Origin of the sequence: Curtobacterium luteum (genome assembly GCF_014646995.1) — a bacterium.
Taxonomy (GTDB): domain Bacteria; phylum Actinomycetota; class Actinomycetes; order Actinomycetales; family Microbacteriaceae; genus Curtobacterium; species Curtobacterium luteum.
In genome coordinates, this window is the sequence record NZ_BMOI01000013.1 from 1 (window position 1) to 55,931 (window position 55,931).

The following is a 55,931-nucleotide window of genomic DNA, read 5'->3' on the forward strand; positions in this document are numbered from 1 at the left end:
CCCCCCCTCCTCAACGTCCCCCAGCTATGAAGATGTCAACGACGAGGTTCGCCTCTGCATGTACTGCGAGCGTGCCTCCGCGATGGGCCGTGAAACAGTGGCAGAAAGTGGCCGAGCAGATCACCGGCGCGATCACAGCTCGTTCACTCGAGGTTGGTGAAGAGCTGCCTTCGCTGCGGGATGCCTCGGCGGCACTTGGCGTCAGCATCAACACGATCGTGATGGCGTACCACGTCCTCTCCGATACTGGTGTTCTCCTGCGGTCACCGCACCGCCACTACGCCGTCGCCCAGCCGCTTCGGTACTGCGACTTCTTCGTCCCAAGAGGGCACGTGTCGGACGGGCCTTCGCGTTTTGGGTGGCACGCTGGCGGTCTTGTCCTTGAGGACACCGCCCCGCCCACCCAATGGTGACCATGTGCCGGCAAGAGTCTGCCCACACGAACGCCAGCCGACAGATCCGCGGGGCGGTGACCTGAAGTGCGATTCTCGGCCGCGCTGATTTTCCTCGTCGCTGTCACGTCGGTAGCTGGCGTAGCGCTCACTATCGCGAGCGAGAGCAGTCCCGCACCGCGCGCAGTGACCAGGCCAACCAGATCGTCCGCTGGAGTCACTGCAGCGACGACGGAAAGCGCTTGCGGCCGCATGCTGCCATACACCCGTAGCAATGACCTGGTGATGTCGCCGTCGACGGATTGGAGCGCGCAAGGGCCAGCCACGATCGCATCCAGCGTGACCGCGGGCGCGTTTCACAACGGCGCCGGCTACTGGTCGTGCTACTCACGCACACCGGAAGGCGCCCTCTACGCGGCATACAACGCGACCCAATACTGCGCGGACCCGAACCTCGCAGCTCGCGCCCTGCCGCAGACGCTCGCAGATGGTCCCGGCAAAGCCGCTGCCACGGCCGCCGCTCGACGCAACGACGCTCCATGCAGCCCGCTGAGCCCGGCCGGGTTCGTGATGCAGTCCTATGACGGAACCAACGCCACGGTGTATCTGCTCGTCACGACCGCGACGGGCGCGCTGGGAGCCGCTGGGACCAACCTTGTGTGGCAGCACGGCGACTGGAAGATCAAAGTCGATGCAAGCGGCCACAATCCGATCGCCGCGGTACCCGCCATGGCGGCGGCCGACAACACGCCATGGGGAGCGAACGGGTGACTGACGGCGATCACGACACCAGTCCTAGGAGGCAGCTGGCCGACGGCGCGAACGCTTCTGTCTCAAAAAATCAGAGGAGGGTCTTGCGGGAGCTCGGGTATGACCTCTCCGCTATGCGGGACGAAGTCGTCCGGGCGCTCGAGTTCATGGACAGCGCCTACCATCAGGTACTCACGATCACCGACGTCGCGGCCGCTGCCGGGATCAGCCCACGGCGCTTGCAGGAGCTCGTTCGAGCGGCGACGTCGGAGAGTCCGATGAACGTCCTCCGGCAGATCCGGATGTTGTATGCCCGGCAGATGCTGCTCGATTCCGCCGAGCGCCGCACCGTTGGTGACATCGCCCGCGCGGCGCAGCTGCTGCACCTCGGGAGGTTTTCCGTGCGGTACGCCGCCGAGTTCGGGGAGTCTCCCTCGAAGACCGCGCGGCGGGTGCGGCAACGGCCGTCGCGCTCTGCCTCCACGCGGAAGCGTCGTACGTTCGATGTGCTGGCGATGGAGCGCATCGAGCCCTGAGAACGCTAGGCATGCGCTGCGATCAGGAGGTTTCTCCGTCTGCCCCAGCTGCGTGCCTAGCGGACTTGGAAGGGGGTTCCCAGCGGCAGCAGCCGCGCGAGTGCAGTGATGTCGGCGTTCCGCATGCGAACGCAGCCGTGGGAGCCATCTCGGCCGATGCTCGATGTGTCATCGGTGCCGTGCAGGCCGATCTGACCGGGTCCCCCACCGAATGAGTTGAGCACGTCCGAGAACGCGGTCGTCCCATAGGCGTAGGGACCGTAGCCGCTGTTGGATGGCTGCAACAGCTCAGTTAACGCGAATCGTCCTCGAGGGGTCGGGGTTCCTCCGGTGCCGGTCGCGACGCGGTAGGTGTCGATGAGCCTGCCGTGGTTGTAGAGGTCGAGCGTGTGCGTTGCGACGGTCACCACGACGGCGTAGGGGTCAGTCGACAGCGACACCGAGCTCGAGCGGATCCATCCCGTGCTGCCATTCGGGCGAACCGGCAGCAGGACCTCCAGCCACTGGCCGGACCGCTGCACCACGCGGAACACCAACGGTGCTCCCGAGGGCTGCGGGTTCTGCAGCGTCCGAGTAGGAGCAGCGCCGGCTCGTGTGCTGATCGCGACGCTGCTCCCAGTCACTGCCGCGACCGTGGTCGCCGTAGGGGCATCAATCGCTGCCGTACCAGTCGCCGACGGTGTCCCTAGCGGGGGCGAGCTGGCGTGCGGTGTTGCCGATGCGCGTGCGCCTGAGTCGAGGTTGGCATCTGGGTGTGCTGCGGCATGGGCGAGCGCGATGATCGTGGTGCAGATGCTGATCACGATGGCGGCGGCTGCCGCGGCGAGCAGGACGTGTCGTCGTGGCCGCCGCACGAGACGCCGGATCATGTCGGGAACTCAGCCAGTGAACGTTGCTCGAGCGGTGACTGGCGTGGCCACCGGCGCCGCTGCCCCCGAGCTCGTGGAGGTCGGCTCGTGATCAGATCCGTTGCTGGTGGTCGATGGTGCAGCTGCCGCGGTGACGATGGTGATCGAACCGGTGGACGCACCCGTACCGATGCCGTTGGACGCGGTGACGGTGAACGTCCATGTGCCGGTGCTGGTGGGTGTGCCGGACAGGAGACCCTGCGGAGTCAGCGTCAAGCCGGCGGGAAGTCGACCGGAGGTCACAGTGAACGTCGGAGCGGGGTTTCCTGCGGCGGTGAACTGGTAGGAGTACCGCTTCCCCACCGTCGCGGCCGAGGGCGGAGACACCGCCATGAACGTCGGCTGCACCAGCTGCTTCGACACCGTGATGGTGACTTCAGTGGTGGCGTCCGAGCCGACCCCGTTGGACGCGGCCACGGTGAACGTCGACGTCCCGGTAGCGGTGGGCGTGCCAGCGAGCACCCCTCCTGCCGTCAGGGACAGGCCCGCGGGCAGCTGTCCCTTGCTGACCGAGAACGTCGGCGACGGCGAACCGCTCGCCGCGAACGTGTACGAGTACGTCGCGCCGACCGTCGTGGCAGCCGGCGGCGTGTCAGCAGTGAACGCCGGCGCAACGGGCGCTTGGGTGACGGTGATGGTGATCGGGTCGGTAGCAGCATCCGTGCCAACACCGTTGGAAGCGGCAACGGTGAACGTGAAGGTGTCAGCGCTGGTGGGTGTACCAGAGAGCACACCGTCGGACGACAACGTCAGCCCATCCGGAAGCTGCCCCTTGCTGACCGAGAACGTCGGAGACGGGGAACCGGTTGCGGTGAACGTGAACGAGTACGGCGTACCGATGGTTGCGGACTTCGGCGGGTTGTCCGCGGTGAACGCGGGCGCTTCCGGCTTCGGTTCCACGCGCATCGTGATCGGGTCGGTCGTCGCGTCCTGGCCGACACCATTCGATGCGCGCACAACGAAGGTTGACTTCCCGGCGCTGGTTGGCGTGCCAGAGAGCACGCCGGCGGGGGTCAATGTCAATCCTGCCGGCAGATCGCCATCAACCGAGAACGTGGGCGACGGTTCCCCGTCGGCAGTGAAGGTGTACGAGTACGCGGTACCGACCGTCGCCGAGCCCGGCGGCGTCTCCTCTTCGAACACCGGCGGCTTCGGCAGCGGCAGCACGGTGATGTTCCCGGCGCCGCTGTTGGCGACGTACGCCGCACCCGTGACCGGGTTGATCGCAACCGCAACCGGCACGGACCCGACACGCTCGGTGAGCGTCACGGTGTTCGTCTGCGTGGACAGCAGCGAGACCGTGTTGTCACCCCGGTTGACGACGTACATGTCACCGTTGGCTGCGTTGTAGGCAATGGCCGTGGGCTGCGTCCCCACCGTGACCGTGGTGCGCACGCGCGAGGTTCCAGCTTCGATGACGGATACGGTGCCGTCACCGGTGTTGGCGACATACACGTCGCCGTTCGGGGCGACCGCGAGCGCTTCCGGGTCGCTGCCAACCGGAACGCTCTGCAGGACTGTGCCTGCCGAGATCAGGGAAACCGTGTTGTTGCCCGGGTTCGCCGTGTAGACGATCGATCCGTTCGGGCTGACCGCCGCGTCGACAGGACCACCGGGAACGGTGATGGTTTGAGTCACCGACTTGGAGGTGGTCGAGATCACGCTCAGTCGGTTGAGTCCGCTGCTGGTCACGTACGCTTCGGTCCCCGCCGGGTTCAGCGCCATCTTCGAACCGGCGACGGACACTCCCCAGCCGTAGGCGCCCGTGTTCGAGTACGCGACGAGCTCGCTGATCCGCGGCTGGAGCGTGTAGATCGTCGAACTGTCCGGGCTCACTGCCATGGACTCCGGTGAGTCGTAGCCAAGGTTTCGGGTGAACATCGTCTGCTCGGTGGATGTTGCAAGCGCTAGCAACGCCCGGTAGTTGTCATCGCCGACGTACAGGGTCGACCCGTCCGGGCTGACGGCTGCAGAGATCGGCTTCCGGCCACTGCCCAGGTCGATCGTTCTCGGGTCCGCGTGCGCCGGCGTCGCGGCGATCAGTACCAGGCCGGCAGCAACGAGCGCGGCAATCGCCGCGAAACCTCTCCGCAACAGAACTCCTCAGGGGTGAGCGCCGAAACGCCAACAAACAGACTCTTTGGATCATAACGGATCAAAACGGACCAGCTACACCAAGAGCACCTCTGTGCGTGTCTCCTAAATGGCGTAGCCAGGCGATGACCGCGTTGAGGACGACCGCGGCGCGGTAGACGATCGCGAGCTTGTCGTAGTGCGTTGCCAGGCCCCGCCACTGCTTCAACCGGCAGAAGCCGCGTTCGATGACGTTGCGGTTCTTGTAGTCGACCGGGTCGTAGGTTCCGGGGCGTCCGCCACGGGAGCCACGCCGGAGCCGGTGGCCCTGCTGGTCGCGGGGTTCCGGGATCACGGACTCGATGCCACGCGAGCGCAAGTGCTGCCGGATCGCGCGGGAGGAGTACGCCTTGTCGCCCCGGACCCGGTCCGGCCGGGTCCGGGGGCGGCCGATGCTTCGGCGCACGCGGAGGTCGGCGAGCAGTGTCAGGAGCATGGGCGAGTCCCCGGCCTGGCCGGGCGTGATCATCGTGAGCAACGGAAGACCGTTGCCGTCGACGAACTGATGCACCTTCGTGGACAGGCCGCCGCGTGAGCGGCCGACGCCGTGGTCAGGCGGCTCGATGCCCGGATCCGTGTAATTCGACGAAGCCCCCTGTGGTCCGGGCGATGTTCGTCGCGTGCTGATGCGCACGGGCGATCGTCGAGTCGACCGACACAGACCAGTCGACCTGCCCGGCCGCATCCGCGGCGGCCAACAGTCGGTCGAGGACCGTGTCCCAGAGTCCATCGCCGGCGAGGCGGCGATGCCACTTCCACACCGTCTGCCACGGCCCGAACACCGACGGCAGGTCCCGCCACGCGATCCCGGTTCGATACCGGTACACGATGCCCTCGACCATCGTCCGAGCGTCCGCGAACGGTCGCCCTCTCCGGCCGGTCGGGCCGGGCAGCAGATCGGCGACGGCAGCCCACTGGGCATCCGACAGCAGCACGAAACGACTCACCCGACGACGATCCCAGACCCGCCGCGACTATTTGAGAGACACGCCCTAGTCCGCCTCGGGCTCCTCGGGCTCGCCGCCCGAGTCGTGGTCGCTGTCCTGCGACGGGTCCTCGGTGGCGTTGCCCGACGGCGAACCGTCCGGCAGGTCCTCGGTGTACTCGCGCTCCGCGTCGGACGGCTGGCTGCTCGTGGTGTCGCTCATGGCCGGGACGGTACGCGCAGCGAGCGTCGCACCCACCCAGGCGACCAGGAAGAGGCCTGGAGGCGCGGTGCGGGCCGGCACCGCGCCTCCAGGCGGTCGTCCGGTCCCGTCTACCGCACCGCCGGCTGCGGCAGGTCCGCGACGATCTCGGCGGCCACCTCGCGACCGATCCGCACCGCCCCGTCCACGTGCTGGTACCCGTGCCCGGCGAGGTCGCTCGACGCGAACCGCAGCGGCCCGACCGCAGCGCGCTGGTCGGCGCCGTACCGGACGAGTCCGCCGAGGTCGAAGCTCGCGGCGTAGGCGCCGCGGGTCCACTCCTCGGTGCCCCAGTCGCTCTCGTAGTAGACGACCGGGCGGCGGGCCTCGTCGCCGTAGTAGTGCGCGAGGGAGTCGAGCACGCGGGCCTTGCGGTCCTCGGCCGACAGCGCGAAGACGTCGTCCGCGTGCTGGTCGGAGACGAACCCGACGAGGGTGCCCTGCTCGGAGCCGTGCATCGAGTTGTCGTACGCCTCGTGCACGAGCTCGTACGGGCTGAACGCGGTGCCGGAGAGTCCCGCACCCCGCCAGAACGGCCGGTCGTACACGGCGTGGACCTTGATCACGAAGCCCATCGACAGGTGCTGGTGGAGCTGGTGCTGACGCCGGGGCAGCGGCGGCTCGTAGGAGATCCGCGAGTAGAGGGGCGGCGGCACGGCCACGAGTGCCTGCCGGGCACGGACCTCGACCCCGCCGTCGGCGATCGCGACCACGCCCTCGTCGTCCCAGCGCAGCGTGCGGACCGGAGCGTTGAGGTGGACGTCGTCGCCGAGCTTCGCCGCGAGCCGCTCGGAGACCTGCTGCATGCCACCGACGACGCGCTTGTCGAGGATGAAGTCCGCGTCGACGAGGTTCGAGAAGCTCCCGGCGGACGCCGCCATGAGGAGCGCCTGCAGCGCCGAGAACGTGTGGGCGGGCTTGGTCAGCATGGCGCCGGCGATGAACAGCTCGACGTTCTCGGTCGCGACCCGGTCGTCGCTCAGCCGTCGGAGCCACTCGCGGAAGGAGAGCTCGTCGAGCGCCGCGGCGTCCGGGGTCTCCCACGGACGGTCGGGATCGACCTTCGCGACGTACTCGTCCACGACGGCGACGAGCCGCTCGATCTCGGTCGCGGTCGCCTCGGGCAGCGGGAAGATGTCGCCCGTGTACTCCGTGCGCGAGCCGTGCTGGTCGATGTAGACGCTCGAGCCCTCCCGGTACCGGTCGTAGGTCTCGAGGCCGAGCTCGACGAGGGTCTCGAGCAGCGCGGTCTGGTCCGGGGAGACCCACTGGCCGCCGATCTCGAGCGTGACACCCTCGATGTCGTTCGTCCAGGTGCGCCCGCCGACCCGGTCACGGGCCTCGAGCACGGCGACGGTGTGGCCCTCGGCGACCAGGCGGTTCGCCGCGATCAGTCCGGTCACGCCGGCCCCGATGACGACGACGTCCTTCTCGATGGTCATCGCTGCGCTCCCTTCGTGCGCCCGAAGGGGTCGGGCGTCAGCGTGTACATGGTCTCGAGGTACTCGTGCAGGCCCTCGCCGCCGCCCTCGCGCCCGAGGCCGGACTGCTTGACGCCGCCGAACGGCGCGGACGCGTTCGACACGATGCCGGTGTTCAGTCCGAGCATGCCGGTCTCGAGCCGTTCCATGAGGCGCTGGCCGCGGGCGGGGTCCTCGGTGAACGCGTACCCGACGAGGCCGTACTCGGTGTCGTTCGCGGCGGCGACGGCCTCGTCCTCGGTCGCGAACGTGCGGATCGCGAGGACCGGTCCGAAGATCTCGTCGCGGAGCAGGTCGCTGCCGGGCTGCACGTCGGTGATCACCGTGGGCGCGTAGAACGTCCCGGGGCCGTCGACGGGCTGCCCGCCGGTGCGGAGAGTGGCACCCCGGTCGAGCGCGTCGGTGACGAGCCGGTGCGCCTTGTCGACCGCCCGCTGGTCGATGAGCGGGCCGATCGCGACGCCGTCCTCGGTCCCGCGGCCGACGGTCATCGCCTCGACGCGTTCGGTGAGCCGCCGGGCGAACTCCTCGGCGACCGACTCCTGCACGATGAACCGGTTCGCCGCGGTGCAGGCCTGTCCGGTGTTGCGGAACTTGGCCGCGAGGGCGCCCTCGACCGCGAGGTCGAGGTCGGCGTCCTCGAACACGACGAACGGGGCGTTGCCGCCGAGCTCCATGCTGGTCCGGAGGACGTTCTGCGCGGCCTGCGCGAGGAGCGTCCGGCCAACCGGGGTCGACCCCGTGAACGACAGCTTCCGGAGTCGGGGGTCGCTGATGATCGGTTCGGAGAGCGCTCCCGCGTGGCTCGTCGGGACGACGTTCACGACCCCGGCGGGCACCCCGGCCTCGAGCAGGAGGTCCGCGAACAGCAGGGTCGTGAGCGGGGTGAGCTCGGCCGGCTTCACGACCGCGGTGCACCCGGCGGCGAGCGCCGGGGCGATCTTGCGCGTGGCCATCGCGAGCGGGAAGTTCCACGGGGTGATGAGGAAGGTCGGCCCGACGGGCTTGTGCGTCACGATCGCCCGCCCGGATCCCTCGGGGTTGGTGCCGTAGGAGCCGCCGATCCGGACGGCCTCCTCGGAGAACCAGCGGAGGAACTCGCCGCCGTAGGTGACCTCGCCGTTCGCCTCGGCGAGGGGCTTGCCCATCTCGAGCGTCATGAGGAGCGCGAAGTCCGCCCGGCGCTCCTGGAGCAGGTCGAACGCCTTCCGGAGCACCTCGGCACGCTGCCGCGGCGGGGTGGTCGCCCACGCCTGCTGGGCTGCTGCGGCGGCGTCCAGGGCACGGACACCGTCCTCGGGGGTTGCGTCGGCGATCTCGAGGAGCGTCTCGCCGGTCGAGGGGTCGACGACGGGGAACGTCGCGCCGTCGGCCGCCGGCTGCCAGGTGCCGTCGACCAGGAGGCCCGTGGGGACCTTCGCGAGGAGCGCGCGTTCGGCGGCGGCGCGGGTGGCCTGCTGCGTGTCGGTCGCGCTGTGGTCGGTCTGGGTGTCGGTCATGCTGCGGCGAGTCCTTCCAGGACGACGTCCAGGCCTTCGCCGAGGAGGGCGTCGTCGATCGCGAGCGGGGGGAGGAAGCGGAGGACGTTGCCGTACGTCCCCGCGGTGAGGGCGATGACGCCGTGCTCGTACGCGTACTTGACCACACGCCCGGTGAGTGCGGCATCGGGTTCGCCGGTCGCGGGGTCGACGAGCTCGACCGCGACCATGGCGCCGCGACCGCGGACGTCGCCGATGCGCGGGTCCTCGGCCTGCGCGGCGCGGAGGCGTCCGAGCAGCAGGTCGCCGATCGCGGCCGCCCGCTCGACGAGGCCGTCGTGCTCGAACGCGTCGATGGCGGCGAGCGCTGCGGCACAGGCGACGGGGTTGCCGCCGTACGTGCCGCCGAGGCCGCCGACGTGCGCGGAGTCCATGATCTCGGCGCGACCGGTCACGGCGGACAGCGGCATCCCGCCGGCCATGCCCTTCGCAGTGGTGACGAGGTCGGGGACGATGCCCTCGTGCTCGCTCGCGAACATCGCGCCGGTGCGGGCGAAGCCGGTCTGGACCTCGTCGGCGATGAAGACGACGTCGTTCGCGGTGGCCCACGCCGAGAGCGCGGCCAGGAACCCGGGCGCCGGGACGACGAACCCGCCCTCGCCCTGGATCGGCTCGATGAGCACGGCGGCGGTGTTCTCGGCGCCGACCTGCTTCTCGATCTGGGTGATCGCACGCTTGGCGGCCTCGGCGCCGGACAGCCCGCCGTCGCGGTACGGGTACGACATCGGCACGCGGTAGACCTCGGGGGCGAACGGCCCGAAGCCGTTCTTGTACGGCTGGTTCTTCGCCGTGAGCGCCATCGTGAGGTTGGTGCGGCCGTGGTACGCGTGGTCGAACACGACCACGGCCTGCTTGCCGGTGTGCTTCCGGGCGATCTTGACCGCGTTCTCGACGGCTTCGGCGCCGGAGTTGAACAGGGCGGTCTTCTTCGCGTGGTCGCCCGGCGTGAGGCGGTTGAGGGCCTCGGCGACCTCGACGTACCCGTCGTACGCGGCGATCGTGAAGCACGTGTGCGTGAAGGCGGCGACCTGCTGCTGCACGGCCTCGACCACGCGGGGGTGCGCGTTGCCGACGCTCGTGACGGCGATACCGGAGCCGAGGTCGACGAGCGAGTTGCCGTCCGCGTCGACGACGACCCCGCCGCCGGCCGCGACGACCGCGACCGGCACGGCGATGCCGACGCCGGCGGCGACCGCGGCGGCCTTCCGTTCCAGCAGCGCGCGGGAGCGCGGACCCGGCACCTCCGTGACGAGCCGCCGCTCCTGCGGCAGCGAGGGGCCACCCGTGGCGGCGCTGGTCGAGGGGGCGACGGTGGAGGTCATGCGGCGATCGTAGGAGCCGACCACCCCGACCCCCACTGTCCCTCACGTACAGCAGCCCTGCTCCGGATCGCCACAGCGGATAGAGTCCGTGCATGCCCGCGACGCTGCGCTCCCTGCTCCACCGCGCCGACCTACACCTCCGGCTGCTGACCCGGGACGACGCCGACGCGCTCGACGCCCCGCTGTCCTGGCTGCACAGCTCCGACCTCGAGGACCCGACGCCGTTCCTCGCCGACGGCCAGGGACTGCTCACGACCGGCACCCAGTTCGACGAGGACGAGGTGAGCGCGACCGTCGCCGAGACGTACGTCGCACGACTCCGGCGTCGCGGGGTGGTCGCACTCGGCTTCGGGACCGAGGTCGTCCGTGCCGGCACCCCGGCTTCCCTCGTCGACGCGTGCGACGCCCACGGGCTGCCGCTCTTCGAGGTGCCCTACGAGACGTCGTTCATCGCGGTCGCGCAGGCGAACGCGGACGCCGTGTCCCGCGAGGCGAACGCCCGGAACGCCTGGGCGCTCTCGGCCCAGCGGGCGATCTCGCTCGCGGCGATGCGTCCGGACGGGCTGGGCGCGACGATCGCCGAGCTCTCGCGACAACTCGACGGCTGGGTCGGGCTGTTCGACCTCTCCGGCCGCCTCGACCGCGGGCACCCCGACGGCGCGGTCCCCGAGGCCGACCTCGACGTGCTCCGGTCCGAGGCGTTGCGGCTCCTGCGCGCAGGACAGCGGGCGAGCCTGCCGGTGACGACGGAGCACCGCACCGGGTACACCCTGCAGACCCTCGGCAGCGGCGGTCACCTCAGCGGCGTCCTCGCGATCGCGAACGGGGGCGCGCTCGACCGGGCCGGCCGCGAGGTCGTCACGGCCGTCATCGCACTCGCCGGACTCGCACTGCAGCAGAACCGCGAGCTCGCCCGGGCCCGCGGACTCCTCCGCACCGGACTCCTGACGATGCTCTCGGTCGGCGACCCGGCCGTCGTCGACTCGACCTCGCGCGAGGTGTGGGGGCCGCTGCCCGAGGAGCCCGTCCGGATCGCCGCGGTCGAGGTGCCCGACCACGACCTCGACACCGTCGTGGACCTGCTCGAACTGTGGGTCCAGGACCGTCCCGGGCGGCTCTTCTTCGCCGTGGACGACGCCCTCTTCCTCTGCGTCGGTGCCGAGGACACCGGGGTCGTCGACGAGCTCGTCGCCCGCTTCGACCTGCACGCCGGGCTCTCGGACGGCGCGTCGTACCGGTACTTCGGCCGGGCGCGGACCGAGGCGGTGCAGGCGCTCGACCGTCGACGCGAGGGCCGTCCCGGCACCACCGAGTTCGGCGACCTCGCCCGTGAGGGGGTGCTCGCCCACCTCGCGCACGTCGACGTCGACGCGGGGGCAGTCGCCCGTGCGTTCCTCGCCCCGCTGCTCGACCACGACCGGGCCGCCGGCACCGAGCTCACCCGGACGGTCCGCGCCTGGCTGGAGCAGAACTGCGAGTACGACCGCACCGCCCAGGCCCTCGGCGTGCACCGGCACACCGCCCGCGCCCGGGTCGAGCACGCCGGACGCCTGCTCGAGCGGGACCTCTCCGCCTTCGCCACCCGAGCCGACCTCTGGGCCGCCTTCGTCGTCGACGGCGGACCGGGCGCGACCGCCCTCTAGGCTGTGCCCGTGCCGACCCCACCCACCCGCCGGCGCCTCGGGCCCGCCGAGCGCGAGGCGCAGATCACCGCCGGGGCCGCGGCGGTCGCACGCGCGGACGGGCTCGCCGGGGTCACGCTGCGGGGGGTGGCCGCGGCCGTCGGCGTCGCACCGTCCCTCGTCGCGCACTACCGTCCGTCGATGGACGTCCTGGTCGGTGACACCTTCCGCACGATCGCCGAGGCCGAGGTCGCGGAGGTCCGTCGGCTCGTGGAGCGCCGTGCCGACCCGGTCGCACGGCTGTCCGTGCTGCTCGCCGCGATCGCGGACCCGGCGCGCGACGACGTGGCGGTGCTCTGGGCCGACGCGTGGAGCCTGGGTCGGACGAACGAGGTCCTCGCCACTGCCGCGCGGGACGTCATGGACGACTGGCAGCGCCTCGCAACGGGGGTCGTCGCGGACGGCGTCGACGCTGGTGTCATGCGGACCGAGGACCCGGCGGGGATCGGCCGGCTGCTGTTCGCCCTCGTCGACGCCACGAACGGGTACGCCCTCGTCGACTACCTCGACCGCCCCACGCGTGAAGGCCTCGTGCGCGACACGATCGCCCGCGCCGTCGGCCTCGACCCGCGCGCGCTCGACGCACCTGGCCCGGACGCCTGACCCGCGCTCGTGCCCGCCGCGCACTCGGTGCGAGGTTCCACACACGGTGGCAGGGCATTCGCCCCGCACGGTGCGCACAACCTCGCACCGAGTAGGGAGCCGCAGCGCGCGGGGAGCCGCACCGGACGGCTACGCTCGCGGCGTGGAACTCCTCACCGACGTCCGCCGCGGCGACTGGCTCGTCCGGCGGGCCGGTGCGTGGTCGACGATCGGGGGCGTCGTCGGCACGGGCTTCACCGCGTGCGCGCGGGTGCTCCACCCGGTGACCGCGCACCGCGACGACCGGAGCACCACCGATCGGTGGGGCGAGCATCCCGTGCTCGAGACGGCGACGTGGCGCTGGGCCGACGTCGCGGCGCGCACGGGCGGCACCGTCGACGCGCGGACGCGCTGGGACCGACTGACGGGCCTGGACGACGAGTCGGACCTTCCCTTCCCGGACGGCTGGCGTGCTGAACCCCCGCAGGAGGGCTGGCTCGACCCGTCCGTGCTCGCGGTCCTCATCGGTCACCTGGCGGCAGCCACGTCGACGCCCGACGACCTCGTCGCCGGGATCTGGGACGGGTGGGGCGACCTCGACGGCAGTGGGATGCTGGTCGTCGGCTGGCAGCGGTCCGACGACGAACCGGGGCCGACGCACGCCGAGCGTGTCGCGATGCAGGCGGACGCCGACCGGCGCCGCGCCGAGCAGGACGCCCTCGTGGCCGCGCTCGCCGGGCCGCGCCTGCAGTGGCCAGGGCGAGACCTCATCTGCTTCGCGACGAACGCCTCGGAGCTCGCCGACCCGACCTGGACCGATCGGGCGACGGTCGGTGACGGCCACCCGCTGCGGCACACGCCACAGCTGCTGTGGCCCGGAGACCGTGCGTGGGCGATGGCGACGGAGATCGACCTCGACTCGACGATGGTCGCCGGATCACGGGCCCTCGTCGAGGCGATCCTCGGCGACCCCCGGCTGGAGGCCTTCGAGGTCCACGAGGACGACCCGCTGGGCTGAGGTCGCGGAAGCTGCGACGGCCCCGGACGGGGCGTTGCGGTACGGGTTCGACGACGGGCATGCTCGGGACGTGCTGACACGCGCCCCCGCCCGCATCGCTCTCGTGGGGGCCGTCGTCGCCACCGCACTCCTGCTCACGGGCTGCTCGCAGCACGATCCGGCGCCGGACCATTACGGCCAGGCGTGGCTCGACCGCATGTCGTCCGCCCTGAGCGATGCGCACGGCCAGGGCGGTGCCGGTGGCCGGCTCACGGTCGGCGACGACGGACGCGCTTTCGCCGGAGCCGCGCTGTCCTCGGTGTCGCCGGGATCGTACGACGTGCTCGCCGTCTGTCGATCCACTGCGACCGTGCGGATCAGCGTCCGTGCCTTCACTTCGACGAAGGACGGTGAGGGCGACGACCTGCACCCCGGGGAGGCCCTCGCGGAGCGGGACGTCCCGTGCGGGGCGACGGCGCGACTCCCGATCACCGTCGACCGGAGGGTGGACGGCATCGAGCTCGACGCCGAGACGTCCGACCGGTCGGGCCGGGCGCTCTGGTCGGCGCAGATCACGCGCCGGGGGTGGCAGCCGGACCTCGATCGGATCGGCTGACGCCATCGCAGTGGGCACGGCGTCGTGCACGGTGCGAGGTTCCGCACACGGTGGCAGGGCATTCCCCTCGCACGGTGCGCACAACCTCGCACGGAGCCGGAAGCACCGCAGCCGCGCAGTGCGGCGCAGCGCGTGACGGGACCACAGAACGGACGGGAGGCACGGTGCCAGCTGGCACCGTGCCTCCCGTCCGTCAGCGCGTCAGCGCGTCAGCCCTTGACCGGGATCGACTGCGCCTTCAGCGCCGCGACCGTCTTGGACTGCCCCGACTCGAGCGCCTCGAGGAGCGTGCCCTGTCCGGACGCCGCCTGGCCGAACCCGTCCGAGATGTCCGAGTACGTCTGGGTCATCGTCGGACCCCAGGTGAACGGCTGGATGTTCTCCGCGGCGGTGGCGAACTCCTCGTAGATCTTCTGGTCGCCGTAGAACGGCAGGCCCTCGGTCAGTGCGGGGAGGTCGGCGCCGGTGGTGGACGCGGGGTAGAGGTTGGCCTGCTTGTTGAGGGCGGCGAGCGCCTCCTTCGACGTGTTCAGCCACACCAGGAACTTCGACGCCTCGGCCGGGTGCTTGCTCCCGCTGAAGACGACGTTGGACGATCCACCCCAGGCGGCGGACTTCGTCTCACCCGAGGTCCACTGCGGCATCGGCGCGACGGCCCACTTGCCGGAGGTCGACGGCGCACCGCTCGAGATGGTGTTCGCACCCCAGACGGCGGAGACCCAGGTCCAGTCCTGCCCCTTGTCGTAGGCGCTGTTCCACTGGTCGGAGAAGCTCGGCAGCGTGTTGACGAGCTTCTTGTCGATGAGGTCCTGCCAGTAGTTCGCGACCTTCTTCGACGCGCCGTCGGTCAGGTTGACGGTCCAGTCGGAGCCGGAGTTCGAGAACCACTGCCCGCCGGCCTGCGAGACGAGCCCGGCGAACTGGTTGACGTCGCCCTTGGCGAAGTTGGCGATGTTGCCACCGAGTGCCTTGATCTTCACGGCGTCCTGGGCGTACTCGTCCCAGGTCTTCGGCACGGACAGACCGGCCTTCTCGAAGAGGTCCTTGCGGTAGTAGAGCGCCATCGGGCCGGAGTCCTGCGGGATCGCGTAGACCGACTTCGAGTCGCCGAACGTCACCTGGTTCCAGAGACCCTCGGAGAAGTCCTTCTTCGCGTCCGCGACGCCGGCGCACGCGCCGATGTCCTCGAGGCCGTCCTGCACGCGGAACGCCGGCAGCGAGTCGTACTCGACCTGCCCGATGTCCGGGGCCTGCTTCGCCTTGAGCTGGTTGAAGAAGTTCTGGTAGGTGCCGCTGTTGCCGCTGGCGACGATGGAGACCTTGACCTGGATGTCCGGGTTCTCCTTGTTCCAGATCGCCACGACCTTGTCCATGTTCGGGACCCAGGTGGTGAAGTCGAGCGTGACCTTGCCGCTCGACGGCTTGCAGCTCGCAGCCGCGGTGTCGGAACCGCCACCGGAGCCGCTGCCGCCGGCGCTGCAGCCGGCGAGGGCCACGGTCGCGGCGACCGCCACGGCGGCGACGCTGAGGAACTTCGTTGTCTTCATGCTGTTTCCGTTCGGGAGTGAGAGGTGGTGCGTCAGGAGGGTCGGTGGCTACTTCAGGCCGCCGGCACCGAGGCCGGACCGCCAGAAGCGCTGGAGGGAGAGGAACGCGATGAGCAGCGGGATGATCGAGAGGAACGACCCGATGAGCACGAGGGTCCGGAGGTCCGGGTACTGGCTCACGTTCGAGTTCCACGTGTAGAGGCCGAGCGTGACCGGGAACAGGGACGAGTCGCGGAGCATCACGAGCGGCAGGAAGAAGTTGTTCCAGATGGCGACGAACTGGAACAGGAAGATGGTCACGAGCGCGGGCGACATGAGCCGCACGGCCACGGTGAAGAACGTGCGGACCTCGCCCGAGCCGTCGATACGCGCGGCCTCGATGATCTCGTCCGGCACGCTCGACGCCGCGAACAGGCGGGACAGGTACACGCCGAACGGGCTGACGATGCTCGGCAGGAACACCGACCAGAACGTGTCGGTCAGGTCCGCCTGGCTGAAGATGAGGAACAGCGGCAGGGCCAGCGCGGTGGCGGGCACGAGGACACCGCCGAGGAACAGGTTGAAGAGGGCCTCGCGACCACGGAACCGGTACTTGGCGAGGGCGTACCCGCACATCGCGGACAGCACGGTGCCGATCAGGCCGGCGACGGCCGCGTACGCGATGCTGTTCGCCATCCACCGCAGGTAGATGCCGCCCTGGTAGGTGAACAGCTGGCCGAGGTTCGTCACGACGTCCTGCAGCGAGGACGCGCTGAACCACAGGGCGAACGTCGTGTTGAAGTTCGTCGCGGTCTTCGTCGACGACACCAGCAGCCAGAAGATCGGCAGCAGGAAGTAGACGGTGAAGACACCCATGACGAGCATGGCTGCGGAGCGGGAGATGACGCTCTCGCGCGGTCCCCGCGCTCCGCGCTGGTGCGGCCGGGAGGCGCGGTTCGGCTCGAGCGGTCGGCCCGCCTCCCCCGCGAGGTCGCGTCGGCTGGGGGCGTTGACGGTCACTGGGCTTCCTTCCGCTGGGTCAGTCGGAGGAACCCGATCGACAGGACGAACGTGGCGACGGCGAGGACCACCGAGAACGCCGCGGCGAGGTTGAAGTTCGGGACCGACGACGTCGAGTAGACGAGCATGTTCGGCGTGAAGGTCGACGAGATGGTCGACGTGAACTGGCGGAAGACCGTCGGCTCGGTGAGGAGCTGCAGGGTGCCGATGATCGAGAACACGGCGGTCAGGACGATCGCCGGGATCACCATCGGGATCTTGACCGACAGGGCGATGCGCAGCTGCGAGGCGCCGTCGAGCTTCGCCGCCTCGTAGATCTCGGTCGGGATCGCGAGGAGCGACGAGTAGATGATCAGCATGTTGTAGCCGACGTAGACCCACGTGACCACGTTCGCGACGGCCCACAGCACCGTGCCGCCACCGAGCAGGTCGAACCGGCTCGTGACCGCCGAGAACGGCGAGAGGTTCGGCGCGTAGAGGTAGCCCCACATGATCGCGGCGATGACGCCGGGCACGGCGTAGGGCGCGAAGAACGCCAGGCGGAAGAAGCGCTTGCCGCGCAGGAGCGGGGAGTCGAGCAGCAGGGCGAACACCAGGGCGAGGAGCAGCATCACCGGCACCTGGACGATGCCGAACAGCAGCACGCGGAGCACGGAGCCCCAGAACTCGCTGTTCTGGAACACGAGCACGTACTGGCTGAGCCCGCCGAACACCTGCGTGGGTGCGCCGAACGTGCCCTGACGCTCGATCTTCTGCAGCGACTCCCACACCGCGTAGAGGATCGGCACGAGGTAGAACGCGGTGAAGAGCACGGCGAACGGCACGATGAAGACCGCGATCGCGCGGCGGTACCGGAAGCCCCCGCCGGGCCGACGTCGTGCGACCCGGGGTCGCTGGGCTGTGGTGGTCATGAACGCTTCCTGTCCGTGCGGATGATCTGGGTGCCACCGGGGGCGATGGTGGTGGTGCCGGCGACGGCGTGGTCGGCGACGAGCTCGTGGCCCGCCTCGTGGTGCTGGACGGGCTGGTCCGTGTGGTTGAGCAGGAACACCCATTCGTGCTGCTCGTCGCGGCGGCGGACGACCTCGAGCCCGGGCCGTGCGGCAGCGTCCGGCGTGACCCCGGCCTCGGCCAGGACGTCGCCGAGCAGGGTGCGGAGGGTGTCGGCAGCGAGGACCGTGGAGACGTACCAGGCGGCGCCGGCGCCGTGGTCGTTCCGCGTGACGGCCGGCTGACCCGCGAGCTGGCCGGCGGCGTAGTCGAGCACGCTGGTGGCACCGTGCAGGGCCACGGGCTCGCTCCAGACGGTGCCCGCGGACCCGTCGGACAGGGCGATCTCCCCACCGGCGGCGAGCGGGAGGAACTCGTCGACCCGGACGCCGAGGAGGTCGCGGAAGGCGCCGGGGTAGCCGCCGGTCCGCACCCGGTCGCGCTCGTCGACGATGCCGCTGAAGCACGTGACGACCGCCCGGCCACCGGCGGCGACGTGGTCCGCGACGACGGCGGCGTGCTCGTCACGCACGAGGTACAGCTCGGGGACGAGCACCACGGCGTAGCCTTCGAGCGGCGCGCCGGGCGCCACGACGTCGACCGTGACGCCGAGGTCCCACAGCGCGCCGTGGAACGCGTGGACCTGCTCGAGGTAGCGGAGCGCGGTGGTGGGGTGCGCCTCCAGGTCGGCCGCCCACTGGTTCTCCCAGCTGAAGACGAGCGCGACGTCCGCGGCGACGCGGGAGCCGCGGAGTTCACCGAGGCGCTCGACGAGTGCGCCGAGCTCGACGACGTCACGCCAGGTCCGGGACGCCGTGCCGGCGTGCGGGAGGAGCGCGGAGTGGAACTTCTCGCTGCCCTGCACGGACGCGCGCCACTGGAAGAAGCAGACGCCGTCGGCACCGCGGGCGATGTGCGCCGCGGTGTTCCGGAGCATCTCCCCCGGTGCCTTCGCGACGTTGTGCGGCTGCCAGTTCACGGCGCCGGTCGAGTGCTCCATGAGGAGCCACGGAGCGCCGCCGGCGAGGCCCCGCGTGGTGTCGGCGGCGAAGGCGAGCTCGACGTGCGGCCGGGGCAGGCGGTGGTCGAGGTAGTGGTCGTTGGCGATGACGTCCATGTCGCCGGTCCACGTCCAGTAGTCCATCGCGGTGATGTGCGCGGCGACCATGAAGTTCGTCGTCACGGGCTTGTCGCTCAGGCTGCGCAGGACCGCCGCCTCGGCGCGGTGGTGGGCGAGCAGCTCGTCGGACGAGAACCGGTCGAAGTCGAGCGTCTGGCCGGGGTTCGTGGACGACAGCGTGGCGCGGGGCGGGAGGACCTGCTCCCACGCGGAGTAGCGCTGGCTCCAGAACGCGGTGCCCCAGGCGGCGTTGAGCTCCTCGACGGTGCCGTAGCGGGCCCGGAGCCAGCCGCGGAACGCCTCGGCCGAGACGTCGCAGTAGCAGTGCGCGTTGTGGCAGCCGAGCTCGTTCGAGACGTGCCAGAGCTTGACCGCGGGGTGGTCCCCGTAGCGCTCGGCGGTGGCGCGGACGAGCGCGAGGGCGTGCTCGCGGTAGACCGGGGAGCTCGGGCAGAACGCCTGGCGGCCGCCGGGCCACCGGGTGGTGCCGTCCGCGACCACGGGCAGCACCTCGGGGTGTGCGGTCGTGAGCCACGGCGGGGTGGAGGCGGTGCCGGTCCCGAGGTCGATCCCGATGCCGGCGTCGTGCAGCAGCTCGACCACGCGGTCGAGCGCGGCGAAGTCGTACTCGCCCTGGCGCGGCTCGACGTGCGACCAGCCGAAGACGTTGATCGCGACGAGGTTCACGCCGGCCTCGCGCATGAGCCGGACGTCCTCGACCCAGACCTCGGGGTCCCACTGCTCGGGGTTGTAGTCGCACCCGAACGCCAGGCCGGTCGAGCCGAGGCCGAGCGCCGTGCTGGCGGGGGCCGGGAGGGTGGTGGTCACGTCGATGTCCTCGTCCGTCGCGGGCGGCGGTCACCGTCTGCGTCCGAAGACCCTTCGACGATGAAGGCAGCCCAGTGTTCTGGGAGCGCTCCCAGTCTGCTCGAGCCGAGCGGGGCCGGAGCTGTCTGGGAGCGCTCCCAGAGTCAACGCCGTCCGGCGGCCGTTGTCAAGCCCGGTGTGGAGGGATGCCGCTGCCCGGCGGCTACAGTGGCCGCATGTCCGACGTCCGTACCGCCCGCTCCCGCGCCACGATCCAGGACGTCGCGGACGAGGCGGGGCTCTCCCGCGGCACGGTCTCCCGGGTGCTCAACGACGAACCGTACGTCTCCCCGAAGGCCCGCGAAGCCGTGCAGGAAGCCGTGCGCCGCGTCGGCTACGTCCGGAGCGCCGCGGCCCGCAGCCTCGTCACGCGACGCTCCGGTGCGGTCGCGCTCATCGTGCACGAGCCGTCCGTCCAGGTGCTCGACGACCCCAACATCGGCAACATCCTCATCGGCACGAACGCCGTGCTGTCCGAGGCCGACCAGCAGCTCGTGACGATCATGGTCGACTCGGCGCGCGACGACGAGCGCGTCGTCGAGTACCTCCGGGGCGGGTTCGTGGACGGCGCCATCGTGCTGTCCGCCCGGGACGGCGACGCGGTGACCCGGGCGATCGAGGAGATGGGGCTCCCGGCGTGCTTCGTCGGCCACCCGACGGACGCCGCGAACACGTCGTGGATCGGCATCGACAACCGCGCAGCGGCCTTCGCCATCACGAGTCGTCTCGTCGAGACCGGTCGGCAGCGGATCGGGATGCTCGCCTCCGGGCTCGACCGTGACTCCGGCCAGGACCGCCTCGCCGGCTTCACCGAGGCGCTCGGCGACCGCTTCGACCCCGCGCTCGTCGCGGGGAACCCCCTGTTCAGCTACACCGCCGGGGTCGAGGGGATGCGCGAGCTGCTCGACCGGGCACCCGACGTCGACGGGGTGTTCGCCGCCTCCGACGCCGTCGCCGCCGGAGCGATGGACGTGCTCCACCGGGCCGGCCGCTCGGTGCCGCGGGACATCGGGGTCGTCGGGTTCGACGACAGCGCTTGGGCGCTCCGGTGCGACCCGCCGCTGTCGACCGTCCGGCAGCCGGCGAAGACCCTCGGGGAACAGGCGGCCCGGCAGGTCCTCGCCCAGATCGCCGGCGCCGACGACGAGGGTCCGCACGGGCTCGTCCTGCCGACCGAGGTGGTGTGGCGGGCGAGCGCCTGACGCGCGGCCCGGTCGGGCCGACGGTGCGCCGCGGCAGACGCGACCGACGCCGCGGGGCCGAGCCGTGCCTCCAGGCCGGGTGAGGGGCCGAGCCGTGCCTCCAGGCCGGGTGAGGGGCCGAGCCGTGCCTCCAGGCCGGGTGAGGGGCTGCGCCGCGGCCGACGTGTCGAAGGCGCGGGCGGAACGCGAGAGGCCCCCGGAACACTCCGGGGGCCTCTCGTTCGCCTGGTGGGCTCTTCGAAGAAAGCCCAGATCACAGTGGTTATACGGCCTCTGGTGACAAGCGGCGACGGCCAATCCTGTTTTCGTTTCCGCGCAATCCTTTCCGCGTCTCCGCGCGGTTTCGTCTCCCGTTCGGAGTGACTGGGCGTCGCGATACACCTCGGAATCTATGTGTGGGCGCGTCCGGAGCCCTGGTGACGGTGCTCTGGGCCGGTCCGGCCAGGATCGTTGTACCCGCTTTGCGCTGGCTCACCAACGATGAGCGGGTTTACGCGTTCGGCAGGACTGTCATCGGACTGCGCGGGTGCAACGGTGCGCGGCATGACCGCAGCCCTCATTACTGTTGAGGCTCCCAAGCTGTGGGGAGATGTGAGCAGCCGTTAGGTTGATGCCATGGCTTCTTGGGCTACGCGGTGGATCGGTTGGCTCGACGAGAAGCACTGGCCGCGTGTGCCGTGCGTCTGCTGTCATGAGGGCTCCGCGGGATGGGTGCCGAATTCGAAGGTGACCATGCCTGACCGCGAATCTCGTGAGGACGTCGCCGCCTACCAGGCGCGTGGAGGGCCGGCCGACGAGCTCAGCGGACAGTTCACTGGCCGGTTGCGATGCGACCGCGTCGAGTGTCAGCAGGAGTACGCAATCGCGGGTGACTGGGCATACAGCGTGAACGACGTCTACCCGGAGGATGGGCCTCAGTTCATTGACATGTTCAAGGTGCGCTATGTCGCTCCGACGCTTCCAATGTTTTCTCCTCCGCCGGCCGTTCCCGATACCGTCAACGAGTTGCTCGTCGAGGCGGCGAGTATCGTGTGGTCAAGTCCCAGCGGCGCTGCGAATCGTCTTCGTCAGGCAGTGGACCAGCTCCTCACAGAACGGGGTGTGCCGCGGTACGCATTGCGGCCGCCGAAGGGAACTCCTCCGAAGCGCAGCCGACGGTCTTTGACGTTGCACGAACGAATCACACGATTTCAGGCGATGTCCCCCGCTGCGGCGGAAGCCCTGGAAGCGGCCAAATGGATTGGCAATGGTGGCTCCCATGATGGTGACCTTGACGTCGCGGACGTTCTGAACGGTGTCGATTTCATCGCGCTCGCCCTTCGATACTTGTACGACACGACGGACACTGACCTGATGCGGAAGGCCCGTTCGATCAACAAGGCGCGTCGCTACCGACCCGGACGCTGAGTCGCATTCAGGAGCGGCGCCAGCAATGGCAGGGCGGATACAGCTTCATGGCGGTTTCGTCGGCTCAGCAGCGCGGCGCGGCGAGTGTGCACCACCGGCGAACTAGAGCACGATGGCAACATCATGGGGGATACTCGCATCTCGATCCGGCACGTCTCTAGTGAGGAGCAGCCGCGGGAATGGACATCCGTGCTCAACCTAGCGAAGGCGCATCGCGGCACGCTTGGCTTCCTCACGGACTCCGCGTTCATGGATCGAATACGTCGCGGCACGCTGATCGTCGCTGAAGACGACGGTGTTCTAGTCGGTTACTGCCTGTACGACGTGCCGCGCCGCGGCTACATCAAGCTGGTCCACGTCTGCGTAGCGACACGAGGCAGCGGCATCGGCAAGCTCCTGATCGATGCAGCCATCGAGGCGCATCCCGAGGCCACTGCGGTCGTTGCGTACTGCCGTCGCGACTACGGTCTTGACAGGTTCTGGTCGTCCGTCGGGCTGTCTCCGCGCGGTGAACGCCCGGGCCGCGCCCTCAACGGATCCGTCCTGACACAATGGTGGATGCAACTTGGGGATCTTGATCTCCTCGAAGACGCGGCACTCGGCGCCGGCCGTCCGCTGGTTGCTTACGACACGAACATCGTGACGGATCTGTTCGGATCACCAGATCTCTTCCGGCCTGAGAGAGAAGCATCTCTCGGTCTGCTCGCTGACTGGTTCCAAGTGGAAGTCACCCCAGTTCTGTCCCCTCAGGTCGACGTCGAACTCGACCGCATCGATGGTGAGCTGGAGCGAACTCGCCAACGGCAGGCGATCGCGCACATCACACGGCTTCGCTCCCAACGACATCAGGGGTCGGATGTTCTGCCCGAGCTGCTCCGCAACATCGATGCAACAGTCCTTGACGCGGACCCGTCCCTCCGCGAGGACTTCCGGCACATCGCGGATGCTCTCACCGCAGACGTGGCCTACTTCGTCACCAATGACACCCGGCTTCTGCACCACGGGCCGGCCGCACTACCGACCGGTTCAACGCTCGAGATCCTCCGACCCCACGAAGTCGTCCGCGCACTCGACCAACGCCTCGAGCAACCGGTCTTCCAGTCACGGCTCATCGAGGCAGTCGACCTCCGTTGGACTGCCGCTTCTTCTTCCAGCGAGAGCGAACTCGTCGACGCGTTCATCAGTCACGCTCACGCCGAACGTGGCAAGGATCTGACTCGAGCCATCCGCGCGGCCATCTCTCAAAACCCGCGGGGCACTCGTGTCCTGACCGGTCCGAAGAACGAACTATGGGCTCTGCTCGCCGAGCCTCGGGACGCTGACGCGCTGCGAGTTCCGATCATCCGGGTGGCCAGAGGAGCCGCGTCAAACACGGTCGCGCTGCAGCTCGCTCGGCACACCCGCCACATTGCGCGTCAAAACAACCTCGGTGAGGTAATGATCGATGACAGCAACGTAACCGTCATGATGCGGCACGCGCTGCTCGCCGACGGCTTCCGCGACGAGGACGGGTTCCGAGCGTCGCTGATCAACAGGACGATGACTCACCAGCAGTTCATGCACGAGCACCCCGACCTGCCGGTGCACCACACCGGGCACCTCCGTGACTTGGAGCGACGCTTCTGGCCCCTCACGCTCATCCACACGAATGCTCCGACGTACGTCATACCTATCCAGCCCAGGTTCATGTACCCACTGTTCGGCGCGCCCCGAGAAACTCTCGTCGAACTCGATCGTCCGCGAGCTCTCGGGCTCTCCCGCGAACACGTCTACTACAGCGGGAGCGGCAAAGCCCTCCCTCCTCGAGGAGCACGGATCATCTGGTACGCGACCGCCGATCAGACAGAACAGGTCCGAGCCGTCGTCGCGTACTCCCGAAGCCTCGGCTGCGAACGGACGCGCCCACGCGATGCTTACCGGGCGAACCGGCAGATCGGTGTCCTCGGACGGGACCACGTGCTGAGCGCTGCCGACAAGTCCGGCCAAGTGACTGTCGTACGGTTCGAGGACACTGAAGTGTTGGCGACGCCAGTCGGCGGCCACGACCTACAGGATCTGTTCGCCAAGCATGACGTGAAGCAGCCGATACAGTCGTTTCGCCGCGTGCCGTCCGCAGTGTTCGACGACCTGATCGTGCGTGAGAGGAGGAACAGCACTTGAGCGCCATCCTGCTCTCCGTTCGACCCGTTTACGCCGCAGGCCTCCTGGCCGGCACGAAGACCGCAGAAGTGCGGCGACGCTTCCCGGACCAGCCGCCTGGAACGATGATCTACGTGTACAGCAGCTCACCAGAGCGCGCCGTGCTTGGCACTCTTCACCTGGACGCCATCGACCGACCGGCGTCTGCTGATGTGTGGCTGCGCTACCGAGACCGCATTCAGATCTCCCGACCATCGCTCGAGGAATACTTGAGCGACTGCGATGAGGCAGCCATCCTTCAGGTGAGCGAGCCAACGACATGGCAGGTACCGGTCTCGCTCATCGCGCTCCGAGAGGTCGTCGGCATCGAGCCGCCGCAGAGCTTCCGCTACCTCCACGATCACCACCGTCGCGTCCTCGCCGCTCATCAGCCCGAACCGAACTCCGCGATGCTGACTCTGTCCAGCTGATGCGCGCCGCCAGCGTCCACCTACACCAACCCTTGCAGAGCTGTTGACGCGTGGTCTCGGTCAGCGCCGGCGACGGGAACCGCGCATGTTGGGTAGACGGCAATCCGAGCAGCCCTGGCCCTGCAGGTGATTCGTGGCGCGCTGGCGAAACCAACCGTGCACCGGGCACTCGATGCGGACCGGCAGCTTCGCAGCGACGAAGGACTCCACGTCGTACCGGTAACGGCCCGCGTGCACGCGTCGCGCCGTCGCGAGGAACTTGGAACGTCTCGCTTCGATGCTCGCACCTCGACGACCGCCACAACCAGGGCACCCCTGTCCCTTGAGGTGATCATGCGGCAGCTGCCAGAACACCCGAGCGTGATGGCGGCAGAAGATGGGAACGCTCTCCTTCCCGTTGACGTACTCAGTGCGTGCTCGGTCGTATCCGTACTTCTCGCCGTGCAGGAGCTTGGCAGCCGTGACGAAGGCCGACGCTCGCGTCGCTCGGCTGGACTCTTGGGATCCCATGGTCTCTCCTTCTATGGAATCCCAAATGTGCCGACTTTCGCACAGGGACTTCAACCCCTCAAGGGCGGCGTGACTGGACCCTTTCTTCACGCCCGGGATGCGAAGCAGACGCCGGCGGGCCCGCGCCTGCTGCAGCGGAGAGCATCGCTGGAGCTCCGGCCGGAGCGGGAGTCGGCGCGGCGGCGGGCGGGATCAGCCACAGGTGATTACAGTAATCAGCATGGGGAAACGAGCTCCGGCGGTGATCCGGGTCACCGCGGTCGGAGGGCAGCCAGCGAACTTGACCTGGCTCGCTCAAGTTGTCATTCCTGCACACGTCGAGGTCGAGTTCGTTGACTTCGGGCACCGTGCCGACATCGTGATCACCCACGAGGACGAAGAGATCAGCGTCGTCGGCGACCTCCGGACCGGTGAGCGCGTCATCCAAACGAATGGCGATCACCAGTCACCGATCATTGATCTCGCCTTGCTCCTACTCGAGGCTCGGTTGGAGGATGGTCGACGCTTCCCCGACCGTTACCGGGGCGGCAGCAGCCCAGCGCCGCTGGAGCACGTCGCACGCCTTACTGGTGCTGACTACATCAGTTTTGGAGGCGTGCGCTCTCCTCTACCACCGGAGCTTTACGAGCCGGACGAGGACGAATGAGTCCCACGGACGCTCGTCGAAGAGTACAGCTCGGCGTTCAGGCCAACCTCAAGCCGGGAGATGGTGGCGAGGTCCGGCCAGGCATTGCCGTGCAGGATCTTGACAAGCGTGGCGTTGTGAACTCCGGTCTGGTCGCCGACAGCCCGAAGCGAGCGACCGCCGATCTCCTCACGCAAGCGCAGCACGAACAGACGGGCAATCTCACCTGACGGGTCCACCGATGGCACGTCCGGCCAGGGTGCCGGCGCCAGCTCCGCCGGCGTCAGCCGCGCTGTCCGTGCCATACCCCCAGCGTAGGAGGCCAAGCAGCAGCGGAGCGCCAACTCGCCGAGGTTGACAGTCAGGACGGTGATGAAGAGCACCCGCGGCCTCTGCCTACACAGACTGTCCCCTTACAGTCAGGGGAAGGCTGTTCGTCGCTCCGCCACAGTCAACAGCATCACTCAAAGTAGACGCGCTTTGCTCGACCGCCCGGGTATCCTGCAATAGTGGCGCAGGGCTGGGAACTCATTGCAAAGGCGGTAGACGACGCCTGGCCCTACGTTGCGACGATCCTGACTTCTGGAACCATCACAGCCCTGTCAACTACCTTGATCGTCGGCTCACGTGAAAAGCGGGCTAGGCGAAGCTTGCGGAGCTATACCGAAACTTCCGATGCCGCAACAGCGTTGCGGAAGTACCGAGAAGTTGTTCTTCGATACGGTCAAACTGACGGTCCGGCAAACGATGGCGACCGCGACAAGGAACTTGCGCGTCGCGGAAGCACGCTCCTCATCACCTGCTCGCTGATTGGCGGCGGCGAACTCGCAGATACGACGCAGGCATACATCGACACAGCAGAGCTATTCGCCGTGCACGACGAAGACACCATCGCCGCCGATGAGATCAAAGCCTTTGGGGAACTGATGCAGAAGATTGCACACAGCCGGAAGTCCGCGCGTTAAAGGCGTTCGAGCACTCCGGAGCGCTTGATGGTTACGGCCACTTCTCGGTGACGCTTGCCGGCATCGGTCATCTGACGCCGAAATCGTTCGGGCGCTGAGACGATCAAGATCTCTTTCGCTCCGCGCTCAATCAGCTTCTTGACGAGCTCGTCAGCAAACGAGATGGTGGAAGTTGCTAGTGCTCGCCCGTTCACCTCGACACGACCGTCCTCGGGCGTACCATCCGTGCGGTTCACGAGGTCCTCGGCCGCCTCCCGCGTGCCGACCAGGCGGGGTAGTGTGATGTTCAGCGTCATGATCCCTTCACCTCACCAGGTCTAACGCGTCTATTGCGCTGAGTCTTCCACAGTATTTGCGGCATGTACGGTTCATCTCCGGTGGTTCTTCACACGCAGTTCTCCTTCGAGGACGGAGACGGGCAGCGGTGACGCGAACAGCGTCTGCGTTGCTTCCGACGGTGACACCACAAGCTGCCCCCGGCCGGACCGTAGGCGGAGTGTACCTCCGATCGCCTTGACACTATCTCTGAGTTCCGACAGTCCATACCCACGACTCTCCTCATCGAGGCCGCTGACTCCGGGCTCGAGTGCGAGCTCGAGTGCGTGCGCGTCATCAGCGGGCTTGTACCGCCGGAGGGCGCGGCTGAACCCTCGACCAGCATCGGCAACCGCGAAGCGGAACACCGACCCGCCGTAGGTCTTCTGGGCGGCGGCGTACCCGCGTGGCCAACGTGAATGCTCGATGACGTTCTCACCCATCGCGCTGATGCTCATGTGCATGATCGCTGCGGCGTCGGAGTCCTGCTCATGCACAACCTCCCATACACGCGTCGCCAGCTCGGCTGCTCCGCTCGCGTTCTCAAACGGTGTGACGGCGAGGAGACTCTGCCCGACGTCGTGCTCGCGCACCGAGGGCAGGTTGTGCGCCGCACCCATGTCATCGAGTTCCTTGCCGAGCCGAGCCCGGGACACGTAGTTCGCGACGTCATCGCTGGCAGGTCGCAGGACCCGCACCTCACGCCCTGCGGCGCGCGCTCGGTGCGCGTAAGCAGCGATTGTTACGAGACCGGCTGGGGTGATGAAGCGAAGACGCGCGAGGTCCGCGATCATCACGCCTTTGGATGCTGCCGGCTCGAAGGCGGCGTGCACGTTGTAGGAACCGAAGGACCCTACTGGCCTGATGTCTCTCGCCACGTCCCCGCGTCCTGTTCAGCTACTGCATCTGAGTATGGCCCAACATTACGAGGCGCCATGACGGTGAGAGCGGTGACACTCGTTACAACCGCGTGGTTAAACGGGCCGTCCTCGTCTGCGGCGCCGGATCACGCGGAGGTCAGCACCACGACCACACGCAGTCCGTGCCCGGTGAGTTCGCGAGACAGCGCGAGTCCGTCGCCGTGCGGGCTACGGGCGCTCGAGCGATGGGCCCTCAGGGTTTGGTTCTGCGTACACTCCTGGTTCCCACGGGGGGGGGGGGAGATGGCTCCTGGTACCAGCGCAGCGCGTATCGGGCTGAACGCGATCCGCCATCTCGAAGGCAAGACGCGCCAGTCCCGAACGTGCCCGGACGGCGATCCTCCACCGCCGCGCTTCGCCTTCCGTAGCGCGGCGCGGCGCGGCGCGGCGCGGCGACCTACCGCCAGCGCTCAGTGGAGATGGCTGCGATGGACCGGACCGACTTCGTCCACGGCCCTCACGAGCCGGGGAGTGGAGACACCGAGTCGGCGCGCTGTGCTGAGCGCATCTGCAATGACGGCGAGGGGCTCGGGTGAGCGCGGGTCCGTGTGCGCTGCCTTGGCGTCGTGACGATCTACCCGGGTGCCGTGGCGGACCGTCTCGACAGGGGATCGCTATGCGCTGTTGCGTGCGCCGGCGAGATAGGCCCGCAGCGCCTCGGCTGGCACGCGGCGCACGGAGCGCACGTCGACGCTGCCGAGCTGTCGACTGGTGACGAGCGTGGTGACCGTGGCCGTGCTCACGCAGAGCACCTGAGCGACATCGGCAAGGCGCAGGAACGGCGGCAGATCCGCGGTCATCTGTTGGAGTGTCGGCAGCGACTCGCTGTCGTTGTGCTCGGCGCCCGTGCTCGTGCTCTCGAGCCAAGCGTCAAATTCTGCTTGGAACACGATCCACGAGCGCCCGACCCGGTAGGCCGGCATCGTGCCAGCTTTCGCCCAGTTGTTGATCGTGGCTGGGCTGAGGCTCAGCCGCTTCGCAACGGTGGCCGCGTCGACGGTCAGCGAGTCAGCGACCTGCGGCGGGGAGTGCTGCTGGTCCTGCTCGGTCATGCTCCGATGCTGCCATGAGCCGCCTTGCTGCGACGTCGTCCAGCAGTTGATAGCGGACGGGACATCTTTTCCCCCTGCGAGGCACTCTCTCATTTACTAGATGTAGTGGCTGACGGCGTGTCTAACTACTACATGTGGTGGCGTACGCCAGACTTGAGGCGTCGATGACGGTGGAAGGTCCGCCTTCTCACGGCGGGAAGGAGCGCGGAGTCATGGCCAAGGCCGGCAAGAGCAGCAGCGGATCGTCGCGAAGCTCGATCACGGGCAAGTTCGTGACGTCGAAGTACGCGAAGTCGCACCCGAACACGACGCAGACCTCGCACAAGAAGAGCAAGTAGCAAGCGCCGTTATGCGGTGACTCACTGGCGGGATCCTGTTATCGGGATCTCGCCAGTGCTCTGTTCACCGACGCTCCCTCGGGTGGGATCGGCACCCCTCCCCCTTTCCAGATGGCCGTCCGGCAGTTAGGTCGCTTCCCCTTGGGACCAGGACGACCGGACACCGAGCCTGTCGGCAATCTCGTTCAACTCGTCCTCGTGAGCTCGATCGACGAGAGCGCAGTCCCAAGCGATGAGAGCTTGGAGAAGCGAATTCGTCGCGACCTCGAGGAGAACTGACGCCGTTGGGTGGGACGCGGATGGACGGAACGCGACACCCACTGCTGTATCCGCCGGACCTGTGTACCGTTCTGCGACTTCCGTCCCGGCGTGCGACAGCCACGTCACGAATCGGTAGAGCTGATAAAGCTGCCCCATCCCGTCGAGCGACGCGATGCGCTGCTCGATGATCTCGTACTGCGGGCTTCTGCCGAGATCGTCAATCATGGCGGTGAGCTCGGCGAGCCGGGCGAGAGACTGCTCATTTGTGGGGTCGTCCTGCAGCAGTGCATTCAGCGCTTTCCGCCGTTGATCAGCCCCGCCCGCGAGGAGGACCGCCATCCGTCGGGAGTCACGAGAACCCAGCCAGCCGTAACCGCATCCTCGATGAGGACACGGATCACCGGCGCCGCCGGGAGTGGCAGCGAGCTCTCATACAGGGCGAGAACGGCTCGAGCGCAGTCCACAGCGTGCGCAACCAGCCCTCGAATGATGATCGGTACGGAGTGGTGAGAATCGGCCCTCACCTGGAAACTTCGGACGTCGCGGTCGGCATCCCACAACGCGATGAGGTCGCGCAGCTCCGCACGGTAGGCAATCACCGGTCCTTGAGGTGCCATGCTTAAATCCTACGAGATCCAGCTGCTCGCCCGTATTGATATCCAGTTTCTCTTCGGAACTACCCAAGCCGCTTGCGGGCTGGAGGTGCGGTTGCGCTGCTCCGACGAACGCGCGCTGCTGTCTCCAGTAGTCCTCGGACGCGCTCGGCGCTCCGGCATCGCGGACCTGCTGCAGCCGCAGCACAGCCGACCGGATCGGATCCATAGCGGCGACTACGTCATCAGGCCCAAGCAGTTCCACCGCGCTTTCCGCGGCCGTCATCTCGTCATAGAAATCTTGCCCAGGTTCCCACTCAGCATCAACCTCGGGCCCCTTAGCCCGGGTCGCCCACTTGTCAGCCGTCGCCAGGAACGTTTTGTATGCGTCGAACCGCTGCTCGCGAAGCCAACGCGCGTGTTCCTGCTTGCCCTCGCCACTAGCTCCAAGACGCGCGAAGACGTACGACAACGCCGCGGAGACAGCGACGGTCACGATAGGCAACACTGTCGAGGAGTCCACATTCAGAGAATAAGCGCCGCCTCGGCGTAGCCGGCCGAAGCATCTCACGTCCACGTTCGGACGCCCGCACCGCGGATTTGGTGTAGTATGCTCACATCGCAGCGGTCTGGACCGCTCGTCTCCGTGCCTGAAGCCCCACGTGCTTCCGGCCTCGATGGACAACCGTGGTACGGGTTCCAGTAGCAGTGCCCTTTTTGTCGAGATCTCTCTCCTGTGACGCTGGCTCTGCGGACGTGGGGCGCGAGTATCGGCGCAGAAGGCGATTGAAGTGTCCGACACGAACAACATCCCCGCACGTCCTCGCGAGATCGAACGCGACGCTCGTGCCCTCCAGAAGTTCTCTGGGATGAAGTACACGCAGGCTCTCCGAGCGGTAGAACATCCGCTCGCGCAGGGCATCCTGGGTGAACGGATCTGTACCCGAGACATCATCCGCGTGTTGACCGCGCATCCGGCGCTCTCGACAGATGCGGCCGGGGCGGATGAGCGGATCACCCATCTGGGGCGGAACGGTCTCCGGTCAGCTGATCAGTCTCCGCTCGAGCTGTCGAGCGAGCATGACTATCTGAGTGTCGTGCTCGCTGCGGAGGTACTCCGGGCGTTCAGCGCAACGGACGCACCGAACAGCGACGCTGGCAGCTACGGCCTCAAGCACACGGTGGAAGAGTTCCTCGGCGAGTACTTGCCGGACTTCTCATACGTCTCCAACGGAACAACGATCTGGGCAGCGGCAGCAGTCGGGATCCCCGTCCGCGGGCACACCACGGACACCGACGACCCGAACGCAAACTTCGGGCTCCCCTCAGACCAAGTCAACTACGCACGGCGGATGCGGCGAAGCTCCGGTGGGCAGCGCGACAGCATCCGCGCGCACCACCACCGTCCCCCGGGCTACACCTTCCTGCAGGGCGCTCTGACTGAGTGGCGTGACTCGCGAACGGCGCCGGGCCGATGGGATGGCGTCGACGAGAACGCAGCACCCCGAACGAGCCCGTTCCATAAGTGGCTCGTCGCACAAGCCGGCCCCGGCGACATGGGTTCCCGGGCACGTCTGGCCGACGACTACGCTGCCGGCTTCCGCGACGGTGATCACGGCGTTGCTCAGCAGCCGGAGCACCTCATCGGCATCCTGCGCGCCCTCAACGCGGACGAGGCATTCCTCGACGCAGCTCGGGAGGCGATCGTCGACTGGGCTCGAACCTCTCCGGACTCCACGGGTATCCGTACCGAACTGATCTCCAGCAGCCGCGACGATCACGACGGGTGGGGTGCTGGGTCGGGTGACACCGAGCGGTACACGTATCGATGCCCCTGCGGCCGCGACACGATCATCGAGGAACACGAGAACACGTCAGGCTTCCGTGAACACGACCACTGGTTCGGGTGCGACATCTGCCGCCAGGAGTGGCAGTTCGTCGACGGGTTGCCGACGCGCGAGTGGCGGATCGAGCCGCGACGCGCGGTGGCTTTGTCAATCTGATTGAGGACCACCTGTCGGTCCGATTCGGGACCAGGTGTCAGCGGCCGTCGCGCGGCCCGAAGCTTGCGACGGCGTCGATGTCGCTTGCCGGATGCTGAACGTTCTGCGTCAACCACTCACCGCAGCCAGGCATCTGGGAGGACCCCTGGACTTGCTGGATGAGGAGTTCGGTGTCGATGAGTGTCCGGCCGAGGGTGACGGCTCCATTGCTCAGGATCGCCCAGTGCGCGCCTTTGCGTCCGTAGGGGAGCCCGACGCTACCGGGGTTGATGACGAGGCGCTGGTTCGCGAGTCGGGCGAAGGGCATGTGGGTGTGCCCGCAGACCACGGTCGCGATCTCGGTTGGGAGGTATTGGTGGACTTCTGCCCATCGCTCGAGCCGGCTATCGACCAGGACTACCTCCTCGTCGTCTCGCGGGGTTGCGTGGGAGAAGAAGACGGGTCCGAAGCCGTCGACTTCGACGACCGCGTGCTCGGGCATCGTTTCGAGCAGCGATTGGTGCGCGGGGGTGAGTTGTTTGGCGCCCCAGACGGACACGGGGTCATCGGCGAGGCCGACATCGATGCCGTGTGACATGTGCAGGAGCTCCCGATCCGCGTTCCCGCGGACCAACAACACGCGGTCGCCGAGTTGCGCAAGACGGTCGAGGACTTCCGCTGGCTGCGGGCCCCAGGTGTGGTCTCCCGTCACAACGATCAAATCGGCGTGATCGATCACTGGTTCAGCGAGGACAGCCTCGAGGGCGGGGAGCATTCCGTGGATATCCGAGAGAACAGCGACGGTGTCGACCATGCCGCAACCCTGTCACTGCGGCGACCGGATCGCATGCAACGCGTGCTTTTGGTGCTCACGGCATCGCGTTGCGGGTGTGGCCGAGCCTGTAGCTGGTGGTGCCGGTTTCGAGGATGGTGCCGTTGAACGTGAGTCGGTCAACGATCGCGGCGCAGAGGCGGGGGTCGGTGAAGGTCTTCGTCCACCCGGAGAAGGACTCGTTGGACGCGATCGCGACGGAGGCTTTCTCCTCCCGCTCGGTGAGGACCTGGAACAGTAGTTCCGCGCCTCTCCGGTCGAGTTCCATGTAGCCGAGCTCGTCGATCAGGAGCAGGTCAACGCGGCCGTAGCGGGCGATGGTGCGGGCGAGCTGCTTCTCGTCGGCGGCCTCGACGAGTTCGTTGACGAGTTTCGTCGCGAGCGTGAACTTCACCCGATAGCCCTGCTCCGCCGCCGCGGTGCCGAGCCCGATCAGCAGATGGCTCTTGCCGGTTCCGGAGTCCCCGATGAGACAGAGGGGGTCGCCGCGGCGGATCCAGTCGCCCTGCGCGAGCGTGTGGATCGTGGCGGCGGAGACGTTGGGGTTGGCGTCGAAGTCGAAGTCCCCGAGCCACTTCTGACGCGGGAACCCGGCCCCGTTGACGCGGCGGATCGTGGAGCGGCGGTCACGGTCATCACACTCCGCCAATAGGAGTTCGGCGAGGAAGCCTTGGTAGGACATCTGCTCCCGGTTTGCCGCGGTGACGGCTTCGTCCATGACCGCCCGGACCGTGGGCAGGCGCAGCCGGCGGCAGGCTTGATCGATCGCAGCAGCGGCGGCTTCCTCGGTGAGGGTCTGCCGTCGACGCAGGGTCGTGGTGATCGAGGTGGTCGTGGGACTCATGCGGTGTTTCCTTCCAACGGGCCGACGACATCGCTGCCGGTAGTGGTGGGCGGGGTGTTCTTGATGCGACGTCGCAGCAGCTCGTCGTAAGCCGCGACGGACGGCAACGGTCGCGCATCCGCGGGCAGGCCCGCGATCACCGCGGCCGGGTCGGTGAGCCGACATTGGGTGAGACTGACAATCCGCTTGCCGTCGTCAACATCGTGTTGAGCGGGGTGACGGTTCGAACTGGACCCACCCAGGACAGTGCCGGATGCGTGCAGGCGCGCTTCGACGGCGACGACATCGGCCGTGACCGCGCCAACCGTCAGCGCGGCCCGGATCGCCGCGATCACATCTGCAACGCGCATGCCGCGGTGCAGCAAGAGCACATCGATCAGCTCTCGAGTGCCGCGGCTGTCACCGTTGACCTTCCGGGACTCCTGCCAGAACGCCTCGTGTGCCGCCGTGAACGTCCCAGCCGTCCGAGCCGCGGCGAGGGCGGTTGAGCCGGGCAGCGCGCCGGGCTTGTGCTGCAACACCTCGAGGTAATGATCCAGGACTATCGATTCCCCAAACCGTTCAACGACCCGGGGATGCCGAGCGACCTGGGCGCGGCCATCGAATACGACCACCTCCGATGCGCGCAGTGAGACGCGGACTTGCCGGCCGATCAGTCGTGCGGGGACGGAGTACTTCGCCTGCCGAACCGTGATCAGCGCGGACCGGTCGACACGGGGATGCAGCACCAGGCCGGGATCAAACCGTTCCGCCGGCAACGGCTGCAGCAGCGGCTGCTCGAGCGCGAAGTCCTCCCCAACGCTCGAGCGGCGACCGGTGATGCGCCTGGCGTCGTCGCGGGCATCCCACTCGGCGATCATCGTGTTGAGCTGGTCGAGACTGTCGACGATGGGCACCGGTGACAGCCAGGTGCGGCGGAACCGGCCGACCTCTCCCTCGACGCCGCCCTTCTCGTGGGCGCCGTCGATTCCGGGCTCGCAGTAGAACGCGTCGAAGCCGTAGTGGGAGCGGAACAGCACCCACCGGTCGTTCTCCACCCGGTCCCGCGTCCCGTGGATCACTCGGACGACGGCCGGGGTGAGGTTGTCGTACTTGATCTGTAGCGCCGGGACCCCGCTGATCGTCTCGAACGCGGCGATGTGACCCTCCAGGAACGCTTCCTGCGCCTGCGTGGGATAGACCCGGTGCACCGCCTTCCCGGACGCGGAAAGCCGGAACACGAACAGGTGACATTTCGTCTTCACCCCGGCAAGGATCACCCAGACCTCACCGAAGTCGACCTCGGCCTCCATACCCGGCGCGTGCTGCTGCGGCACGAACGCCGCGACGGTTCGCTTGCCTGCCTCGGTCTCAATCTCCGGACGGCGCCGCCGCACGTAGTCCCGGACGACCGCGTAGGACACGTCCGCGCCGTGCTCGTCGATGAGACGGTTCCAGATCCGTGTCGCGGTCTGGTGCTGCTTCCGCGGAGCATCGAGGTCCTGCCGCAACATCGCGTCGATGTGCGGCTTCCACGGCCCAAGCTTCGGTGAGGTCCGCACCGGCACTTTCCGGGGTGCTGGTTGGGGTGACTGCAGCGCTTCTCGCACCGTGTCCCGACCCACCCGATACTTCCGCGCGAGAGCTCGGATACCCAACCCCTCGACCCGGGCGTCTCTCCGGATCTGCGCAAACAGCTGCATGCGGCTTCCCATCCGACCACCACGCCTCCTGCGCCCACGATGAGCGCACGAGGCAACGGTCCGGGTGGTCCTGAATCAGACCGACACAACACACCGCGAACGAACCAGGTGGTCCTGAATCAAGCCGTCATAACGGTCCTGAACGAGAGTGACAGAGACAGCGCGGCGTAGCAACAGGCGTCTCAACGGACGCGGGGGGCTCCTGCCGATGGCAGGAGCCCCCCTTGCTTTAGTGTCCGAGAATGAGGTAGATCTCGGCCAGCACGACGAGGATTCCCACGACGTGCACGACCAAACTCACCCACCGAGAGTGAGGTGCAGCCCGATGGCGTTCGCGCCCCGGCCAAAGCGTGTCGCCGCGAGGGTCAGGTCGAACCGCACGGCGTTGTCGATAGGCGGCTGCGGAAGCGTGAGCATCGCACCACGCACCGCCAAGGTCGCAGCGGCGACCGTCCCGCAGCACGGCGCGAACCCGCTGTACGTCGTCGTCGAGACTGCTTTGCCATGCCCATAGTTCAGCTCCGAGGAGCATTCGGCCCTCGACGTCCGTCGAGAGATCGACCTCTGCGTCAAGGCTCCTCCACCGATCGAGTTCCGAGGGTGTGAGCACGGAACCGTACGGCCGCACCGCATCTACAGCCGGGCTCGCGACACCGAGCTGATCGAGAAGCGCCTGCTGCCACTGCATCCCCGCACACTACGAGCACAGCGTCCCGATAGCCGATCGGCTATCGAGACTGGCGTGCCCGCCGCTTGGCTAGTGTATTCGGGTGCTGATCGTTGGGCACCGCGCAGTTCACGGTCGGTCAGGCGAACCAGCCGACGGACGGTCCCCTGCCATCGCACCATCGCCCGATTCGGGCGGGACGTCCTCGTCCGCGATGTACCGGATCACTCGTTCAGCGAGGCGAGTGAGCTTGTACCACTCGTAGATGGTGACCTCGCGGTTGGCGATGCTGCCGTCGTCGCCCATTTCGTCGCTGTCCAGCTCCGGTTGCTGGTCCACAAACACCAGGCCGAGCGCTGACAGCTCTGCTGTCAACGCGCGAACTTGCGGTTCGTACGCGTGCGCGTACCGCTTGCCGGAGAAGGCCGCCGCCGCGGTCGACAACGCGACCTGACCTCGCGGGTTCCGTTTCGTCGTGTCGTCGTGAAGTACTCGGAGCAGCTTCACGTGTGTCTCATTCAGCCGATCGAGAACCCGGAGCTCGGTTTCGCTGTTGACGGTTTCGGCAGCGGCTCCGGCAACCAGCGCCCGCCGCAGTCGTGCTCGGCGTTGCGCGTTTTTCGTCTCGGAGCTGCGTTGCAGCACGAACTGCAGGTCGGCGAGGAAACTCTCGGACTGCACGGTCTCATCAGGGTTCTGGATTCGGCCATCCCTGATTGCCGCGTCGAGATCTGCGCGTACATCGCCGACATCGCGGCGGAGGCGACGCATCTGCGCAGATCCCGCGGCGACTTGCACACCGGCGGCGAGGAACGGACCCAGCACCGGGATCGTGCTGGCAAGCGCTTGCAAACTCGCCGCGGCGATGTCCTCGACACTGTCCGTCCGGCGCGCGCGGCGCCGCTCAAGCTCGCCGCCGTCGGATGCCGCGTCAGGTGTCTCGTTCGTGCAGTCCCTTCAAGATGCGAACGGTGGACGCCTCAGCCCATGGGGTGTCCGAGCTGTCGATGACCGCCGAGCGCCAGCGGTTCGAGCGGAGTGGCCGCAAACTGACGCGGCCGCTCTCTGAGGAGACCGTTGGTGCGACGTCCGTTTCCCTCCTCCTCCCCGCGCAACTCGTTGGATGCGGCTCCGTGTGAAACCACGCCTCGGTGCTTCAGCGGCGGAAGCGGCTCGAGCTCAACGCACGTCGCCGTCCGTGGAGTCGTCTGCTGGGTCCGTTGACGGTCGATGATCGGTCGCTGGGTCTTGGGGCTCCGAGCCCCGCCGCTTCGCCAACCATCGACCGCCGGCGGTGATCCCGGCGGACGCGACGCTGATCGCAACGCCGATGAGCACACCTTCGATGCGTCCTTTTCCGACTCCTTTGTGGAAGCCGTTACCCCATGCTGGGTTGCCCATGCCGCTCCTTCAGGTGCTGTCGTCGCTGATCTCGAGGGGGGTGCAGGATCCCCTCCGCAATAGCGTAGGTCAGCCAAAGACGATCACTCAGCGCGGCGAGCCTGACCGCGATCTGTTCAACGTCGGCTGCGGAGAATTCAGTCCGGGTCGTCCCGTTCTTCCTCGTGCGCTGCGCGATCGCTGGCTCTCGGGGGCCTCGTAGCCAGTAGGCGTGCAGCAGGTGGTTGCGGTCCTGCATGGCCGCGAAGATGGCATCCGCATCCTCCTCGAACATGCGGCGCACTTTGTCGTCGACGGCGAGCTCGCCGATCAGCGCCATCGTTTTGTCGAAAATCGCGGTGAAGGTCATACCTTGCACCTGCGCTTCTTTCGTGGTGAACGATCTGCTCGACGTGCGGATGAGAGCGGCAGCGAGCAAGGGAAGGGTGCTGTCGATGCGGGCAGACCAGTAGGCAACGTGGCCCAATGCGATGAGATGGTCAGCGGCGAGGCCGGTATGCAGGACCTCCCAGTTCTGATCGCTTCCTGGAGTGAGGTCCTCGGATGCGGCATCGGTCATTCGGCGAGTGTCCCACCTCTCCCGCTCCACTGGAGGATCGTTCATCGAGACGCGCTGGACGGCGTGCTTTGGCTGATTAGCGGAGTAGAGCCCGATTGTGTCACCTGATGAGCATGGGACGGCTCGAGTGGTGTCCGCGGTCCACCTTCCCGTGCCGCGGGCGCCACCCTTCCCTGCTGCAGCTTCCCTACCAGCTGCTGGCGACGGGGATATCCCAGTAACGGGGCAGCTTGTACTGCTCCGACCAGCCACGCCGCATTCGGGTCGCGGCACGGCCGAACTCGTTCACAACACCCGTGTCAGCAGTGAGCAGCGCCTGCAGGCGGAGGCCGTCGTAGAGGACGCCTAGACCTTCGCGAGCCGGTTAAGCGTCTTCCGGTACCGGCTGATGAAATCGTCAGTCGGTGTCTTATCGGTCCCGAAGAACGCAGCCGAGTCGTACCCATGTTCCTCTGTCAACTGCAGGTTACGGCGGAGCTCTCGCAGGTTGGCTCTCGAGACCTGGCGCCCTTCACCGCCGTAGGGGATGCTGTAGCCCAGGGTGCGAGCTTTCACCTTGCGCCATCTGGCGTAACTGGTTGACACACTTCGGGTGATCCGGATCTTGGTGCCGCTCTGCTGTACCTCGCACCCCATCAGCGTGAGGCGCTTCTGGAGCTGGCCAGCGGTGATGATGCGGTTCGTGTGATCGATAAGGCGCGAGTGCTCCACCAACCATCCAGTCATTGCCTGCACCTCGATGTCGGCAAGGTCACCGGCATAGTTCTCGTGGTTCAGGCCGTGCTTGGCGACACGGATCGTCCATCGAAACAGCTCTTCCTCGTTGGTAGTGAGGACGAACCCGTTGGCGTCAAGGAATGAAAGCATCGAGACAAGGCCGGTACGCTTGTTGCCGTTGAAAAACGCATGATTGTGGACAACTGAGTGCATCAGCGCCGCTGCGGCCATCTGCACTGTTGGGTACTTGCGGATGTCCCCGAGGCCGGCCTCGGGCCGAGCAGCTGCGCTTTCGAGCAACGCCTGGTCTCGGACGCCTGCCGGGCTGATAGGGTCCGGACTGTCGGCAAAGTCATCAGCAATCGACATGTGTATCTCGAAGATGTCATCAGCGCTCAAGTATGTTAGAGCGTCACGTCGGTTGCCTCGTTCCTGCCAGACAAACGGCGTCTGCGCTTTGGCGACCGCTCCATCACGTGAAGAGAGAGCCGGGGACTTTGTCGTGGTGGCGCGGTCAAGTTTGGCGAGTGCTCCCTTCGGAAGCCGTCGCGCGTCGGGGCCGATATGGATGCCGAGGGTGCTCGCATAGTCCTGGAACTGGGCGCGGTCGAAGTCGAAGTGGCGTTCCCAAAACGCAACGAGGAGACGCTCACGGGCTGCGGCAAGTCCGCAGCAACGCTCCGCGACGGCAACGTCTTGTGCTCTGATGATGGAATGGGGGCCGCGGGGATAGTTGAGGTCGGCATCCCACAGCATGAGCAGCACGTCGTCAACATCAGTGTGGAGACGTGCAGCAAGTTCCGCCGGAGTCGTCGTTCGCTTGGCCATGAGTTCTCGTCAGTATCGCAGAAGCCACCGACAATGACCCTTCGCGACCTACTGGTACCTTCGCCGACGTCGAGCCCGTCAGGTCGGAGCAAGCGTCTGAAGGGGGATCGACTACCAGTCGATGCGTGCGAGCCAGTCGCGGATCAGGGCGGCGGTGATCCCGGGTTGTTCGAGGTGCACGTTGTGTCCAGCACCGTCGAGGATGACGAAGCTCCCTCGCGGGTAGTGGTCCCGGAGCGCGAGCCCGTCCTCGTAGCCGACGACGTCGTCCTGCCGACCGAACAGGTGCAGCGCCGGAGCGGTGAACGGTTCCGGGTGGCGCTCCTCCGGCAGGGCATCGAGTGCGTAGTCGGCGGCGATGCGGTTCATCACCGCAGGGTGGGCGCCACGGAGACCGGGCAGCACGTACCGCTCGAACGCTGCGTACGTGGCGGCGTCCTGGATGACGCTGACCTCCTCGAATGCTGCTCGCGCGTCGCCGGCGGCTTCGAGGACGGACGGTTCGGTGTCGAGCACGGTGCGTTCGGGGACGGCGCGGTCTGCGTGCGCCGCATGGACGACACTCGCCAGGGTCGCGATGCCGAGGACGTGGTCTCGGCGTTCGTGGGCGATGTGTCGGGCGATCATGCCGCCGAAGGAGTTTCCGATGACGGCGAAGGGCTCGTCGCCGAGGTGGTCGTCGATGTCGGCGAGGACCTCGGCGGCCACGTCGACCGCGCTCGTCGCGGTTGCGGTCACCGCGGCGGCTTCGGCCCACGGCAGGTCGAGGAACACCAGCCGCCAGGGCAGGTCCTGCACCGCGTCCGCCAGCGGCAGCATGATGCGGTGGTCCACTCCGAAGCCGTGGAGGGCGACGAGCGGACGACCAGAACCAAGGACTCGCGCGATCACCCAGCAACGCTATAAGCAGCACGTCCCGATAGCCGATCGGCTAACGGATACTCCTAAGCGCGGAGCATGGGGATGAACAAGGATCAACGCCTGGCTGCGATCATCGGCGGGTTGGTGGCGGTCCTCGTAGGCGGCGGCATAGCCGTTGCTGGGGCACTCAGTCTTCTTGGTTCCTGACCGAGCACTCCGCAGACGGATTGGCTATCGGACACATAGGAACAGCCGACGCCAGGGCGCAGTGAGCCTTGGACTACGCGTTCGCGACGAGCAGCACCCGGTCGGGTGACCTCACTGACAGGCCCACTCGTTACCGAACGCGTCATGCACCCGCCGGATCGCTTCCGGGTTGCCCCACTCTTGGATGCTGGAGCAGTCTCCATCCACACGTGCCGCGACCAAGCCCCAGTTGCCGACACTTTGGTGCGCGTACCTAAAGTCAGATCCTGACGCGGTCCGAGACCATCCGCCACCACCCCGTTGCTCTGGAAGCTGGATCTGCTCATTGTCGGGAATAACGAGGGTCTGCCCAATCGGGTCACACGTGGGCATGTGCTCTGTGTTCAATGCTTCGACCATGATCGGCGCCTCAGTCGGACACCCAGAAAGCGTTGCCTCGCCAGCAGCCAAAGTGAGGTATCCGTCATCTGGATTGAAGCCTCTACAGCTCGTCATCGAGACCACGACTACGACGAGCAGGCTTACGGCCCCGAGGACGCGAAACTTCACGAAGCCCAGTCTGGCTCTGAACAGCAGCATTCGGTAGCCAGTCGGTTCCGACGCAGGCGGCCTTGGTTCAGCGAGCAGACCTCGCATCATGAACGATGCACTCAAGCCTAGGGGTACGGCTCCCCGGCTCGTTGGCGCTACAGCTCGACCAGCCGCCCGTTGGACCATCGACCACCGCGATCTTCAGCGTCAGCCATTGGATCAGTCGAGGCAGCTATTCAACGAGCGGTGAGCACCAACATCAGTAGACGTTGGTGCTCTCTGCTCGGATCACCGCCAGGCGCGAGGCGCGGGCCTGGCTAGAACAGCGAGTTCAGCTCGCCGTAGTCGACGGCCGGCGTCAAGGACTCGTACGTGCCGGCAGTCAGCAGCTCGGTCGCGGCCGATCGAGCAATCTCGTACGCGGCCTGCGCCATGCCCGAGCCGACGCTTACGCGGCCCACTCCGAGGTCTGAGAGCTCCGCGGCGTTCAGGGAGCCGGGACCGACCATCACGTTCAGCGGGCCGTCGATCGCCTCAGCCAGCGCCCTGATTGTGTCGGCGTCGCCAACTCCGGGTACGAAGACCCCATCTGCTCCTGCCTCGAGGTACCGGTGCGCGCGGTGGAGGGTCTCAGCGAGGCGCTGCTCCGGCGCGACCAGGCCGGCGAGGTACACGTCTGTCCGCGCGTTGATGAACATCGGCACCCCGGCACGATCCGCAGCACGTCGAGCCGCGCCGATACGAGCTGTCAGCTCGGCTGGGGGCAGTGCGCCGTCCTCGATGTTGATGCCGACCGCGCCGGCCTCGAGAACTGCGTCGACCGTGTGTTCCACGCCGGCTGCGTCATCGGCGTAGCCGGCTTCGATGTCAGCGGTAATCGGCACGGTCACCGCGCCAGCGATCCGAGAGAGGGCCGCGACGGCCTCATCGCGCCCGAGCGCGTTACCGTCCGCATGACCGAGCGACCATGCGACACCTGCGCTGGTGGTAGCGATGGCTGGCGCACCCGCGCTCTCGACAAGTCGGGCGCTTGCTACGTCCCAGACGTTGGCGAGAAGGAGCGGCTGGGCGGGGTTCGAGTGGAGCGCGCGGAAGGCGGTTGCTTGCGTGGTTCTGTTGTTCACCTGCTCAGTTCAGCCGAGTCACGGTTCCGCTTCTGGCGGATATCGGACCACGCGGTCGGCCCTACAGCGGTCTCGATAGCCGATCGGCTACCGGACGGCAGAGGTTGGGCGGCCTGGTCGTTCGGAGGCATTCAGGTGTGCGAGTTGTCGTGGCTGTTCTCTTCGGGTGCGTCGCTCATCATGCGGAGCATCGATCCGGAGCCGCTGCGGACAAACACGATTAGGAGGAACGCGGCGATCAGGAGGAACCCGATGTTGAGCCAGGTGGTGTAGTTCCAGCTGATTGTGGTCGCGACGATGCTCAGGTGCCGGTTCGTGGGAATCAGGCCCAGCGGAGTGAACAGCAGTTCAACGGCGTAGCCGGCGAGGACCATCGCGCCGTAGAAGATCCCGGTAATCCGGAGGGCGGCCTTCCAGCCGTAGTACTTCCGGTAGATCACGATGATCGGGATGATGATCAGGTCGGCGAAGATGAAGCTAATCACCCCGCCGAAGCTGATCCCACCGTTCCAGAGCACTGCGGCGAGGGGCACGTTACCGACGGAGCAGACGAAGCTCACCATCGCCAGGATCGGGCCGATGAGCGGGTCGATGATGAACGCGAGCGTGGGGTGGCCTTCGAGGAACACGGCTTGCAGCCAGGCTTTCGGCACCCACGCCTCGAACGCGCCGGCGATCAGCAGACCGATGATGATGTCGCGGATGACGGATGCCCAGTCCATGACGAAGTACTGCGACACACTCGTCAGCCCGGGCTTCGAGAACAGCCGCCGCCAGAACCCATGATCCCCCTGCACGGACATGTCCATCGCCGCGTGCCCTTCCATCGATCCGGAGAGGCCCTTGTCGGCTTGCTCGCGGGCGGCATCGAGGATCTTGCCGCGCATCCAGAGTCGGAAGCCGAGGGCGATGAGGATGATCATGATCGGACCGCCGATGAACTCCGCGACGGTGAACTGCCAGCCCATCACGAACGCCAGGATCAGGCCGAGTTCGACGACGAGGTTCGTTGACGCGACCTCGAACGCCATCGCGGACGACAGGCTCGCGCCTTTCCGGAACAGGGCCCGTGCGAGTGCCACGGCCGCGTAGGAGCAGGACGATGACAGGGCGCCAAGTCCGGTCGCGACGCTGATCGCGCGAGGCGAGTCGTCGTGCATGAGCTTCGTGATCCGGTCCGTGCGGACGACGGCTTGGATGATGCCGGACAGGGCGAAGCCGAGGATGAGGGGCCAGAGGATCTCCCACCCCATGGAGCCAGCGGCTGCGAGGGCGTCGCCGAGCGCGTTGAGGATGAACATGTACACCTACTTCGTTGCGGTGCGGGAAGAGTGTCCCGCAGCGTCGTGAGAATGAGGGAGACCGGACCGGGTCGGACCGGACCGGTTGCGCGCCGAGGGACGAACGAGCCTGCCTCGGCGCGCGCCGGGTCACTTGGATGCGAGCATGTCCTGCATCTGGGTGATCTGCTCGGTCTGGCTCTGCACGATCGACTTCGCCAGGGCGACCGTGTCAGCGTTCTTGCCCTTGGTGACTTCGCTTTTTGCCATGTCGACGGCGCTGGTGTGGTGCTGGATCATCTGCTCGAGGTAGAGCTTCCCGGCGTCCCGCGGGGACGCGTTCTGGAGGTCCTGCATGTCGGAGTCGGACATCATCCCCGACATCGAGGAGTGATCCATCCCAGACTTGCTCGGCATCTGGGTCGGCTCGTTCCACGCCGTCAGCCACCCGGTCATCGTCTTAATCTCGGGGGCCTGCTCGGCCTCGATCTGCTTCGCCAACGTAACGACGTCGGCCTGCACGCCGGAGCCCTTCGCGAGGAGCATGTCGCTCATCTCGATGGCCTGCTGGTGGTGGGGCAGCATCTGCTGCGTGAATAGGACGTCCTGATCGTTGTGCGACGCCGTGGACGACGAAGACTCGGACGACGAGGATTCCGACGACGACGTGTCTGAGTTGCTGGTGTTGTTGGTGGAGCAGCCGGCGAGGGTGAGCCCGATGGCGAGCGCTACGGCGGCCGTGAGGGCGCGCGTGGTGGTGGTCTGCATGGTGGATTCCGTTTCCGTAGATGCGTCAGATGGGTGCGGGCAGGCAAATGCCTGCCCGGGTTCTGGGCATGCGGGTGCTTCCGGAGGGTGGAAGGAGCCCGCCGGGGTGGAATCAGACTCGGATGATCTGCAACGCCGACCGTGACGGCGGCCGCGGCACCGCGATACGGCGTGCCACGTGGGCTGCGAGGGCGAGCAGCCGCGCGAGGAGGTGCAGCACCCCGCCGCTGCGGGCGCGGAGCAGCACCCACGCGAACAGCGCGATCGTCAGCATGCACGCCATCCCCATCAGCGAGCACATCAGCGCACACAAGCCGCCGTCGCAGCCGGCATCGGTGAGGACAGCCATCACCGCAATCGCGGGAACCGCATGTTCGGTGTCATCGGCGGCCGCGGTGTGACTGGTTGCAGCGGCCGGGTGGTGCTCTATCGCGGCGGTGGGAGCGGTCATCGGATTCTCGTGGTCGGCGGTGTGCCCGGCCATGGTGTGCATCACGACCGTGAACCCGACCAACAGCAGCAACGCCACCGTCGCCGTGACCTGCAACAGCAGCCGGCGACGCGGAGACGTGGTGATGATCATCTGGGTCCGGTGGGTCGTGGAGCAGCAGGTGCCAGCCGTGCCGTTGAGCTCCTGCGAGGAGACGCGTGACCGAGACAATACCCCCAAGGGGTACCCGCCGTCCGAGCATCGCGGAGGGCAGCAGCCGGCATAGGAATGGAGGTGCAAAAGATTGTCGGTGCGGGCATGGGGTGGTGGGTGCATACTGGTGGTGTCTTCGGACCCGGCAGTGGGGCTTGCCGGACCCAACCTCGACACTCGTCGACAACAGTCCCTATCTCAGCTGGTCGCGCTTCTGCGCGCCTGAGGTAGGGAGATGTCATGGTCGAGTCGAACACTGCCGGTGCTGTCGTGGTCGGTGTGCAGCCAGGGCAGGCGCACGACGTCGTCGGCGTCGCTGCTGCCGTAGCTGAACGCTTCAGCGCCCGCCTGGTGTGTGTGGTCGTCGATCCGGCACTGCTGTCAGCGGGGCTCCGTGCGGACGGGTCGGAGATCATCGAACCGATCGACCCGGACACGGCGGACAGCGACCCGCAGCAGCTCCCCGACGAAGACATGCGGGTCATCAGAGATCTTGCTGCGGCGCGATCGGTCGACGTGGACTTCGTCTCCCGCGTCGGGGACCCGAGTCACGCACTCGCTGCGGTGGCCGAGGAACGTGACGCGGTGATGATCGTCGTCGGATCCCAGGCTGGCCGACGCCGGATGGCGGAACTGCTCACCGGGTCCGTCGCCGCGCACCTGACCCATCAGCAGCACCGGCCGGTGCTGGTCGTCCCGCACGATCCGGTCGGCATCATCGCGCTCCAGCCGTCGGTTGCCCCGTGACGGGCACGCTGACGCTCCTGCGGCACGGGGAGAGCACCGCGAACGAAGCCGGCACCTTCACCGGGCTCCTCGACGTCCCGCTCACGCCTCACGGTGAACAGCAAGCGTCCGCGGCGGGGCAGCTCCTTCGGTCGAACCACATCACGCCGGGCGTCGTGGTCACCTCCACTCTGCGCCGCGCCGTCCGCACCGCCGAATTGGTCTGCGACGCCCTCGGGACACAGCTGACTACAGAAGCGGTGTGGCAGCTCAACGAACGCAACTACGGCGCCCTCACCGGGATGACGAAGACCGACGCCCGCCACAGGCTCGGTGATGACGAGTACGTGCGGCTCCGCAGGTCCCGTACCGGCGCGCCGCCACCGATGTCGCTGCAGCTGTGGGAGGACCTGCGGTCGAGCTCCGCGCTGCGCGGCCTGCCCGACGGCGCCCTCCGACGCACCGAGGGGCTCTCGGACGTCATTGAGCGGGTCTGCCCCGTGCTGCACGACCGGCTCCTGCCGATGGTGCGGGCAGGGCGGAGCGTCCTCGTCGTCGCGCACGGGAACTCGCTCCGCGCACTGTGCGCATGCATCGACGACCTCACCGACCCGGAGCTCGAGCAGCTGAACCTGCCGACCGGGCAACCCGTCCAGTATCACCTCGCCCCCACCGGCGCCCTCGTCCCGCGTGGTGGAGCGTTCCTGGATCCGGTAGCAGCACAGCACGCCGCGGCGCTGGTCGCGGCAGAAGGCGGAACATGACCACCCGAACGGACACCCCGATGCCCGACGACCAGCTCCCTCCGGACCCCGACGTCGACGTCTCCGACCCGGCAACGACCATGCGGCCGGTGCATCTGCGGTGGCGGTACGTCGGCCTCGTCGCGCTCGGCAGCGCAGTCGGCACTGCCCTCCGCGACGTCATCAGTAGCGTGCTCCCTGCCGATGGCGGGGTGAGTTGGTCGATCTTCTGGATCAACATCACCGGTGCGCTGGCCCTCGGTGTGCTGTTGGAGGCGCTCGCGCACCGCGGGCCCGATGCCGGCCGCCGGAGGGTGCTGCGGCTGCTCCTCGGCACCGGGGTCCTCGGCGGGTTCACCACCTACAGCACCCTCGCCGAGTCCACCGCCGCCCTGTTCCTGAACGGGCACGGCCTCGCCAGCACCGGCTACGCGCTCCTCACCGTCCTGTCCGGCGCGATCGCGACCGCGGTCGGTCTCGTCGTCGCCGGCTGGTTCCATCCCCGAACGGAGGAAGCATGAGCCCGCTCCTGGTCCTCGCCGTCGCCCTCGGCGGCGGTGCCGGCGCTGCCGGCCGGTTCCTCCTCGACGGGGTGATCAACACCGGCCGAGAGTTCCGGCTCCCCGTCGGCACGTTGACGATCAACATCACCGGATCGCTGCTGCTCGGACTCATCGTCGGCACCGCCTCCCACCTCGGTGCGGTGCCGGTCGCGGTCCTCGGCACCGGGGTGATGGGCGGCTACACCACGTTCAGCACCGCCAGCTTCGAAACCGTCCGCCTCGCCCGCAGCGGACGGATCACCGCAGCCGCGATCAACGGGCTCGGGATGCTCGTCGTCTCCGTCGCCGCCGCGACCGCCGGCATCCTCCTCGGCGGCACCCTGTGACCACCCCGCCCACGGACCACACACCCGCTCCAGAACCGGAGGCGCTGATGCTGTTCGACGTCACGATCGAGATTCCCCGCGGCACCGGCAACAAGTACGAAGTCGACCACACCACCGGCCGGATCCGGCTCGACCGGGCGGTGTTCACCAGCATGGTGTTCCCCCAGGACTACGGCTCCATCGACAACACCCTCGGCGATGACGGCGACCCCCTCGACGCCCTCGTGCTCCTGCCCCGTCCCACGTTCCCCGGCGTCGTCATCACGGTCCGCCCGGTCGGGATGCTGCGCATGGTCGACGAGAACGGCGGCGACGACAAGATCCTCACCGTTCCCGCCGACGACGACCGCTTCGCGCAGCTGCAGGACATCGGGGATGTGCCGGAGCACACGCTGGCGGAGATCGAGCACTTCTTCGCCCACTACAAGGAGATCGAGCACGGCAAGCACGTCACCACCAACGGGTGGGCCGACCGTGCTGCTGCCGAAGCCGTCATTCGCACCGCGCAGGAAGCCCACACCCGACACCCGTGACCCACGGGTCCACAGACTGCCGCGGGGGGCACTGGCGCTGAGTGATCGCCAGCAGGTCGTCCCTCCGCCTCCCCGCGGCTTTCCCTTCCAACCACACCCCAGCTCGACGCATGACCCGAACCGAAGGAGCGTCACCATGAACGACTACATCAGCGGCATCCACCACCACGGAAGCCATCAGGGCGAGTACGTCACCCACCACGACCACCCCGTCACCATCGACGCCGTCCACGGCGCCCGCATCCTCGACTCCCGCGGCTACCCGACCGTCCGCGTCTCCCTCGAGCTCGACGACGGCCGCACCGTCACCGGTGACGCCCCCGCGGGCGCATCCACAGGCGCCCACGAAGCCGTCGAGCTCCGCGACGGCGGAACCGCGTTCGGCGGCCGCGACGTCACCCAGGCGCTCCACCTGATCGACACCGACATCTCAGGGCTGCTCACCGGCCGGTCATGGTCGGCGATCGGGCGGATCGACGCCGTCCTCGCCGACCTCGACGGCACCACCGGGTACCGCCGGCTCGGCGCGAACAGCGTCGTCGCCACCTCGATAGCCGCCTCCAGGGCTCTCGCCCACGCCGCGGACCTCCCGCTCTGGAAGTGGATTGCCGAGATCACCGGCTCGACGCCGCGCCTGCCGGTCCCGCACTTCAACGTCCTCAACGGCGGCGCGCACGCAGCGAACGCCCTGGACTTCCAGGAATTCATGATCGCCCCCGTCGATGCCGACTCGATGGCCGACGCCGTCCGTATCGGAGCGGACGTCTACCATGCTCTCGCGGCCCTGGTTCAGGACCGGTTCGGCAGCCTCGGCCTCGGCGACGAGGGCGGCTTAGCACCGTCGATTGCCGCCCCGGAGGAAGCGCTCGACCTGCTGGTCGCTGCGATCCGTACCGCCGGCTACGAGCCGAGCGTCGATCAGGTGGCGATCGCGCTCGATCCGGCAGCGAACGAGTTCTCCCAGGGCGACGGCTCCTACCGGGTGCTCAACGAAAGCCTCGACCGGGACGGGCTGGTCGACTACTACCGGCATCTGGTCGACACGTATCCGATCCGGAGCATCGAAGACGGGTTCGCGGAGGACGACCATGAGGGGTTCCGCCGCATGCAAGCGGCGCTCGGAGACCGGATCCAGATCGTCGGCGACGACCTCTACGTCACCGACCCACAGCGGATCCGCGACGGCGGCGAGCAGCAGCTGACGAACGCGGCACTGATCAAGCCGAACCAGATCGGGACCGTCTCCCAGACCCTCGGCGCGATCGCCACCGCCAAGAGCATCGGGATGGCCAGCATGGTCTCCCACCGTTCTGGGGAGACCACGGACACGTTCATCGCGGACCTCGTTGTCGGGACCGGCACCGGGCAGATCAAGTCCGGCGCACCCGCCCGCGGGGAACGCGTCGCGAAGTACAACCGGCTCACCGAGATCGCCGAGCAGCACCCGGAGCTGCCCTACGGACTGATCTGACCACCGGTACTCGAGCTGCGGATGGTGTCCAGGAACGCCGTCACAGCGGACCCCGGGCGGCCTGACCAGATCGCTCGCAGCGGCCGGATCAGTGGCGGGCCGAGCAGTAGCGCCCGGACGAGGGCACCGTCTTCGAGGTCAGTGTCGACGGTGCGGAGACTCATCACCGCGGGCGCGATGCCCGCTCGAGCGTTGGCGCGGATGATGCCGGTCGTTTCCAGCACTGCAGCCGGCGGGACCAGGGTCAGACCCGCGTCGTCGAGCCACGCCTCGACCGTCGCGCGGGTGCCGGACCCCTCCTCACGGAGCAGCAGCGGCGTCTCCGCGAGGTCATCCGCGGTGATGGCCGAAGCGATTGCCCACGGATGGTGCGGGGCGACGACGACCACGAGTTCGTCCTCATCGACCACCAGCGATGAGAGGCCAATCGGCGCAGCAGGAGTCTCCGTGAACCCGACGTCGGCAGCGCCGGAACGGACGAGGTCGGTCACGTCGGCGGAGTTCCCCGCAATCAAGCGCACCGACGCCTCGGGTGTCACGGCCCGGTGGGCGAGCAACCATCCGGGCAGCAGGAGTTCGGCGATCGTTTGCGATGCTGCGATCACGAGGGATCCCGCGGGTTCTCGAAGCGCGGCGACTCCTGCTTCGAGCCGCCGGGAGGCCTCCAACACCGGGACGGCCAGACCGAGCACCACCCGGCCGGCGTCGGTCAGCACGGTCCCGGATGCCGTCCGGTGCGCCAGCGGCTGACCGGTCGCCTGCTCCGCGGCACGCAGACGCGCCGACACCGCCTGCTGCGTCACCCCCAACACCTCGGCCGCGCGGGTCAACGACCCGGTCTCCGCGACGCGGACGAGGACCTCGAGGGTGTCGAGGTCCAGAGTCCGGTCCGTCAGCCGCCGCAGTGCCACAAACGATCATTGTGCCCTGCCAACGAGTCCGCCGTTCCCGAACCACGGGGCACACGCGCACGCTGGGTGCATGTCCGCTCACCTCGCTCACGCACCCGCGACGTCCGAGCATGGTGTGCGGGACCGACGGTTGTTCCGGGAGTTGGAGCGGCCGGGCCTGATTGTGTCGAACCTGACCCCGAATTGGTTCGCGTCGATCATGGGCACCGGGATCGTCGCCGTCGCGGCCGCATCGCTGCCGCTGCAGTTCCCCGGTCTCCGGACTGCGGCGACGATCGTCTGGGCAATCGCCGCGGTCCTGCTCGTCGCCCTCACCATCGCGACGGTGCTGCACTGGGTCCGGTACCGGAGCACAGCGGTGAAGCACCACCTCAATCCGGTGATCTCGCACTTCTACGGCGCACCGCCGATGGCGTTCCTCACCGTCGGCGCCGGCACGATCCTGCTCGGTAAGGACTGGATCGGCCTCCCCGCCGCCGTGACGGTCGACTGGGTCCTCTGGAGCATCGGCACGGTCGGCGGCCTGTTCACGGCGGTTCTGGTGCCGTACCTGGCGTTCACCCGCCACGAGAACACGCCCGACTCCGCGTTCGGCGGGTGGCTGATGCCGATCGTCCCGCCGATGGTGTCCGCCTCCACCGGCGCACTCCTCCTGCCCTACGCGCCCGCCGGTCAGGCGCGGGAGACGCTGCTGTGGTCCTGCTACGGCTTCTTCGGCCTCAGCCTCATCACGTCCCTGGTCGTGATCACGTTGATCTGGAACCGTCTCGCGCAACACAAGGTCGGTGCGGCCGGCATGGTCCCGACCCTGTGGATCGTCCTCGGCCCGGTCGGGCAGTCGATCACCGCGGTGAACCTCCTCGCATCGAACGCGCCGACCGTCGTCGACGCCTCCACCGCCCACGCGCTGCTGGTCGTGGCGTTGGTGTACGGGTTCGCGATGCTCGGCTTCGCACTGCTGTGGACCGTCATCGCCCTCGCCATCACCATCCGGACCGCCCGAGAGCACCTGCCGTTCAGCCTGACCTGGTGGTCGTTTACGTTCCCCGTCGGCACCTGCGTCACCGGCCTGAACGGCCTGGCCCTGCACTCCGGACTCACCGTCGTCGCCGTCCTCGCCGTCGTCTACTACGCCGGCCTCGTCGCCGCATGGATCACCGTCGCCGTCCGCACCTTCCACGGCTCCTTCATCCGCGGCACCCTCCTCGCACCACCACAGCCGGCATGAGCACCCCCGACGAACTCGCGAACGAGGTCGCGGACGTTCAATCGCTGAACTCTCTCGCCGAGACATGGCGCACCGCACCCGACGGTTCACGACGCTTCGTCCCGAACTTCGACCCACGATCCAGCGGCACAGCCAGCCGCGTGCTGGTCCTCATGCAGTCACCCGGCCCCCAGACCATCGCCGCAGCGCACTCGGCGATCTGCAGCGAGGACAACCCGGGGCCGACCGCGACCGCGTTCCGCGCAGCCCGCATCGAGTCCGGACTCGCACGCAACGAGTACCTCCGCTGGAACCTCATCCCCTGGGAGATCCCCGGCCGCGTACGCCCCGCGGACATCGATGAGGGACGACGCGCCCTCGGAACGCTGCTCGAGGTGCTCCCCGTGCTCGACGCCGTCGTCGCCTACGGGACCGCTGCCCTCGACGGAGTCATGCGGCACCTCACCCTGGACGAGCACGCCCGACTCGTCCCCGTCATCGCGGCACCACACCCCTCTCCCGCCAAGGGCCGCCACCGCGCGGAACAGCACCGACGTTCCGTTCAGGCACTGCGACTCGCCGCACGGACGCGTCGGGCGTAGCGAGGCTTCAGCTGCCTTCACTGGCAAGGCACGAGTGACCGATAGCCGGTCTTGGGTTCAGCCGGTCGTTGACCGGACGTCGGACGCACCGCCGGTTGCTCGCAGACTGTCGAGTCGCAGATACCCCGTCCGATTTGATTCTCGCCGGGCTGCCTCATACGGACGCCGGTGAGCGGTAGGCCGAGCGCCTCAGCTCGGCAGGTTGTGGCGGAGGTCGTAGCTGGTATCGGCGAGGAACTGCAGCCGGTCCCTCACCTCTTGCAACGACGCCGCGTCGTCCTCGTTGCGGAAGTCCGAGCGGAGGAGTGTGTTCGCGGTGATGACGTCGTCAGTGCGGTCCGTGTAGCCGGTGACCGCTGCGGTGAGGAAGATCGTGGGGTCCGCGGGCCGGATGAGCTCGGTGCCGACGAAGCCGATCGTGTCGGGCTCGAAGCCGAGCGCTGCCATATCGACCTCCTCCTCGGTGAACGCGACGAGCCGGTACGGCATCTCGCGCTTGCTGATGGCGGGGTAGCCAGGGCGGTCGGAAATGGCGCGGCCGGAGATGCGGCAGTCAGCGCTGATGAGCCGTTCCGCCTGCTCGATCAGCGGAAGATCGGACGTCCATCGCGTCCTGACGCCGCCTGGTCCTGGATAGCAGGCGATGGCGAAGTCCACGAGGCCGCCGACCTGTCGTGACTCCCAGCCGATGTCGGTGCGGTGCACGCGTTTGCCGAGGCGTGCGAGCCCGTCGTCCACCTGCCCAGGAGTCAGCCCGGCCTCTACGAGCCGGTCGAAAGTGGAGCCGTTGACGGCGAGCATCCGTGCGACGGCAAAGGTGACGTAGATCGGGGCGGCGTCCTTCCACCGCTCCCTCGTTCCGAGTGCCTGCTCGCCGTCGATCCAAACGCGGCGCCGGTCCACGTCGACCAACAACACCGTCGCCGTCTGCTCCGCGAGCGCGATCTGCGTCGCGGTGACGGTCCTCGGTGCTAGCAGGAGCAGTTCCGCGTCGTCCGGGTCGTCGTCGCGGGGGCGTTGGGTGAGGCTGGGGAAGCGTGCGCGGCGGCCGTCGGCGAGGCGAATCGTGTCGTGCGACTCCACGACCGCGCGAAGCCCAGCGAGCTTCAAAACCGTGAGGGCGTTGGTGAGGTCGGTGGTGTCACCGAGCCCATACGGCATCGTGATCTGCGGCCTGCCGCTGTATGCGGCGTTGACCCATTCGAGCCCAGGCATCATCAGCTGGCCTCGGCCGGGGCGTCGGGCTGGGTGAGGGCGATGAGCCAGCGGGTTTCCTTGAGGAACGTTTCCCACCCGGGCCGGGTGTCGCGGTGGGCTGGTTCGCAGATGCTGCCGGCGTCGGTGCTGCGGACGAAGACCTGCCGCAGCATGGTGCCGGGTGGGTCGCGGAAGAACACGTGCCCGTGCACCCCGGTGGCGTCGTAGGCGACGTTCAGGAGGAACAGGTCCGGCCGCCCGGTCATGGTCGCCACCGTCGCCCGCGGAACAGGGCGATGATCGTCGTCAGCGGCCGGCCTTCCCGCATCCAGTCGAGCGGTGTCAGGATCCGGTCGTCGACGGTGAGAAAGTCCAGGGGTGTGGTCATGAACTCCGTCATCGCGGCTGCGTCGAGGAGCGGTTGGGGTGCTGCGGCGTAGAGGACGTCGAGTCCGGGCAGCAGCGACGCCGGGTCGCCGAACTGAGGGAGGGCGGGCTTGACGAGTTGCCAGTCGGGAATGCGTTCTTCGCCGTCCAGGTCGAAGCTCGTCAGCCGGCACGACTCGAACAGCCCACCGACCTCCTCAATGCTGACCTGCAAGGCGGCTGCGACTTCCGGCTCGGTGAGGGTGGTGTCGAGGAGATTCCGCCGAATGCGGGCTTGTGTGGTCTGCCACCAGTCCTCGGGCACATCGGCCGGACCGACGGCGGAGTGTTCTGGTTGTCGGGGGATCTGACGGCCTTCATCGGCGTAGGCGGAGAGCTGTTCGCGGGTGACTTCCCCGCGGGCGTACATCCACAGCTGCGACTGCCACGGCATGTCATCCGGGAACCCTTCCAAGTAGCCGGAGTGGATCACCGCCCGGACTGCTTTCTCCCTTCGTGCGATCTCGGCGGCGGGGATGAGGAGGGTCTGCACGATCCGGTTCGCCTCCCGCACCGCCGGCACGCTCAGGTCCGACAGGACCGTGTTGGTCCTGTCGTAGAGCTCGTAGCCGGGCTCGACGTCGATGGGGCGGACGAGGATCTGCGCCAGGTGCGCGTCCGGGTTCTCCGTGTCCTCGAGGAGCACATGCCCCCACAGGATCCGGTCGTTCGAGAGGTGCATGGACACCAGACGCATCATCAGCGGGAACCTCCTGGGATGGGCGTGTGCGCAGGGTCAGGGCTGGGGGAAGTCGGCGGTGGTGCGGCCGATGCGTTCGGGCGTGTAGCGGAGGAGGAACCGCATGATGCGGTCCGCTTCGACCATCGCCGGCACCGCCGGAGCCTGGCCATTTGGGTCGACGTTGGTGAGGCGGAACCAGGGCGGTTCGTCGGTGTGGTCGATGAGGACCGTGGCGGGCTTGTCGTCGGGCTGGTTCGGGTCGGTGAACATGATGGAGCCGAAAAATCGGGTGTCGTCGTAGGCCAGCGTCAGGGACAGCAGCTGCAGCATCAGCCCACTCCGCCCGCACCGCTGCCGTTGTTGGGGTGCCAGCGGAGGTCGTGGGCGAGGTCGGATCGGAAGTGCAGCAGCTGCCGCAGCCCGTTCACCGCATCCGTGTTCGCGGCTACCCAGCTGTCCTCGTAGAGCACATGGGCGGTGATGAAGTCGTCCGTGCAGCACCCCTCAGCGCCGGTCAGGACGGTGGTGTCCTGCGGGACGATGACTTTCACCGTCGCGTCATCCGCCGACGCTGGCTCGTAGCCGAGAGCGGCCATGTCGGGGTGGTCGGCGAAGAACGCCGTCAGCCGGTCCGGCGCGACGATGATGCCGGACTGCTGCGCGGCCCACCGGTCCGACATCACCCCGCCGAGGCTGATGAGCTGGTCCGCCTGCTGGTCGATGGTGGTGTCCCTGCGCCAGCGGGTGCGGATCCCGCCAGGACCCGGGTATGCCGCCAAGGCCCAGTCGACCAGTGCGGGCCGGTCCCTGGCTTCCCACCCGATGGGCGTGTGAAAGACGTGCACGCCGAGTGCTGGCATGGCGGCGCGCGCCTCCTGAAAGGGAACCCCGCTGCGGTCCGCGATGGCGTGTGTGCCGCCGCCGTGCATGACGATGCTGCGAGCGATCGCGAACACGGTCCGCCACCCTGGGGTCGCTTCCCGTTGCATCGACGTGCCGGACAGCTGCCGCCCGTCACCCCACACCCGCCCGCGTTTCCCGTTTACGACCACCAGGTCGGGGTATCGGCGCACCAGTGACAGCACGCCGCCCTCGGACCCACCGGGCAGGAGGATCACATCATCCACCCGGCCCTCACCGCCGTCGCCGTCGGTGACGGTGGTGGTCGGGTCCG

The 55,931-nt window shown here is 67.8% G+C and carries 58 protein-coding genes (1 of these 58 running past the window's edge); 23 read left to right on the plus strand and 35 right to left on the minus strand.

Annotated features, from left to right (window positions below; all coding sequences use genetic code 11):
* Positions 1–107: 107 nt before the first annotated feature.
* The 3 genes from IEY20_RS13585 to IEY20_RS13595 all read left to right on the plus strand — a co-directional run bounded on the left by IEY20_RS13585 (position 108) and on the right by IEY20_RS13595 (position 1,678).
* Positions 108–413: a GntR family transcriptional regulator gene (locus tag IEY20_RS13585; protein WP_188889230.1), complete on the plus strand. Its 306-nt coding sequence runs from the start codon at positions 108–110 to the stop codon at positions 411–413.
* A 165-nt stretch (positions 414–578) separates the two neighbouring features.
* Complete coding sequence (locus tag IEY20_RS13590) at positions 579–1,163, plus strand: DUF8175 domain-containg protein (protein ID WP_506256341.1); 585 nt, start codon at positions 579–581, stop codon at positions 1,161–1,163.
* A complete protein-coding gene (locus IEY20_RS13595) occupies positions 1,160–1,678 on the plus strand; it encodes a helix-turn-helix transcriptional regulator (RefSeq protein WP_175328913.1) in 519 nt (172 codons plus the stop codon). The genes IEY20_RS13590 and IEY20_RS13595 overlap by 4 nt, the downstream gene beginning before the upstream one ends.
* Before the next feature lie 56 nt (positions 1,679–1,734).
* Here IEY20_RS13595 and IEY20_RS13600 read toward each other — a convergent pair whose 3' ends face one another.
* The 7 genes from IEY20_RS13600 to gabT all read right to left on the minus strand — a co-directional run bounded on the left by IEY20_RS13600 (position 1,735) and on the right by gabT (position 10,247).
* Positions 1,735–2,547 (minus strand): L,D-transpeptidase, encoded by an 813-nt coding sequence (locus IEY20_RS13600; protein WP_175328914.1) that lies wholly within the window; start codon positions 2,545–2,547, stop codon positions 1,735–1,737.
* A gap of 9 nt (positions 2,548–2,556) precedes the next feature.
* Complete coding sequence (locus tag IEY20_RS13605; protein ID WP_175328915.1) at positions 2,557–4,680, minus strand: YncE family protein; 2,124 nt, start codon at positions 4,678–4,680, stop codon at positions 2,557–2,559.
* Positions 4,681–4,741: 61 nt separating this feature from the next.
* Positions 4,742–5,666, minus strand: a protein-coding gene (locus tag IEY20_RS13610) for an IS5 family transposase (protein ID WP_175328916.1) whose coding sequence is annotated in 2 segments (ribosomal slippage) — positions 4,742–5,314 and positions 5,316–5,666 — 924 coding nt in all. Because the reading frame shifts where the segments join, the coding sequence is not laid out codon by codon here.
* A 45-nt stretch (positions 5,667–5,711) separates the two neighbouring features.
* Positions 5,712–5,867 carry a hypothetical protein gene (locus tag IEY20_RS13615; RefSeq protein WP_175328917.1) on the minus strand — a complete coding sequence of 52 codons (156 nt, stop codon included), beginning with the start codon at positions 5,865–5,867 and terminating at the stop codon, positions 5,712–5,714.
* Positions 5,868–5,977: 110 nt separating this feature from the next.
* On the minus strand, positions 5,978–7,348 hold the full coding sequence (locus IEY20_RS13620; protein ID WP_022904116.1) for a flavin monoamine oxidase family protein: 1,371 nt from the start codon (positions 7,346–7,348) through the stop codon (positions 5,978–5,980).
* Positions 7,345–8,886: an NAD-dependent succinate-semialdehyde dehydrogenase gene (locus IEY20_RS13625; RefSeq protein ID WP_175328918.1), complete on the minus strand. Its 1,542-nt coding sequence runs from the start codon at positions 8,884–8,886 to the stop codon at positions 7,345–7,347. Before IEY20_RS13625 ends, IEY20_RS13620 begins: the two co-directional genes overlap by 4 nt.
* Positions 8,883–10,247: a 4-aminobutyrate--2-oxoglutarate transaminase gene (gabT, locus tag IEY20_RS13630; protein WP_031272985.1), complete on the minus strand. Its 1,365-nt coding sequence runs from the start codon at positions 10,245–10,247 to the stop codon at positions 8,883–8,885. Before gabT ends, IEY20_RS13625 begins: the two co-directional genes overlap by 4 nt.
* A 92-nt stretch (positions 10,248–10,339) precedes the next feature.
* On the opposite strand from gabT, the gene IEY20_RS13635 reads away from it, so the two are divergent.
* The 4 genes from IEY20_RS13635 (at position 10,340) to IEY20_RS13650 (ending at position 14,124) form a co-directional block, all read left to right on the plus strand.
* Positions 10,340–11,890, plus strand: a complete 1,551-nt coding sequence (locus IEY20_RS13635; RefSeq protein ID WP_175328919.1) for a PucR family transcriptional regulator — start codon at positions 10,340–10,342, stop codon at positions 11,888–11,890.
* A gap of 9 nt (positions 11,891–11,899) precedes the next feature.
* Positions 11,900–12,532, plus strand: coding sequence for a TetR/AcrR family transcriptional regulator (locus IEY20_RS13640; protein WP_175328920.1), 633 nt, complete (start codon positions 11,900–11,902; stop codon positions 12,530–12,532).
* Positions 12,533–12,674: 142 nt separating this feature from the next.
* Positions 12,675–13,529, plus strand: a complete 855-nt coding sequence (locus IEY20_RS13645; RefSeq protein WP_175328921.1) for a hypothetical protein — start codon at positions 12,675–12,677, stop codon at positions 13,527–13,529.
* A gap of 70 nt (positions 13,530–13,599) precedes the next feature.
* Entirely contained in the window at positions 13,600–14,124 is a 525-nt protein-coding gene (locus tag IEY20_RS13650; RefSeq protein WP_175328922.1) for a hypothetical protein, read from the plus strand.
* A gap of 209 nt (positions 14,125–14,333) precedes the next feature.
* On the opposite strand, the gene IEY20_RS13655 is transcribed toward IEY20_RS13650, so the two are convergent.
* Genes IEY20_RS13655 through IEY20_RS13670 form a run of 4 tightly spaced genes read right to left on the minus strand, consistent with a single transcriptional unit; the run spans position 14,334 to position 19,608 of the window.
* Positions 14,334–15,671: an ABC transporter substrate-binding protein gene (locus IEY20_RS13655; protein ID WP_175328923.1), complete on the minus strand. Its 1,338-nt coding sequence runs from the start codon at positions 15,669–15,671 to the stop codon at positions 14,334–14,336.
* A gap of 48 nt (positions 15,672–15,719) precedes the next feature.
* Complete coding sequence (locus IEY20_RS13660) at positions 15,720–16,670, minus strand: carbohydrate ABC transporter permease (RefSeq protein ID WP_229728059.1); 951 nt, start codon at positions 16,668–16,670, stop codon at positions 15,720–15,722.
* The gene (locus IEY20_RS13665; protein ID WP_022902984.1) at positions 16,667–17,581 is read right to left on the minus strand and encodes a carbohydrate ABC transporter permease; all 915 of its coding nucleotides are present in this window, start codon (positions 17,579–17,581) and stop codon (positions 16,667–16,669) included. Before IEY20_RS13665 ends, IEY20_RS13660 begins: the two co-directional genes overlap by 4 nt.
* Complete coding sequence (locus tag IEY20_RS13670; protein WP_175328924.1) at positions 17,578–19,608, minus strand: beta-galactosidase; 2,031 nt, start codon at positions 19,606–19,608, stop codon at positions 17,578–17,580. The genes IEY20_RS13665 and IEY20_RS13670 overlap by 4 nt, the downstream gene beginning before the upstream one ends.
* Before the next feature lie 215 nt (positions 19,609–19,823).
* Here IEY20_RS13670 and IEY20_RS13675 point away from each other — a divergent pair, with 215 nt between their 5' ends.
* The 4 genes from IEY20_RS13675 (at position 19,824) to IEY20_RS13690 (ending at position 24,865) form a co-directional block, all read left to right on the plus strand.
* Positions 19,824–20,849: a LacI family DNA-binding transcriptional regulator gene (locus tag IEY20_RS13675; protein WP_175328925.1), complete on the plus strand. Its 1,026-nt coding sequence runs from the start codon at positions 19,824–19,826 to the stop codon at positions 20,847–20,849.
* A 732-nt stretch (positions 20,850–21,581) separates the two neighbouring features.
* Positions 21,582–22,256: a DUF4145 domain-containing protein gene (locus IEY20_RS13680; RefSeq protein ID WP_229728063.1), complete on the plus strand. Its 675-nt coding sequence runs from the start codon at positions 21,582–21,584 to the stop codon at positions 22,254–22,256.
* 84 nt (positions 22,257–22,340) lie between these two features.
* Positions 22,341–24,416 (plus strand): GNAT family N-acetyltransferase, encoded by a 2,076-nt coding sequence (locus tag IEY20_RS13685; RefSeq protein ID WP_188889234.1) that lies wholly within the window; start codon positions 22,341–22,343, stop codon positions 24,414–24,416.
* The gene (locus tag IEY20_RS13690) at positions 24,413–24,865 is read left to right on the plus strand and encodes an ASCH domain-containing protein (RefSeq protein WP_175328928.1); all 453 of its coding nucleotides are present in this window, start codon (positions 24,413–24,415) and stop codon (positions 24,863–24,865) included. Before IEY20_RS13685 ends, IEY20_RS13690 begins: the two co-directional genes overlap by 4 nt.
* 60 nt (positions 24,866–24,925) lie before the next feature.
* Here the strand turns inward: IEY20_RS13690 and IEY20_RS17495 are convergent, their stop codons facing one another.
* Positions 24,926–25,375, minus strand: coding sequence for a DUF723 domain-containing protein (locus IEY20_RS17495; RefSeq protein WP_506256340.1), 450 nt, complete (start codon positions 25,373–25,375; stop codon positions 24,926–24,928).
* Between the two features lie 220 nt (positions 25,376–25,595).
* Between IEY20_RS17495 and IEY20_RS13695 the strand changes: the two genes are divergently transcribed.
* Positions 25,596–26,021: a hypothetical protein gene (locus IEY20_RS13695; protein WP_175328929.1), complete on the plus strand. Its 426-nt coding sequence runs from the start codon at positions 25,596–25,598 to the stop codon at positions 26,019–26,021.
* Here IEY20_RS13695 and IEY20_RS13700 read toward each other — a convergent pair.
* Complete coding sequence (locus IEY20_RS13700) at positions 25,997–26,383, minus strand: helix-turn-helix transcriptional regulator (RefSeq protein ID WP_175328930.1); 387 nt, start codon at positions 26,381–26,383, stop codon at positions 25,997–25,999. The genes IEY20_RS13695 and IEY20_RS13700 overlap by 25 nt on opposite strands.
* A 126-nt stretch (positions 26,384–26,509) precedes the next feature.
* On the opposite strand from IEY20_RS13700, the gene IEY20_RS13705 reads away from it, so the two are divergent.
* Positions 26,510–26,965, plus strand: a complete 456-nt coding sequence (locus tag IEY20_RS13705; protein WP_175328931.1) for a hypothetical protein — start codon at positions 26,510–26,512, stop codon at positions 26,963–26,965.
* Here IEY20_RS13705 and IEY20_RS13710 read toward each other — a convergent pair.
* The 3 genes from IEY20_RS13710 to IEY20_RS13720 form a co-directional block, all read right to left on the minus strand.
* Positions 26,962–27,261 (minus strand): hypothetical protein, encoded by a 300-nt coding sequence (locus tag IEY20_RS13710; protein ID WP_175328932.1) that lies wholly within the window; start codon positions 27,259–27,261, stop codon positions 26,962–26,964. The genes IEY20_RS13705 and IEY20_RS13710 overlap by 4 nt on opposite strands.
* A 72-nt stretch (positions 27,262–27,333) precedes the next feature.
* Positions 27,334–28,113 (minus strand): hypothetical protein, encoded by a 780-nt coding sequence (locus IEY20_RS13715; RefSeq protein ID WP_175328933.1) that lies wholly within the window; start codon positions 28,111–28,113, stop codon positions 27,334–27,336.
* A 701-nt stretch (positions 28,114–28,814) separates the two neighbouring features.
* Positions 28,815–29,252 (minus strand): helix-turn-helix domain-containing protein, encoded by a 438-nt coding sequence (locus IEY20_RS13720; RefSeq protein ID WP_175328934.1) that lies wholly within the window; start codon positions 29,250–29,252, stop codon positions 28,815–28,817.
* 212 nt (positions 29,253–29,464) lie between these two features.
* Between IEY20_RS13720 and IEY20_RS17315 the strand changes: the two genes are divergently transcribed.
* Positions 29,465–29,590, plus strand: a complete 126-nt coding sequence (locus tag IEY20_RS17315; RefSeq protein ID WP_268239165.1) for a hypothetical protein — start codon at positions 29,465–29,467, stop codon at positions 29,588–29,590.
* Between the two features lie 126 nt (positions 29,591–29,716).
* Here IEY20_RS17315 and IEY20_RS13725 read toward each other — a convergent pair whose 3' ends face one another.
* Together IEY20_RS13725 and IEY20_RS13730 are read right to left on the minus strand one after the other, a co-directional pair.
* Complete coding sequence (locus tag IEY20_RS13725) at positions 29,717–30,190, minus strand: hypothetical protein (protein ID WP_175328935.1); 474 nt, start codon at positions 30,188–30,190, stop codon at positions 29,717–29,719.
* Positions 30,142–30,468, minus strand: coding sequence for a DUF5677 domain-containing protein (locus tag IEY20_RS13730; protein WP_175328936.1), 327 nt, complete (start codon positions 30,466–30,468; stop codon positions 30,142–30,144). Before IEY20_RS13730 ends, IEY20_RS13725 begins: the two co-directional genes overlap by 49 nt.
* Before the next feature lie 767 nt (positions 30,469–31,235).
* Between IEY20_RS13730 and IEY20_RS13735 the strand changes: the two genes are divergently transcribed.
* Positions 31,236–32,447, plus strand: a complete 1,212-nt coding sequence (locus IEY20_RS13735) for a hypothetical protein (RefSeq protein ID WP_175328937.1) — start codon at positions 31,236–31,238, stop codon at positions 32,445–32,447.
* 37 nt (positions 32,448–32,484) lie between these two features.
* Here IEY20_RS13735 and IEY20_RS13740 read toward each other — a convergent pair whose 3' ends face one another.
* From IEY20_RS13740 to IEY20_RS13790, 11 genes are all read right to left on the minus strand, one after another.
* Entirely contained in the window at positions 32,485–33,240 is a 756-nt protein-coding gene (locus IEY20_RS13740; RefSeq protein ID WP_175328938.1) for a metallophosphoesterase family protein, read from the minus strand.
* 55 nt (positions 33,241–33,295) lie between these two features.
* Positions 33,296–34,102 (minus strand): IS21-like element helper ATPase IstB, encoded by an 807-nt coding sequence (gene istB / locus IEY20_RS13745; RefSeq protein WP_175328939.1) that lies wholly within the window; start codon positions 34,100–34,102, stop codon positions 33,296–33,298.
* Positions 34,099–35,796 carry an IS21 family transposase gene (istA, locus tag IEY20_RS13750; protein ID WP_175328940.1) on the minus strand — a complete coding sequence of 566 codons (1,698 nt, stop codon included), beginning with the start codon at positions 35,794–35,796 and terminating at the stop codon, positions 34,099–34,101. The genes istB and istA overlap by 4 nt, the downstream gene beginning before the upstream one ends.
* A 784-nt stretch (positions 35,797–36,580) precedes the next feature.
* Positions 36,581–37,276: a hypothetical protein gene (locus IEY20_RS13755; protein WP_175328941.1), complete on the minus strand. Its 696-nt coding sequence runs from the start codon at positions 37,274–37,276 to the stop codon at positions 36,581–36,583.
* Between the two features lie 553 nt (positions 37,277–37,829).
* Positions 37,830–38,411: a hypothetical protein gene (locus tag IEY20_RS13760; RefSeq protein ID WP_175328942.1), complete on the minus strand. Its 582-nt coding sequence runs from the start codon at positions 38,409–38,411 to the stop codon at positions 37,830–37,832.
* 345 nt (positions 38,412–38,756) lie between these two features.
* Positions 38,757–39,956 (minus strand): type II toxin-antitoxin system death-on-curing family toxin, encoded by a 1,200-nt coding sequence (locus IEY20_RS13765; RefSeq protein WP_175328943.1) that lies wholly within the window; start codon positions 39,954–39,956, stop codon positions 38,757–38,759.
* A 111-nt stretch (positions 39,957–40,067) separates the two neighbouring features.
* Positions 40,068–40,847 (minus strand): alpha/beta fold hydrolase, encoded by a 780-nt coding sequence (locus tag IEY20_RS13770; protein ID WP_175328944.1) that lies wholly within the window; start codon positions 40,845–40,847, stop codon positions 40,068–40,070.
* A gap of 1,025 nt (positions 40,848–41,872) precedes the next feature.
* Positions 41,873–42,679, minus strand: a complete 807-nt coding sequence (locus tag IEY20_RS13775) for an isocitrate lyase/PEP mutase family protein (RefSeq protein WP_175328945.1) — start codon at positions 42,677–42,679, stop codon at positions 41,873–41,875.
* Between the two features lie 131 nt (positions 42,680–42,810).
* Positions 42,811–43,980 (minus strand): permease, encoded by a 1,170-nt coding sequence (locus IEY20_RS13780; RefSeq protein ID WP_175328946.1) that lies wholly within the window; start codon positions 43,978–43,980, stop codon positions 42,811–42,813.
* A 129-nt stretch (positions 43,981–44,109) separates the two neighbouring features.
* Positions 44,110–44,727: a DUF305 domain-containing protein gene (locus IEY20_RS13785; RefSeq protein ID WP_175328947.1), complete on the minus strand. Its 618-nt coding sequence runs from the start codon at positions 44,725–44,727 to the stop codon at positions 44,110–44,112.
* A gap of 112 nt (positions 44,728–44,839) precedes the next feature.
* On the minus strand, positions 44,840–45,310 hold the full coding sequence (locus IEY20_RS13790; RefSeq protein ID WP_175328948.1) for a hypothetical protein: 471 nt from the start codon (positions 45,308–45,310) through the stop codon (positions 44,840–44,842).
* 300 nt (positions 45,311–45,610) lie between these two features.
* On the opposite strand from IEY20_RS13790, the gene IEY20_RS13795 reads away from it, so the two are divergent.
* The 6 genes from IEY20_RS13795 (at position 45,611) to eno (ending at position 49,732) form a co-directional block, all read left to right on the plus strand.
* Positions 45,611–46,117, plus strand: a complete 507-nt coding sequence (locus IEY20_RS13795; protein ID WP_175328949.1) for a universal stress protein — start codon at positions 45,611–45,613, stop codon at positions 46,115–46,117.
* A complete protein-coding gene (locus IEY20_RS13800; protein WP_175328950.1) occupies positions 46,114–46,860 on the plus strand; it encodes a 2,3-bisphosphoglycerate-dependent phosphoglycerate mutase in 747 nt (248 codons plus the stop codon). The genes IEY20_RS13795 and IEY20_RS13800 overlap by 4 nt, the downstream gene beginning before the upstream one ends.
* The gene (locus IEY20_RS13805) at positions 46,857–47,360 is read left to right on the plus strand and encodes a fluoride efflux transporter FluC (RefSeq protein WP_175328951.1); all 504 of its coding nucleotides are present in this window, start codon (positions 46,857–46,859) and stop codon (positions 47,358–47,360) included. Before IEY20_RS13800 ends, IEY20_RS13805 begins: the two co-directional genes overlap by 4 nt.
* A complete protein-coding gene (locus IEY20_RS13810; RefSeq protein ID WP_175328952.1) occupies positions 47,357–47,728 on the plus strand; it encodes a fluoride efflux transporter FluC in 372 nt (123 codons plus the stop codon). Before IEY20_RS13805 ends, IEY20_RS13810 begins: the two co-directional genes overlap by 4 nt.
* Positions 47,729–47,775: 47 nt before the next feature.
* Positions 47,776–48,261, plus strand: a complete 486-nt coding sequence (locus IEY20_RS13815) for an inorganic diphosphatase (RefSeq protein ID WP_175328953.1) — start codon at positions 47,776–47,778, stop codon at positions 48,259–48,261.
* Positions 48,262–48,397: 136 nt separating this feature from the next.
* Positions 48,398–49,732, plus strand: a complete 1,335-nt coding sequence (eno, locus tag IEY20_RS13820) for a phosphopyruvate hydratase (RefSeq protein WP_175328954.1) — start codon at positions 48,398–48,400, stop codon at positions 49,730–49,732.
* Here eno and IEY20_RS13825 read toward each other — a convergent pair.
* Positions 49,717–50,643 (minus strand): LysR family transcriptional regulator, encoded by a 927-nt coding sequence (locus IEY20_RS13825; RefSeq protein ID WP_175328955.1) that lies wholly within the window; start codon positions 50,641–50,643, stop codon positions 49,717–49,719. The genes eno and IEY20_RS13825 overlap by 16 nt on opposite strands.
* A gap of 70 nt (positions 50,644–50,713) precedes the next feature.
* Between IEY20_RS13825 and IEY20_RS13830 the strand changes: the two genes are divergently transcribed.
* Entirely contained in the window at positions 50,714–51,871 is a 1,158-nt protein-coding gene (locus IEY20_RS13830; RefSeq protein WP_175328956.1) for a TDT family transporter, read from the plus strand.
* Complete coding sequence (locus tag IEY20_RS13835) at positions 51,868–52,452, plus strand: uracil-DNA glycosylase family protein (protein WP_175328957.1); 585 nt, start codon at positions 51,868–51,870, stop codon at positions 52,450–52,452. The genes IEY20_RS13830 and IEY20_RS13835 overlap by 4 nt, the downstream gene beginning before the upstream one ends.
* 189 nt (positions 52,453–52,641) lie before the next feature.
* Here the strand turns inward: IEY20_RS13835 and IEY20_RS13840 are convergent, their stop codons facing one another.
* The 5 genes in view from IEY20_RS13840 to IEY20_RS13860 are tightly spaced (at most 48 nt apart) and all read right to left on the minus strand, a layout consistent with a single transcriptional unit that may run on beyond the window.
* Positions 52,642–53,745, minus strand: a complete 1,104-nt coding sequence (locus IEY20_RS13840; RefSeq protein ID WP_175328958.1) for a hypothetical protein — start codon at positions 53,743–53,745, stop codon at positions 52,642–52,644.
* Positions 53,670–53,915, minus strand: a complete 246-nt coding sequence (locus tag IEY20_RS13845) for a hypothetical protein (RefSeq protein ID WP_175328959.1) — start codon at positions 53,913–53,915, stop codon at positions 53,670–53,672. The genes IEY20_RS13840 and IEY20_RS13845 overlap by 76 nt, the downstream gene beginning before the upstream one ends.
* On the minus strand, positions 53,912–54,763 hold the full coding sequence (locus IEY20_RS13850; protein WP_175328960.1) for an antitoxin VbhA family protein: 852 nt from the start codon (positions 54,761–54,763) through the stop codon (positions 53,912–53,914). The genes IEY20_RS13845 and IEY20_RS13850 overlap by 4 nt, the downstream gene beginning before the upstream one ends.
* Positions 54,764–54,811: 48 nt before the next feature.
* Positions 54,812–55,087, minus strand: a complete 276-nt coding sequence (locus tag IEY20_RS13855; RefSeq protein ID WP_175328961.1) for a hypothetical protein — start codon at positions 55,085–55,087, stop codon at positions 54,812–54,814.
* Positions 55,087–55,931: the 3' portion of a hypothetical protein gene (locus IEY20_RS13860; protein ID WP_175328962.1), read on the minus strand. Its footprint extends 190 nt past the window's final position; 845 of the gene's 1,035 nt are visible here — the last part of the coding sequence; the start codon falls outside the window, past its right edge; the stop codon is at positions 55,087–55,089. Before IEY20_RS13860 ends, IEY20_RS13855 begins: the two co-directional genes overlap by 1 nt.

Excerpts from the sequence above, each read along its gene's own strand:
- IEY20_RS17315 (WP_268239165.1), top strand. The coding sequence starts at position 29,465 with ATGGCCAAGGCCGGCAAGAGCAGCAGCGGATCGTCGCGAAGCTCGATC.
- IEY20_RS17495 (WP_506256340.1), bottom strand. The coding sequence starts at position 25,375 with ATGGGATCCCAAGAGTCCAGCCGAGCGACGCGAGCGTCGGCCTTCGTC.
- IEY20_RS13740 (WP_175328938.1), bottom strand. The coding sequence starts at position 33,240 with ATGGTCGACACCGTCGCTGTTCTCTCGGATATCCACGGAATGCTCCCC.
- IEY20_RS13710 (WP_175328932.1), bottom strand. The coding sequence starts at position 27,261 with ATGACGCTGAACATCACACTACCCCGCCTGGTCGGCACGCGGGAGGCG.
- IEY20_RS13765 (WP_175328943.1), bottom strand. The coding sequence starts at position 39,956 with ATGGCCAAGCGAACGACGACTCCGGCGGAACTTGCTGCACGTCTCCAC.
- IEY20_RS13600 (WP_175328914.1), bottom strand. The coding sequence starts at position 2,547 with ATGATCCGGCGTCTCGTGCGGCGGCCACGACGACACGTCCTGCTCGCC.
- IEY20_RS13810 (WP_175328952.1), top strand. The coding sequence starts at position 47,357 with ATGAGCCCGCTCCTGGTCCTCGCCGTCGCCCTCGGCGGCGGTGCCGGC.
- IEY20_RS13675 (WP_175328925.1), top strand. The coding sequence starts at position 19,824 with ATGTCCGACGTCCGTACCGCCCGCTCCCGCGCCACGATCCAGGACGTC.
- IEY20_RS13730 (WP_175328936.1), bottom strand. The coding sequence starts at position 30,468 with ATGGCACCTCAAGGACCGGTGATTGCCTACCGTGCGGAGCTGCGCGAC.
- IEY20_RS13805 (WP_175328951.1), top strand. The coding sequence starts at position 46,857 with ATGACCACCCGAACGGACACCCCGATGCCCGACGACCAGCTCCCTCCG.
- IEY20_RS13720 (WP_175328934.1), bottom strand. The coding sequence starts at position 29,252 with ATGACCGAGCAGGACCAGCAGCACTCCCCGCCGCAGGTCGCTGACTCG.
- IEY20_RS13695 (WP_175328929.1), top strand. The coding sequence starts at position 25,596 with ATGGGGAAACGAGCTCCGGCGGTGATCCGGGTCACCGCGGTCGGAGGG.
- IEY20_RS13790 (WP_175328948.1), bottom strand. The coding sequence starts at position 45,310 with ATGATCATCACCACGTCTCCGCGTCGCCGGCTGCTGTTGCAGGTCACG.
- gabT (WP_031272985.1), bottom strand. The coding sequence starts at position 10,247 with ATGACCTCCACCGTCGCCCCCTCGACCAGCGCCGCCACGGGTGGCCCC.
- IEY20_RS13855 (WP_175328961.1), bottom strand. The coding sequence starts at position 55,087 with ATGCTGCAGCTGCTGTCCCTGACGCTGGCCTACGACGACACCCGATTT.
- IEY20_RS13655 (WP_175328923.1), bottom strand. The coding sequence starts at position 15,671 with ATGAAGACAACGAAGTTCCTCAGCGTCGCCGCCGTGGCGGTCGCCGCG.
- IEY20_RS13845 (WP_175328959.1), bottom strand. The coding sequence starts at position 53,915 with ATGACCGGGCGGCCGGACCTGTTCCTCCTGAACGTCGCCTACGACGCC.
- IEY20_RS13830 (WP_175328956.1), top strand. The coding sequence starts at position 50,714 with ATGTCCGCTCACCTCGCTCACGCACCCGCGACGTCCGAGCATGGTGTG.
- IEY20_RS13635 (WP_175328919.1), top strand. The coding sequence starts at position 10,340 with ATGCCCGCGACGCTGCGCTCCCTGCTCCACCGCGCCGACCTACACCTC.
- IEY20_RS13680 (WP_229728063.1), top strand. The coding sequence starts at position 21,582 with ATGCCTGACCGCGAATCTCGTGAGGACGTCGCCGCCTACCAGGCGCGT.
- IEY20_RS13620 (WP_022904116.1), bottom strand. The coding sequence starts at position 7,348 with ATGACCATCGAGAAGGACGTCGTCGTCATCGGGGCCGGCGTGACCGGA.
- IEY20_RS13760 (WP_175328942.1), bottom strand. The coding sequence starts at position 38,411 with ATGACCGATGCCGCATCCGAGGACCTCACTCCAGGAAGCGATCAGAAC.
- IEY20_RS13725 (WP_175328935.1), bottom strand. The coding sequence starts at position 30,190 with ATGGCGGTCCTCCTCGCGGGCGGGGCTGATCAACGGCGGAAAGCGCTG.
- istB (WP_175328939.1), bottom strand. The coding sequence starts at position 34,102 with ATGAGTCCCACGACCACCTCGATCACCACGACCCTGCGTCGACGGCAG.
- istA (WP_175328940.1), bottom strand. The coding sequence starts at position 35,796 with ATGGGAAGCCGCATGCAGCTGTTTGCGCAGATCCGGAGAGACGCCCGG.
- IEY20_RS13795 (WP_175328949.1), top strand. The coding sequence starts at position 45,611 with ATGGTCGAGTCGAACACTGCCGGTGCTGTCGTGGTCGGTGTGCAGCCA.
- IEY20_RS13835 (WP_175328957.1), top strand. The coding sequence starts at position 51,868 with ATGAGCACCCCCGACGAACTCGCGAACGAGGTCGCGGACGTTCAATCG.
- IEY20_RS13625 (WP_175328918.1), bottom strand. The coding sequence starts at position 8,886 with ATGACCGACACCCAGACCGACCACAGCGCGACCGACACGCAGCAGGCC.
- IEY20_RS13815 (WP_175328953.1), top strand. The coding sequence starts at position 47,776 with ATGCTGTTCGACGTCACGATCGAGATTCCCCGCGGCACCGGCAACAAG.
- eno (WP_175328954.1), top strand. The coding sequence starts at position 48,398 with ATGAACGACTACATCAGCGGCATCCACCACCACGGAAGCCATCAGGGC.
- IEY20_RS13615 (WP_175328917.1), bottom strand. The coding sequence starts at position 5,867 with ATGAGCGACACCACGAGCAGCCAGCCGTCCGACGCGGAGCGCGAGTAC.
- IEY20_RS13780 (WP_175328946.1), bottom strand. The coding sequence starts at position 43,980 with ATGTTCATCCTCAACGCGCTCGGCGACGCCCTCGCAGCCGCTGGCTCC.
- IEY20_RS13665 (WP_022902984.1), bottom strand. The coding sequence starts at position 17,581 with ATGACCACCACAGCCCAGCGACCCCGGGTCGCACGACGTCGGCCCGGC.
- IEY20_RS13785 (WP_175328947.1), bottom strand. The coding sequence starts at position 44,727 with ATGCAGACCACCACCACGCGCGCCCTCACGGCCGCCGTAGCGCTCGCC.